At 74.4% G+C, this 55,413-nt stretch carries 52 protein-coding genes, 1 pseudogene and 1 riboswitch; of the genes and pseudogenes, 35 read left to right on the top strand and 18 right to left on the bottom strand.

The window, feature by feature from the left end; all coding sequences use genetic code 11:
- Positions 1-78: 78 nt before the first annotated feature.
- Complete coding sequence (locus tag ACKUB9_RS21205) at positions 79-681, bottom strand: DUF1134 domain-containing protein (RefSeq protein ID WP_407526185.1); 603 nt, start codon at positions 679-681, stop codon at positions 79-81.
- A 232-nt stretch (positions 682-913) separates the two neighbouring features.
- Here ACKUB9_RS21205 and ACKUB9_RS21200 point away from each other — a divergent pair, with 232 nt between their 5' ends.
- The gene (locus ACKUB9_RS21200; protein ID WP_407526182.1) at positions 914-1,453 is read left to right on the top strand and encodes a hypothetical protein; all 540 of its coding nucleotides are present in this window, start codon (positions 914-916) and stop codon (positions 1,451-1,453) included.
- Between the two features lie 26 nt (positions 1,454-1,479).
- Here the strand turns inward: ACKUB9_RS21200 and ACKUB9_RS21195 are convergent, their stop codons facing one another.
- A complete protein-coding gene (locus tag ACKUB9_RS21195; RefSeq protein ID WP_407526179.1) occupies positions 1,480-2,376 on the bottom strand; it encodes a 3'(2'),5'-bisphosphate nucleotidase CysQ family protein in 897 nt (298 codons plus the stop codon).
- 201 nt (positions 2,377-2,577) lie between these two features.
- On the opposite strand from ACKUB9_RS21195, the gene chpT reads away from it, so the two are divergent.
- The 8 genes from chpT (at position 2,578) to ACKUB9_RS21155 (ending at position 10,931) form a co-directional block, all read left to right on the top strand.
- Entirely contained in the window at positions 2,578-3,225 is a 648-nt protein-coding gene (chpT, locus tag ACKUB9_RS21190) for a histidine phosphotransferase ChpT (RefSeq protein WP_407526177.1), read from the top strand.
- Positions 3,226-3,487: 262 nt separating this feature from the next.
- Positions 3,488-6,550 carry a hybrid sensor histidine kinase/response regulator gene (locus tag ACKUB9_RS21185; protein ID WP_410825895.1) on the top strand — a complete coding sequence of 1,021 codons (3,063 nt, stop codon included), beginning with the start codon at positions 3,488-3,490 and terminating at the stop codon, positions 6,548-6,550.
- 40 nt (positions 6,551-6,590) lie between these two features.
- Complete coding sequence (locus tag ACKUB9_RS21180; protein ID WP_407526171.1) at positions 6,591-7,091, top strand: chemotaxis protein CheW; 501 nt, start codon at positions 6,591-6,593, stop codon at positions 7,089-7,091.
- 14 nt (positions 7,092-7,105) lie between these two features.
- Positions 7,106-7,471, top strand: a complete 366-nt coding sequence (locus ACKUB9_RS21175; protein ID WP_407526168.1) for a response regulator — start codon at positions 7,106-7,108, stop codon at positions 7,469-7,471.
- 171 nt (positions 7,472-7,642) lie between these two features.
- Complete coding sequence (locus ACKUB9_RS21170) at positions 7,643-8,794, top strand: protein-glutamate methylesterase/protein-glutamine glutaminase (protein ID WP_407526165.1); 1,152 nt, start codon at positions 7,643-7,645, stop codon at positions 8,792-8,794.
- 40 nt (positions 8,795-8,834) lie between these two features.
- The gene (locus tag ACKUB9_RS21165) at positions 8,835-9,737 is read left to right on the top strand and encodes a CheR family methyltransferase (RefSeq protein ID WP_407526162.1); all 903 of its coding nucleotides are present in this window, start codon (positions 8,835-8,837) and stop codon (positions 9,735-9,737) included.
- Positions 9,738-10,123: 386 nt separating this feature from the next.
- Complete coding sequence (locus ACKUB9_RS21160; RefSeq protein ID WP_407526159.1) at positions 10,124-10,342, top strand: hypothetical protein; 219 nt, start codon at positions 10,124-10,126, stop codon at positions 10,340-10,342.
- A gap of 109 nt (positions 10,343-10,451) precedes the next feature.
- Positions 10,452-10,931 (top strand): hypothetical protein, encoded by a 480-nt coding sequence (locus ACKUB9_RS21155; RefSeq protein ID WP_407526156.1) that lies wholly within the window; start codon positions 10,452-10,454, stop codon positions 10,929-10,931.
- Between the two features lie 57 nt (positions 10,932-10,988).
- Here ACKUB9_RS21155 and ACKUB9_RS21150 read toward each other — a convergent pair whose 3' ends face one another.
- Positions 10,989-11,966, bottom strand: coding sequence for a class I SAM-dependent DNA methyltransferase (locus tag ACKUB9_RS21150; RefSeq protein WP_407526153.1), 978 nt, complete (start codon positions 11,964-11,966; stop codon positions 10,989-10,991).
- A gap of 63 nt (positions 11,967-12,029) precedes the next feature.
- On the opposite strand from ACKUB9_RS21150, the gene ACKUB9_RS21145 reads away from it, so the two are divergent.
- The 4 genes from ACKUB9_RS21145 to ACKUB9_RS21130 all read left to right on the top strand — a co-directional run bounded on the left by ACKUB9_RS21145 (position 12,030) and on the right by ACKUB9_RS21130 (position 16,115).
- Positions 12,030-13,130 (top strand): ligase-associated DNA damage response exonuclease, encoded by a 1,101-nt coding sequence (locus ACKUB9_RS21145; RefSeq protein WP_407526150.1) that lies wholly within the window; start codon positions 12,030-12,032, stop codon positions 13,128-13,130.
- The gene (locus ACKUB9_RS21140) at positions 13,127-14,827 is read left to right on the top strand and encodes a cisplatin damage response ATP-dependent DNA ligase (protein WP_407526147.1); all 1,701 of its coding nucleotides are present in this window, start codon (positions 13,127-13,129) and stop codon (positions 14,825-14,827) included. The genes ACKUB9_RS21145 and ACKUB9_RS21140 overlap by 4 nt, the downstream gene beginning before the upstream one ends.
- Entirely contained in the window at positions 14,827-15,279 is a 453-nt protein-coding gene (locus ACKUB9_RS21135) for a secondary thiamine-phosphate synthase enzyme YjbQ (protein WP_407526144.1), read from the top strand. The genes ACKUB9_RS21140 and ACKUB9_RS21135 overlap by 1 nt, the downstream gene beginning before the upstream one ends.
- Positions 15,280-15,449: 170 nt before the next feature.
- Complete coding sequence (locus ACKUB9_RS21130; protein WP_407526141.1) at positions 15,450-16,115, top strand: response regulator; 666 nt, start codon at positions 15,450-15,452, stop codon at positions 16,113-16,115.
- A 15-nt stretch (positions 16,116-16,130) separates the two neighbouring features.
- Here the strand turns inward: ACKUB9_RS21130 and ACKUB9_RS21125 are convergent, their stop codons facing one another.
- The 4 genes from ACKUB9_RS21125 to ACKUB9_RS21110 all read right to left on the bottom strand — a co-directional run bounded on the left by ACKUB9_RS21125 (position 16,131) and on the right by ACKUB9_RS21110 (position 19,609).
- Positions 16,131-16,424, bottom strand: a complete 294-nt coding sequence (locus ACKUB9_RS21125; RefSeq protein WP_407526139.1) for a protease inhibitor I42 family protein — start codon at positions 16,422-16,424, stop codon at positions 16,131-16,133.
- 109 nt (positions 16,425-16,533) lie between these two features.
- Entirely contained in the window at positions 16,534-17,484 is a 951-nt protein-coding gene (locus ACKUB9_RS21120; RefSeq protein WP_407526136.1) for a C1 family peptidase, read from the bottom strand.
- Between the two features lie 269 nt (positions 17,485-17,753).
- Positions 17,754-18,662, bottom strand: a complete 909-nt coding sequence (locus ACKUB9_RS21115) for a DMT family transporter (RefSeq protein ID WP_407526133.1) — start codon at positions 18,660-18,662, stop codon at positions 17,754-17,756.
- Positions 18,659-19,609, bottom strand: coding sequence for an alpha/beta hydrolase (locus ACKUB9_RS21110; protein WP_407526130.1), 951 nt, complete (start codon positions 19,607-19,609; stop codon positions 18,659-18,661). The genes ACKUB9_RS21115 and ACKUB9_RS21110 overlap by 4 nt, the downstream gene beginning before the upstream one ends.
- A gap of 250 nt (positions 19,610-19,859) precedes the next feature.
- Here ACKUB9_RS21110 and ACKUB9_RS21105 point away from each other — a divergent pair, with 250 nt between their 5' ends.
- Genes ACKUB9_RS21105 through ACKUB9_RS21095 form a run of 3 tightly spaced genes read left to right on the top strand, consistent with a single transcriptional unit; the run spans position 19,860 to position 22,398 of the window.
- A complete protein-coding gene (locus ACKUB9_RS21105; protein ID WP_407526128.1) occupies positions 19,860-20,207 on the top strand; it encodes a DUF6460 domain-containing protein in 348 nt (115 codons plus the stop codon).
- Between the two features lie 5 nt (positions 20,208-20,212).
- Positions 20,213-21,574, top strand: a complete 1,362-nt coding sequence (locus tag ACKUB9_RS21100; RefSeq protein WP_407526125.1) for an MATE family efflux transporter — start codon at positions 20,213-20,215, stop codon at positions 21,572-21,574.
- Positions 21,571-22,398, top strand: a complete 828-nt coding sequence (locus ACKUB9_RS21095) for a class I SAM-dependent methyltransferase (protein ID WP_407526122.1) — start codon at positions 21,571-21,573, stop codon at positions 22,396-22,398. Before ACKUB9_RS21100 ends, ACKUB9_RS21095 begins: the two co-directional genes overlap by 4 nt.
- A 109-nt stretch (positions 22,399-22,507) precedes the next feature.
- On the opposite strand, the gene ACKUB9_RS21090 is transcribed toward ACKUB9_RS21095, so the two are convergent.
- A complete protein-coding gene (locus ACKUB9_RS21090) occupies positions 22,508-23,587 on the bottom strand; it encodes a quinone-dependent dihydroorotate dehydrogenase (protein ID WP_407526119.1) in 1,080 nt (359 codons plus the stop codon).
- Between the two features lie 6 nt (positions 23,588-23,593).
- Complete coding sequence (locus tag ACKUB9_RS21085; protein WP_407526117.1) at positions 23,594-23,941, bottom strand: DUF952 domain-containing protein; 348 nt, start codon at positions 23,939-23,941, stop codon at positions 23,594-23,596.
- Between the two features lie 160 nt (positions 23,942-24,101).
- Here ACKUB9_RS21085 and ACKUB9_RS21080 point away from each other — a divergent pair, with 160 nt between their 5' ends.
- Entirely contained in the window at positions 24,102-24,725 is a 624-nt protein-coding gene (locus ACKUB9_RS21080) for a LexA family transcriptional regulator (protein WP_407526114.1), read from the top strand.
- A gap of 16 nt (positions 24,726-24,741) precedes the next feature.
- Here the strand turns inward: ACKUB9_RS21080 and ACKUB9_RS21075 are convergent, their stop codons facing one another.
- Positions 24,742-28,266, bottom strand: coding sequence for a NahK/ErcS family hybrid sensor histidine kinase/response regulator (locus tag ACKUB9_RS21075; protein WP_407526112.1), 3,525 nt, complete (start codon positions 28,264-28,266; stop codon positions 24,742-24,744).
- 62 nt (positions 28,267-28,328) lie between these two features.
- Positions 28,329-29,843 (bottom strand): cobyric acid synthase, encoded by a 1,515-nt coding sequence (locus ACKUB9_RS21070; protein WP_407526110.1) that lies wholly within the window; start codon positions 29,841-29,843, stop codon positions 28,329-28,331.
- 231 nt (positions 29,844-30,074) lie between these two features.
- Between ACKUB9_RS21070 and ACKUB9_RS21065 the strand changes: the two genes are divergently transcribed.
- Both ACKUB9_RS21065 and ACKUB9_RS21060 read left to right on the top strand, forming a co-directional pair.
- Positions 30,075-30,953, top strand: coding sequence for an outer membrane protein (locus ACKUB9_RS21065; RefSeq protein ID WP_407526107.1), 879 nt, complete (start codon positions 30,075-30,077; stop codon positions 30,951-30,953).
- A gap of 315 nt (positions 30,954-31,268) precedes the next feature.
- Positions 31,269-32,450 carry a GGDEF domain-containing protein gene (locus ACKUB9_RS21060; RefSeq protein ID WP_407526104.1) on the top strand — a complete coding sequence of 394 codons (1,182 nt, stop codon included), beginning with the start codon at positions 31,269-31,271 and terminating at the stop codon, positions 32,448-32,450.
- A gap of 46 nt (positions 32,451-32,496) precedes the next feature.
- On the opposite strand, the gene cobO is transcribed toward ACKUB9_RS21060, so the two are convergent.
- Entirely contained in the window at positions 32,497-33,105 is a 609-nt protein-coding gene (cobO, locus tag ACKUB9_RS21055) for a cob(I)yrinic acid a,c-diamide adenosyltransferase (RefSeq protein ID WP_407526101.1), read from the bottom strand.
- A 2-nt stretch (positions 33,106-33,107) separates the two neighbouring features.
- Positions 33,108-33,656, bottom strand: a complete 549-nt coding sequence (gene cobU, locus ACKUB9_RS21050; RefSeq protein ID WP_407526099.1) for a bifunctional adenosylcobinamide kinase/adenosylcobinamide-phosphate guanylyltransferase — start codon at positions 33,654-33,656, stop codon at positions 33,108-33,110.
- 73 nt (positions 33,657-33,729) lie between these two features.
- A riboswitch (cobalamin riboswitch) is annotated at positions 33,730-33,926 on the top strand.
- Between the two features lie 31 nt (positions 33,927-33,957).
- Here cobU and ACKUB9_RS21045 point away from each other — a divergent pair.
- From ACKUB9_RS21045 to cobJ, 11 genes and pseudogenes are all read left to right on the top strand, one after another.
- Positions 33,958-34,134 carry a CbtB domain-containing protein gene (locus ACKUB9_RS21045; RefSeq protein ID WP_407526096.1) on the top strand — a complete coding sequence of 59 codons (177 nt, stop codon included), beginning with the start codon at positions 33,958-33,960 and terminating at the stop codon, positions 34,132-34,134.
- Between the two features lie 40 nt (positions 34,135-34,174).
- Positions 34,175-34,906: a CbtA family protein gene (locus ACKUB9_RS21040; protein WP_407526094.1), complete on the top strand. Its 732-nt coding sequence runs from the start codon at positions 34,175-34,177 to the stop codon at positions 34,904-34,906.
- A complete protein-coding gene (locus tag ACKUB9_RS21035; protein WP_407526091.1) occupies positions 34,903-35,274 on the top strand; it encodes a DUF1636 family protein in 372 nt (123 codons plus the stop codon). The genes ACKUB9_RS21040 and ACKUB9_RS21035 overlap by 4 nt, the downstream gene beginning before the upstream one ends.
- Entirely contained in the window at positions 35,271-36,305 is a 1,035-nt protein-coding gene (gene cobW / locus ACKUB9_RS21030) for a cobalamin biosynthesis protein CobW (RefSeq protein ID WP_407526088.1), read from the top strand. Before ACKUB9_RS21035 ends, cobW begins: the two co-directional genes overlap by 4 nt.
- A gap of 76 nt (positions 36,306-36,381) precedes the next feature.
- A complete protein-coding gene (locus ACKUB9_RS21025) occupies positions 36,382-36,978 on the top strand; it encodes a Uma2 family endonuclease (protein ID WP_407526085.1) in 597 nt (198 codons plus the stop codon).
- Complete coding sequence (cobN, locus tag ACKUB9_RS21020) at positions 36,978-40,526, top strand: cobaltochelatase subunit CobN (RefSeq protein ID WP_407526082.1); 3,549 nt, start codon at positions 36,978-36,980, stop codon at positions 40,524-40,526. Before ACKUB9_RS21025 ends, cobN begins: the two co-directional genes overlap by 1 nt.
- Positions 40,523-40,954, top strand: a pseudogene (locus ACKUB9_RS34440) (ferredoxin-like domain-containing protein); the annotation flags it as partial. The gene cobN and the pseudogene ACKUB9_RS34440, both read left to right, overlap by 4 nt.
- Positions 40,955-41,784: 830 nt before the next feature.
- Positions 41,785-42,312: a ferredoxin-like domain-containing protein gene (locus tag ACKUB9_RS21010; RefSeq protein ID WP_410825891.1), complete on the top strand. Its 528-nt coding sequence runs from the start codon at positions 41,785-41,787 to the stop codon at positions 42,310-42,312.
- The gene (locus ACKUB9_RS21005; RefSeq protein ID WP_407526079.1) at positions 42,309-42,941 is read left to right on the top strand and encodes a precorrin-8X methylmutase; all 633 of its coding nucleotides are present in this window, start codon (positions 42,309-42,311) and stop codon (positions 42,939-42,941) included. Before ACKUB9_RS21010 ends, ACKUB9_RS21005 begins: the two co-directional genes overlap by 4 nt.
- The gene (locus tag ACKUB9_RS21000; RefSeq protein ID WP_407526077.1) at positions 42,941-43,732 is read left to right on the top strand and encodes a precorrin-2 C(20)-methyltransferase; all 792 of its coding nucleotides are present in this window, start codon (positions 42,941-42,943) and stop codon (positions 43,730-43,732) included. Before ACKUB9_RS21005 ends, ACKUB9_RS21000 begins: the two co-directional genes overlap by 1 nt.
- Positions 43,729-44,568 carry a precorrin-3B C(17)-methyltransferase gene (gene cobJ / locus ACKUB9_RS20995; RefSeq protein ID WP_407526074.1) on the top strand — a complete coding sequence of 280 codons (840 nt, stop codon included), beginning with the start codon at positions 43,729-43,731 and terminating at the stop codon, positions 44,566-44,568. The genes ACKUB9_RS21000 and cobJ overlap by 4 nt, the downstream gene beginning before the upstream one ends.
- Here cobJ and ACKUB9_RS20990 read toward each other — a convergent pair.
- The gene (locus tag ACKUB9_RS20990) at positions 44,535-45,296 is read right to left on the bottom strand and encodes a cobalt-precorrin-6A reductase (protein WP_407526071.1); all 762 of its coding nucleotides are present in this window, start codon (positions 45,294-45,296) and stop codon (positions 44,535-44,537) included. The genes cobJ and ACKUB9_RS20990 overlap by 34 nt on opposite strands.
- Between ACKUB9_RS20990 and cbiE the strand changes: the two genes are divergently transcribed.
- The 3 genes from cbiE (at position 45,295) to cobM (ending at position 48,196) form a co-directional block, all read left to right on the top strand.
- Positions 45,295-46,554, top strand: coding sequence for a precorrin-6y C5,15-methyltransferase (decarboxylating) subunit CbiE (gene cbiE, locus ACKUB9_RS20985; RefSeq protein ID WP_407526068.1), 1,260 nt, complete (start codon positions 45,295-45,297; stop codon positions 46,552-46,554). The two genes, ACKUB9_RS20990 and cbiE, sit on opposite strands and share 2 nt — an antisense overlap.
- Before the next feature lie 437 nt (positions 46,555-46,991).
- A complete protein-coding gene (locus ACKUB9_RS20980; protein WP_407526245.1) occupies positions 46,992-47,429 on the top strand; it encodes a cobalamin biosynthesis protein in 438 nt (145 codons plus the stop codon).
- Complete coding sequence (cobM, locus tag ACKUB9_RS20975) at positions 47,426-48,196, top strand: precorrin-4 C(11)-methyltransferase (RefSeq protein WP_407526065.1); 771 nt, start codon at positions 47,426-47,428, stop codon at positions 48,194-48,196. Before ACKUB9_RS20980 ends, cobM begins: the two co-directional genes overlap by 4 nt.
- A 4-nt stretch (positions 48,197-48,200) precedes the next feature.
- Here the strand turns inward: cobM and ACKUB9_RS20970 are convergent, their stop codons facing one another.
- Positions 48,201-49,301 carry a cobalt-precorrin-5B (C(1))-methyltransferase gene (locus ACKUB9_RS20970; protein WP_407526063.1) on the bottom strand — a complete coding sequence of 367 codons (1,101 nt, stop codon included), beginning with the start codon at positions 49,299-49,301 and terminating at the stop codon, positions 48,201-48,203.
- Positions 49,302-49,362: 61 nt separating this feature from the next.
- Here ACKUB9_RS20970 and ACKUB9_RS20965 point away from each other — a divergent pair, with 61 nt between their 5' ends.
- Positions 49,363-50,685: a cobyrinic acid a,c-diamide synthase CobB gene (locus ACKUB9_RS20965; RefSeq protein WP_407526060.1), complete on the top strand. Its 1,323-nt coding sequence runs from the start codon at positions 49,363-49,365 to the stop codon at positions 50,683-50,685.
- 22 nt (positions 50,686-50,707) lie between these two features.
- Here ACKUB9_RS20965 and atzF read toward each other — a convergent pair whose 3' ends face one another.
- The 3 genes from atzF to crtD form a co-directional block, all read right to left on the bottom strand.
- Entirely contained in the window at positions 50,708-52,504 is a 1,797-nt protein-coding gene (atzF, locus tag ACKUB9_RS20960; protein ID WP_407526242.1) for an allophanate hydrolase, read from the bottom strand.
- Positions 52,505-52,606: 102 nt separating this feature from the next.
- On the bottom strand, positions 52,607-53,461 hold the full coding sequence (locus ACKUB9_RS20955; RefSeq protein WP_407526057.1) for a carotenoid 1,2-hydratase: 855 nt from the start codon (positions 53,459-53,461) through the stop codon (positions 52,607-52,609).
- A complete protein-coding gene (gene crtD / locus ACKUB9_RS20950) occupies positions 53,458-54,978 on the bottom strand; it encodes a 1-hydroxycarotenoid 3,4-desaturase CrtD (RefSeq protein WP_407526054.1) in 1,521 nt (506 codons plus the stop codon). The genes ACKUB9_RS20955 and crtD overlap by 4 nt, the downstream gene beginning before the upstream one ends.
- Positions 54,979-55,071: 93 nt before the next feature.
- Here crtD and ACKUB9_RS20945 point away from each other — a divergent pair.
- The coding region (locus ACKUB9_RS20945) for a polyprenyl synthetase family protein (RefSeq protein ID WP_410825889.1) at positions 55,072-55,413 on the top strand (342 nt) is incomplete at its 3' end.

Genomic DNA, 55,413 nt, shown 5'->3' with positions numbered 1-55,413 from the left:
CTCATCGCTTGCTCGGGCTCGAGCCTCGGGGTCGGGCGGACCCTGCCACGGGAGGCGCCCGCCGGCCAAGCGCCGATGTCAGAACGGGTTCCAGGTCGGCTCGTCGGTGAACTTGAGGTAGCCGACGTTGATGCCGAAGCGCGCGCCGACGCCGGTGCGGATCGGCACCACCACGATGTTGTCGGCGGTCGCGGCCGACATGCCGACGCCGCCCACCACGTAGGCCGAGCCGTCCACCCCGACGAAGCGGCGGTAGAGGCCGCGCACGGAGGGAAGGTTGTAGATCAGCATCATGGTGCGCGCGCCGTCGCCCCCGACGTCGAAGCCGAGGGACGGCCCCTGCCAAAAAACCCGGCGCTGGCCGGCGTTGCGGGTGTAGAGCGTCCCCTCGCCGAAGCGCACGCCTCCGATGATCGCGCCCGAGGCCTCCTGGCCCAGGATGTAGCCGTTCGGCTCGCCCCAGCGCCGGCCCGCCTCCTGCACGGTGAGGGCGAGGCCGCGCGACATCGAGCCGAAGAAGCGGTGCCCGGAATCGAGGATTTCTCGCGCTTCGAAGGTCTCGGCGCTGCCGGGGCCGCGCCCCTGCGCGGCGGCCGGGAGGAGGCCGCCCGCGAGCGTGACCGCGGCGGAGGTCAGGAAGGCGCGGCGGGTGCGCGTGGCGGCGGAGGGCGGCAGGGGCATGTTAGGGATCCCTCGCTAAGCATGGGGTCACCGGTTCGACGGCGAGACCGATGCGAGACCAAGAACCGGGAGCGCTCACCGCCGGAGCGGAGGCCGATCCGGCGAACGCGCGCGTCACACCACGGGCTCGGACCCGCCCCGGGCGGGCCTGCCGCAATCGTCGCGAGGCTCCGGGGAGGCCTCGCAGGCCGCGCGCCGGCCGTCCCGGACCGGCACTCAGGATGGGCGGGATATGGGCAACAAGGCGTTAACGCGGCGCGGCCTGCTGTCGCTGGCGGCGGGCGGCTTGGCGGCAGGCGGCTCGGCAGCCGGGCCGGGCCCGGCCGCCGGATCCGATCCGCGCGAGGCCCGCGCGGCCTCGTCGCCGCTCACGAGCCGGGGCGTCCTGCCCGCCCTCTACGCGGCCGATCCGCTCACGGGCCTCGCCCTGCGGGGTTTCGACGCGGTCTCCTACGCCCTCGATCCGGTGCCGGCGCCGGGCCGGCCCGCCTTCGAAGCGGCCTGGGCGGGCCTCGTCTGGCGCTTCGCGGGCCCGGCGAACCAGGCGGCCTTCGCGCGCGACCCGGAGACCTACGCCCCGCGGCTCGGCGGCTACGACCCGCTCGGCGTGGCGGAGGGCCGCTTCGTCGATCCCGACCCGCTCGTCGCCCTGCGGAGCGAGGCCGGTCTCTATCTCTTCCGCAGCGCAGGCCGGCGGGCGCTGTGCGAGCCCGCGCTGCTGGTCGCCGCCGAGGCGCGCTGGCCCGCGATGCGGCGCCTGATCTTGCCCTGATCTTGCCCTGACCGGCCGCGGGCGGGTCAGGCCCGCGCCGCGCGCGCCTCCGGGCAGGTCTCCGGGAGCTCGACGCGCTCCGCGTAGGAGGGATCGCCGAGCGCCGCGAAGGGGCCGTTGCGATAGTGCGTCTCGGCGCGGCCGTACAGCACCGGCCGCCCGCCATGCCCTACGACCCGGCCGCCCGCGCGCGTCAGGATGTGGTCGCCCGCGGCCGTGTCCCACTCCATGGTGGGGCCGCTGCGCACGTAGAGGTCGGCCTCGCCCGAGGCGATGAGGCCGAACTTGAGCGCCGAGGAGAACGGGCGGCGCGCCCCGACCGGCAGCCCCGCGAGGCAGGACTCGTCCGCCTCCTCCCCGTGGCGGCGGCTGACGAGGGCGGTCATGCCCTCGCGCGGCGCCGGCCGCGCGGCGATCGGCACCGCCGGTCCCGGCCGCCCGTCGGCGATCGGCGCCTCGACCGCCCGCGCACCCGCGCTCCACACCCGCCCGAGCGCCGGCGCCGCCATCGCGGCCGCCACAGGCCGCCCCTCCGCGACGAGGGCGATGTTCACGCAGTACTCCCCCGTCCCCTTGAGGAAGTCGCGGGTGCCGTCGAGGGGATCGACCAGGAAGAACAGCGGCCCGGACGGGCGGGTGCTGGCGGTCTCCTCGGCGACGACCGGGATGTCGGGCCAGTGCCGCCGAAGGGCCGCGATGATGTGGGCCTCGGCCGCGAGGTCGGCCTCGCTGGTGGGCGAACCGTCCGCCTTGAGGTGGTGCCCGCAGGCGCCGGTCTCGAAGCCGCGCAGGATCACGCCGGCCGAGCAGGCGATCTCGGCGAGGATCGCCGCGACGGCATCGCGCCGAGTGTCGTCGAGGGATGCGTCATCGAGAGAAGGGCCGGACGTGAGGGCGGGAGGGGAGACTGGCGGCGATGTCATCCTCCCGTCATGCCGCGCGCGGGCGGGTTTGTCGATGCAGAGGCGCGCAGGCCCCCGGATAGACTGGTCGTGCACCGCGCCCCCGGTGCCGGCGGCCGCCCTCCGGGCGGCGGCTCGGCTTTTCAAACTTGGCCCGGGTCGTTATCCGTGCCCGGTCACAGGCCGCGAATCGCGCGTCGGAGCGGCATCCGGAGCCCCTTGATGATCACCGTCACGCTCGACGCCCTCGACCTCTCGGCCCTGCTCTGCTCGCGGGTCTGCCACGACGTGATCAGCCCGGTGGGGGCCATCGTCAATGGCCTGGAGGTGCTGGAGGACGAGGACGATGCGGGGATGCGCGACTTCGCCATCGACCTCATCCGCAAGAGCGCCAAGCAGGCCTCGGCCCGGCTGCAATTCGCCCGCCTCGCCTTCGGGGCGGCGGGCTCGGCGGGCGCCACCATCGACCTCGCCGACGCCGAGAGCGTGGCCCGCGGCCTGTTCGGCGACGAGAAGACCAAGCTCGCCTGGAGCGCGCCGCGGGCGCTGTTTCCCAAGAACCAAGTCAAGCTGCTGCTCAACCTCGTGGTGATCGCCACGACGACGATCCCGCGCGGCGGCCTGATCAGCGTGGAGGTGAGCGGGGAGGGCGAGGCTCCGACCTTCGTGCTCACCAGCCAGGGCAGCCACGCGCGCATTCCCGCCCATGTCGAGGCGCTGATCGCCGGAACGCCCGAGAGCGGCAGCGTCGACGCGCACGGGGTGCAGCCCTACTACGCCGGGCTCGTGGCCCGCGCCGCCGGCATGCGGGTCGGCTTCACGATCGACGGCGACACCGTGACGATCCGCGCCGAGTCCGTCGCGGACTGACCGAACCCGCGCCACTTCCCCAGAGGAAGCCCACCCCGCGCCCCGGCGTCCGGCCCGCGCGGGAGTCATGATCGGCCGCGGGAGGGCGGGCGGGCGCTGGTCCTGCCACTCCTTCCGCAGTCCTCGCGGCCCGGCCGCACCCGATCACCGCGGCCTAATCCGTGAAACGGCGCATCTGTGCCCGTCGCGGAAACGGATCATCAACGCTCCGGTGCCACTCTCGGCTGACGCAGATCTCCTGCGACGACCGACGAGTTCCCCGATGGACGATTTGTTGCGCGAGTTCCTGACCGAGACCGGCGAGCACCTCGACACGGTCGACCTCGAACTCGTCCGGTTCGAGCAGGATCCCAACAACCAGACGATCCTGCGCAACATCTTCCGCCTGGTCCACACCATCAAGGGAACCTGCGGGTTCCTCGGCCTGCCGCGCCTCGAAGCGCTGGCCCACGCGGCCGAGACCCTGATGGGCAAGTTCCGCGACGGCATGACGGTCACCAGCGAGGCGGTGACGCTGATCCTGCAGACGCTCGACCGGATCAAGGTGATCGTCGCCGAGCTGGAGCGCACCGCCGCCGAGCCCACGGGCGCCGACGAGGACCTGATCGGCGCCCTGGAGCGCATGTCCGAGGGCGAGATCGCCGCCCCGCCGGCTCCGCCCGCCCCGCCGCCGATGACGACGGGCTCGCTGGTGCCGCAGATCCTGGAGCGGGCGCTGAAACCCGGCGAAGTCTCCCTCGACGATCTGGAGCGCGCCTTCCGCGACACGCCCGGCCCGGCCGCGCCCGCCCCGGCACCCGCCCTGACCACGGGCTCGCTGGTGCCGCAGGTGCTGGAGCGGGCGCTGAAGCCCGGCGAGGCCTCCCTCGACGATCTGGAGCGCGCCTTCCGCGACACGCCCGGCCCGGCCGCGCCCGCCCCGGCACCCGCCCTGACCACGGGCTCGCTGGTGCCGCAGGTGCTGGAGCGGGCGCTGAAGCCCGGCGAGGCCTCCCTCGACGATCTGGAGCGCGCCTTCCGCGACACGCCCGGCCCGGCCGCGCCCGCCCCGGCCCCCGCCCTGACCACGGGCTCGCTGGTGCCGCAGGTGCTGGAGCGGGCGCTGAAGCCCGGCGAGGCCTCCCTCGACGATCTGGAGCGCGCCTTCCGCGACACGCCCGGCCCGGCCGCGCCCGCCCCGGCCCCGGCTCCGGCTCCCACCTCCGCTCCCGCTCCCGCTCCCGCCAGGGCAGCGGCGCCCGAGGCGCCCGCCACCGAGGGCGAGGCCGCCGCGGTCAGCAAGGTCCAGACCATCCGGGTGAACGTCGACACGCTCGAACACCTGATGACGATGGTCTCGGAGCTGGTGCTGACCCGCAACCAGCTGCTCGAGATCGCCCGCCACCACGAGGACAACAGCTACAAGGTGCCGCTCCAGCGGCTCTCGAACGTCACCGCCGAACTGCAGGAAGGGGTCATGAAGACCCGCATGCAGCCGATCGGCTCGGCGTGGCAGAAGCTGCCGCGGGTGGTGCGCGACCTCTCGTCGGAACTCGGCAAGAAGATCGACCTCCTGATGCAGGGCGCCGAGACGGAACTCGACCGTCAGGTGCTGGAGGTGATCAAGGACCCGCTCACCCACATGGTGCGCAACTCCGCCGATCACGGCATCGAGTCCGGCGCGGAGCGCAAGGCCGCGGGCAAGCCCGAGAAGGGGACGATCCGCCTCAACGCCTTCCACGAGGGCGGCACGATCACCATCGAGATCGCCGACGACGGCAAGGGCCTCGACCTCGCCACCATCCGCCGCAAGGCGGTGGAGCGCGGCATCGCCACCGAGGCCGAGATCGAGCGGATGAGCGACGCGCAGGTCGCGAAGTTCATCTTCCACGCCGGCTTCTCGACCGCCAAGGCCATCACCTCGGTCTCCGGCCGCGGCGTCGGCATGGACGTGGTCAAGACCAACATCGAGCTGATCGGCGGCACCATCGACATCCGCACCCAGCTCGGCCAGGGCACCACCTTCACCATCAAGATCCCGCTCACGCTCGCCATCGTGGCGGCGCTGATCGTCTCGGCCCGCGACCACCGCTTCGCCATCCCGCAGGTCTCGGTGCTCGAACTCGTGCGCGTCCAGCCGGGCTCGGACCATCAGGTCGAGCGCATCAACGGCTCGCCGGTGCTGCGCCTGCGCGACCGCCTGCTGCCGATCGTGCCCATCGCCGGCATGCTCGGCCTCGACAAGGACCCCTCCACCGCCTCGACCGACGAGGGCTTCGTGGTGGTGAGCCAGGTCGGGCGCCAGCGCTTCGGCATCTTGGTGGACGGCGTCTTCCACACGGAAGAGATCGTCGTGAAGCCGATGTCCTCGAAGCTGCGGCACATCCCGCTCTTCTCGGGCAACACCATCCTGGGCGACGGCGCGGTCGTCCTCATCGTCGACCCGAACGGCGTCGCCCGCATGGTCGGCTCGGCCACCGCCACCGGCCAGCCGGGCGAGGCGGATGCCGAGACCGAGGAGACCTCGGGCGACCAGACCGTGACGCTCCTCGTCTTCAAGGGCGGCGGGCACGCGCTCAAGGCGGTGCCGCTCTCCCTGGTGACGCGCCTCGAAGAGGTCGACGCGGCGAAGATCGAGTGGGTCGGCGGGCGGCCGCTGATCCAGTACCGCGGGCGGCTGATGCCGCTGGTGCCGGTCGATCCGGATCAGGTGCTCAAGCGGGAGGGCTCGCAGGCGCTGGTGGTCTTCTCGGACGGCGAGCGCTCGATGGGGCTCGCGGTCGACGAGATCGTCGACATCGTGGACGACGTCCTCGACGTGGAACTGGCGGCGGACCGCTCCGACCTGATCGGCTCGGCGGTGGTGCGCGGGCGGGCGACCGAGATCGTCAACATCGCCCACTATCTCCCGCTCGCCCACGACGACTGGGCGCGCGCGCCCCGGCGCAAGGAGCACAGGGTCCCGCAGCTCCTCCTCGTCGACGACTCGGCCTTCTTCCGCGAGATGCTGACCCCCGTGCTCAAGGCGGCGGGCTACCGGGTGACGGCGGCGGCGAGCGCCGAGGAGGCGCTGGGCCTGCTCCTCGGGGAGACCGCCATCGACGTGGTGGTGAGCGACCTCGACATGCCGGGCCGCTCCGGCTTCGACCTCGTCGAGGCGATGCGGCGGGCCTCGCCGCGGATCGCGCAGGTGCCGGTGATCGCCCTCGCCGCCAGCACGGCGCCCGAGGCGATCGAGCGCGCGCGCGCGCTCGGCATCGCCGACTTCGTGGCCAAGTTCGACCGCAGCGGCCTCGTGGCGGCCCTCAACGAGATCACCGCCTCCGCCCTCGACGTCGCGGCCTGAACCGCGGCGCTCTCCCACCTCCGGATCGAAGGCAAGCCCCATGATGGCCGCCAACACCAACGACGCCAAGACCGGCGCCCCCCCGGCGGGGGAGACCGTGGACTACGTCACGGTCTCGCTCGGCGAGGAGATGTTCGGGCTCCCGATCGACCGGGTGCACGACGTGTTCATCGCCACCAACCTCACCGACGTGCCGCTGGCCCCGCCCGAGATCAAGGGCCTGCTCAACCTGCGCGGCCGGGTCGTGACCGCGATCTGCCTGCGCCGCCGCCTGGGCCTGCCCGACCGGGTCTCGGAGGACCGCAACATGGCGGTGGGCCTGGAGCACGGCGGCGAGGCCTACGGGCTGCTGGTCGATCAGGTGGGCGAGGTGATGAAGCTCTCGGCCGACACCTACGGTCCCAACCCGGTGCACATGGATGCCCGCTGGCGCGGCGTCTCGCGCGGGGTGCACCGCCTCGACGGACGTCTGCTGATCGTCCTCGACGTCGACGCCGTGCTGGCCTTCGGCGAGGACCGTGCAGCCGTGAACGCGGCCTGATGCCGGAGGGCGCCATGAGAACCTGCCTCGTCGTCGACGATTCCGCCGTCATTCGGAAGGTGGCGCGCCGCATCCTGGAGGGCTTGGCGTTCCACGTCGCGGAGGCGGAGGACGGGACCGACGCGCTCGCGCTCTGCCGCGCCGGGATGCCGGACGCGATCCTGCTCGACTGGCGCATGCCGCAGATGGACGGCTACGAGTTCCTGCGCGAGCTGCGCCGCCTGCCCGAGGGCCAGCGGCCCAAGGTGGTCTTCTGCACCACCGAGAACGACGTCGCCTCGATCGCCCGCGCGCTCCACGCGGGCGCGGACGAGTACATCATGAAGCCCTTCGACAAGGACATCATGACCGCCAAGCTCCAAGAGGTCGGGCTCGCCTGAGCGGCCGGCGCGCGACGGCCCGTCGCGCGCCGCCTCCGCGGCCCGGCCGTGCGGCCGGGTAGGCACCCCGCCCGGCGCACCGGGCGCAGCCTCGCCCCACCCCTCTCATCGCCCCCCGCGGACCGACGGCCTGCCGCCGGGTCATGCGGCTCAGCGCGAGTATCCCATCATATGGCAGCCTCCGTCGCCCCGTCTCCGTCGCCGTACGGCACCCCGCGCACCCGGGTCATGGTGGCCGATGATTCCGCGGTGGTGCGCGGCCTCGTCACGCGCTGGCTGGAGGAGGCCGGCTGCGAGGTGGTGGCCACCGCCGCCAACGGGCGCCTGGCCATCGAGGCCCTCGATCGCGCCCAGCCGGACATCGTGCTCCTCGACATCGAGATGCCGGAGATCGACGGCACCCAGGCGCTGCCGCGGCTGCTCGCCAAGCGCCCGGGGCTGCAGGTCGTCATGATGTCGACCCTGACCCAGCGCAACGCCGAGATCTCGCTGCGCTGCCTCGCGCTCGGCGCCATCGACTACCTGCCCAAGCCGGAGGGCAACCGCGGCGTCACCACCACGGCGGCCTTCCGCGAGGACCTGATCCAGAAGATCCGCATGCTGGGCCAAGCCCGCGGCGCGCCGCTGCGACGGGCGGCGGCGGAGCGGCCGGGCCTGCCCGAGCGGGCCGTCGCCCCGGTGCCCGCGGCCCCGCGCCCGGCGCCCCCGCCGCTGCGGGCGCGCAGCGCCCGCGGCGTGCCGCGGGTGCTGCTGATCGGCGCCTCGACCGGCGGTCCCCGGGCGGTGGGGGAGGTGCTCGAAGGGATCGGCGCCCCGACGCTCAAGCGCCTGCCGATCCTGATCGTGCAGCACATGCCGCCGGTCTTCACCGGCGTGTTCGCCGAACATCTCGGCGCCCGCGTCGGCCTGCCGGCGGCGGAGGGCAAGCACGGGGAATCGCTGCGCCCGGGCACGATCTACGTGGCGCCCGGCGGGCGGCACATGGGGCTGGCGGGGACAGGCCACGACATCACGATCCGGCTCGACGACGGGCCGCCGGTGAACTTTTGCCGGCCAGCGGTGGACGTGCTCTTCCGCGACGCGGCGCAGGTGTTCGGCGCCGCCACCCTCTCGGTGGTCCTCACCGGCATGGGCTCGGACGGCACGCACGGGGCCAAGGCCCTGGTGGAGGCCGGCGGCGCGATGCTGGTGCAGGACGAGGCTTCTTCCACCGTGTGGGGCATGCCGGGCAGCATCGCCAAGGCGGGCTACGCCCACGAGATCCTGGCCCTGCCGGCGATCGGGCCGGCCCTGCGGACGCAGATCTCCGGCGGAGCGGCGTGATGCGCAACCTTTCCGCCGCGTCCGCACGGGACCCACGCTCATGACGGATGCCGATTTCGAGTACCTGCGCGGCTACCTCAAGCAAAAGTCCGGTCTCGCGCTGACGCCCGAGAAGCGGTACCTGATCGAGAGCCGCCTGCTGCCGGTGTGCCGGCGCTTCGGCATCGCCACCCTCTCGGACCTCGTCGGCGCCCTGCGGCTGGCCCGCGCGGGCGGCCTCGACAAGGCGGTGGTCGAGGCGATGACCACCAACGAGACCTTCTTCTTCCGCGACCGGACGCCCTTCGACCTCTTCCGGGACACGCTGCTGCCGCAGGCGCTCGCCGCCCGCGCGGGCGTCCGCCGCCTGCGGATCTGGTGCGCGGCGGCCTCGACCGGGCAGGAGCCCTACTCGCTGACCATGCTGCTCAGCGAGGCGGCGCCGCTTCTCGCGGGCTGGCGCGTCGAACTCGTCGCCACGGATCTCTCCACCGAGGTGCTGGAGCGGGCCAAGCTCGGCCTCTACAACCAGTTCGAGGTCCAGCGCGGCCTGCCGGTCCAGCTCATGCTCAAGTACTTCGAGCAGGTCGGCGAGCAGTGGCGCCTCAGGCCGGCCCTGTGCCAGATGGTGGATTACCGGCCACTCAACCTGCTCGACCGGTTCGACCACCTCGGCACCTTCGACATCGTGTATTGCCGCAACGTGCTGATCTACTTCGACGCGCCGACCAAGGCGGACGTGCTGGCGCGCATCGCCGCCCAGCTCGCGCCCGACGGCGCCGTGCTGCTCGGCGCCGCCGAGACCGTGATCGGCATCACGGACGCGCTCAGCCCGGATCCCAAGCACCGCGGCCTCTACCGCCACGGCCAATCCCGGGCGGTCGCCCCCGCGCCGGCTCCGGCCCTCGCGCCGGCCCCGGCCCTGGCGACGGCCCCGAGCCTGCCACGCTTCGCGATGCGCTGAGCGCAAGGCCGCGTTTCGACGCGGGCCGGGGCGGCCCATTCCTGTTGCCCCGCCCGCCGGGTCTGCTACACGGGCCGTCCTGTCTGCCGGCGCGCCTGGAGGCTTCCGGAACCCGTCCGGGCTGCGCGGCAGAAAGGTCGGCGATGACGGGGTGGGGCGGACCAGTTCTCTGCAACCCAACCCTGTGAGGCTCAGTGGGCCGAGCAGTCGCAGGAGTGTCGGGGGTTCGGGGAACAGGAACCGAAGCTCCGGCGCATGGCCCACCTGAATCAGCGCCCCCCCCGGGACGCGGCTAACCCCCGAACCTTGCGTTAAGCCCTGCGGCCGCATCATGGCGGCGCGGGCCGCGGACCTTCTCTCCGCGCCCGAGGGGCTTCGACGGCGCGATGTGGCGTCTCCTGACCGGCGGCATCAAGGCCATCCTGGCGATCACCGCGCTCGCCGTCGCGGCGCAATGGGCGACGCGGACCACACCCGGGCACGGCACGGTGGCGGCGATCCCCGATCCGGCCGTGACCGGCACCGTCTCGTCCCGCGCCAAGCCGAACCCCCTCGACCAGCGCGCGCTCCAGCGGCTGATCCGCGAGGGACGGACCGGGCGCTGAGTCCCCGCCGGACCGTGCGCCTGCGACGATCGCGTTCGCGCTGACACGGACGGGTGCCCGCGCGGATGACGTAGCGGCAGTCCCGGCGGCGCCCCATATAGGCCCGCGCATGGCCCACGATCCCCACCGCGACGACACCGGCCGCCCGGCCGCAAACCCGGACCCGCCGGGACCGGAGAGGCCGCGCTCCGCGTTCCGATCCCGGCGCGCACTGGCCCTCGGCCTGCTCGCCGCCGCCCTGCTCGCGACCGCCGGCCTGGCCGTCCTCCTCAAGCGGCCGGAGCGGATCTTCCTGCCGCCCCTCGCACGGGATCTCCCGGCGAACTTCCGAGAGGCGGATGCCGCGTTCAAGGCGCGGATCGCGGCGGTCTTCCCGATCGGCTCCTCGGAAGCGGCCCTCGTGGAGCGTCTTCGCGCGCAAGGCTTCGCCCTGCCCGCCGGCCAGGCCACGCCGGACGGCCCGCGGGAGTCCCGGGCGGTCTTTCGGCAGACGAGCTTTCCCTGCAACCTCGCATGGCACGTGCGTTGGCGCGCCGAGCACGATCGGCTCGTCGAGGTGAGCGCCGATTATGGCGGCACCTGCCTGTGAGCACCGCGACCCGCCGGCGTGGACCTGGCCCGGTGCCGGGCGCGCCTACCGCGCGCGTCACCGCCGGGATGCGTGCGATGGCCCCTCGACGGACCGGCGATCCTCCCGGCAGAGAACCGCGAGCCAGCCCGGCACGCCTTCCCCGTGCTGGCGCCGGATCGCCGCGGGTTCGAGCAGCGCCCGGGCGAGCCCCGCGCCGTCCGCCTCCGCGTGCAGCAGCGCCTCCGCGTGGGCGTAGCGCCCGTCCGCGCCCAGCACCGCGCCCTCGCCCGCATGCGCCTGGAGCGTGAGCGCGAAGAGGCCGCCGGGCTCCAGCACGCGGGCGGCCTCGCGGAAGACCGGCCCGAGATCGCGCACGTACACGAACACGTCCGCCGCCACGAGGAGGTCGGCGCTGCCCGGCGCCTGCCCGGCGAGGAAGGGTGCGAGATCGGCCTCGTGCAGGCGCGCATAGCCCCCGCGGCGGCGGGCTTCGGCGAGCATGCGGGGCGAGAGGTCGACTCCCTCGATCGCGACTGCCATCCCGGCGAGCGCGCGGGCCACCAGCCCGGTGCCGCAGCCGAGATCGAGGACGCGGCGGAAGGGGAGGGCGCGCCCCCGCGCGGGCGCCAGCGCGCCGAGGGCGGCGCGGATCATCTCCGGGGCGCAGTAGCCGAGCGCCCCGACCAGATGGTCCTCGAAGCGCCCCGCATAGCCGTCGAACAGCGCCCGTACGTAGGCAGGCGAGAGCGCCGGCTGGTCCGTCTGCCCGCCGAGCTGCGCCAGCCGCACCGCTGCGCCGAGCGCATCCTGCGGATCGAGGGCGAGGGCCTGCGCGAAGGCCTGCCGGGCCGCCTCGCGCCCGGCCTCGTCGCCCGCCATCGCCTCGCGCGCCTGTCCCAGCAGCAGCCATGCCGGCCCGTAGGCGGGCGCCCGCTCCAGCACCTGCGCGGCGAGGTCGGCCGCGGCGGCGGCGTCGCCCTCGGCGAGGGCGGCCTCGGCCCAGACGTAGCGGCGGTCGGCGAGAAGGTCGCCGGAGGAGCGGAGTGCGGCCATCGCGAACACGGACGGGAGACGGGACGCGCCTATATACGGCCTCCAGCATCGTCCGGAACCGGAATGGCCCGCCCACCCACCGACCTCCTCACCCTGACCCGCGAGGGCCTCTACTGCCCGCCGGGCGACTTCCACGTCGATCCGGTGCGGCCGGTGCCGCGGGCGCTGATCACCCACGGCCACGCCGATCACGCCCGGGCCGGCCACGGGCGGGTGCTGGCGACGGGCGAGACCCTGCGGATCATGGCGGTGCGCTACGGCGAGGACTTTTGCCAGGCCCGCCAGGAGGCCCGCCTCGGCGAGGCGATCCGGGTCGGCGACGTCACCGTGCGCTTCGCCCCCGCCGGACACGTGCTGGGCTCCGCCCAGATCCTGATCGAGGCCGGGGGCACGCGCATCGTGGTCTCGGGCGACTACAAGCGGGCGCCGGACCCGACCTGCCTCCCGTTCGAGGTGGTGCCCTGCGACGTCTTCATCACCGAGGCGACGTTCGGTCTGCCGGTCTTCCGCCATCCCGACACCCGCGACGAGGTGCGCCGGCTGCTCGATTCCGTGCGGCTCTTCCCCGAGCGCACCCACATCGTCGGCGCCTACAGCCTCGGCAAGGCGCAGCGCGTGATGGCGCTCCTGCGCGAGGAGGGCTTCGACGCGCCGATCCACCTGCACGGGGCGATGGAAAAACTCACCGAGCTCTACAAGCGGGAGGGCATCCCGCTCGGCGACACGCCGAAGGTGGCGGCGGCCGACCGGCCGAAGCTCGACGGCGCGGTGGTGCTCTGCCCGCCCTCGGCGATCCAGGACCTGTGGTCGCGCAAGTTTCCCGATCCCGTCACCGCCTTCGCGTCGGGCTGGATGCGCGTGCGCGCCCGCGCCCGCCAGAAGGGGGTGGAGCTGCCACTCGTGATCTCCGACCACTCGGACTGGGACGACCTCTGCCGCACCATCGTGGAGACCGGGGCGGGCGAGGTCTGGGTCACGCACGGGCAGGAGGATGCCCTGGTGCACTGGTGCGGCACGCAGGGCATCGCGGCCAAGCCTCTGCACATGCTGGGCTACGGCGACGAGGGGGAGGCCGAGGCGGCGCAGGAGAGCACCGTGCAGCAGGAGGGCACGGCGCCAGCGGGCACGGCACGGGGCGGCACGGATCGGGAGGACGCGGCGTGAACGACTTCGCCCACCTCCTCGACCGCCTCGCCTACGAGCCGCGCCGCACCGCCAAGCTGCGGCTGCTCCAGGATTTCTTCGCCCGCACGCCCGATCCCGACCGCGGCTTCGCGCTCGCCGCGATGACCGGCGCCCTGAGCTTCCGGGAGGCCAAGCCCAACCTGATCCGGGGCCTCGTGGAGGCGCGGGTCGACCCCGTGCTGTTTCGGATGTCCTACCACTACGTCGGCGACCTCGCCGAGACCACGGCGCTGATCTGGCCGAGCCCGCCGCCGCCCCCGCCCGGACCCGGCCACAACAACCCGCCGCCCCACGTGCCCAGCCTCGGCGAGGTGGTGGAGGCGCTGGGCACGATCGGCAAGAGCGAGCTGCCCGCGCGCCTCGCCGCGTGGCTCGACGTGCTCGACGAGACCGGGCGCTGGGCGCTGATCAAGCTCATCACCGGCGAGCTGCGGGTCGGCGTCTCGGCCCGCCTCGCCAAGACCGCGGTGGCGAGCCTCGGCGGCGTCGAGGCGGATGCGGTGGAAGAGGTCTGGCACGGGCTCAAGGCCCCGTACGGCCCGCTCTTCGCCTGGGTCGAGGGCCGGGGCGAGCGGCCCGAGAGCCTGAACCCGGCGCCCTTCCGGCCGCCGATGCTCTCCCACCCGGTGGACGAGGAGACCGACTTCGCCAAGCTCGACCCGGAGGCCTTCGCGGCCGAGTGGAAGTGGGACGGCATCCGGGTGCAGCTCGTGGGCGGGCAGGACCGCGCGGGCGCGCAGGTGGCCCGCATCTACTCGCGCACCGGCGAGGACATCTCGGGCGCCTTCCCGGACCTCGCCGAGGCGGTCCGCTTCTCGGGCGCCCTCGACGGCGAACTTTTGATCCTGCGCGAGGGGCGGGTGCAGAGTTTCAACGTGCTCCAGCAGCGCCTGAACCGAAAGGCGGTGACGGCAAAACTCCTGCAGGACTTCCCCGCTCATGTGAGGGTCTACGACCTCCTCGCCCTCGACGGCGAGGACCTGCGCCCGCTCCCCTTCGCGGAGCGGCGCGCGCGCCTCGAAGCCTTCGTGCAGGGGCTCGACCACGCCCGCATCGACCTCTCGCCGCTGGTGCCTTTTCGCGATTGGGACGACCTGACGGCCGCGCGCGCCGATCCGGCCGCCGCGGGCGCCGGGCCGGACGCGGAGGCGATCGAGGGCGTGATGCTCAAGCGCCGCACCAGCGCCTACGTGCCCGGCCGCCCCAAGGGGCCGTGGTGGAAGTGGAAGCGCGAGCCCTACCGGGTCGATGCCGTGATGATGTACGCCCAGCGCGGGCACGGGAAGCGCTCGTCCTTCTACTCCGACTACACGTTCGGGGTCTGGCGCGAGGCGCCTGAGGGCGGCGAGGAGCTGGTGCCGGTGGGCAAGGCCTATCACGGCTTCACCGACGAGGAACTGGCCAAGCTCGACCGCTACGTCCGCAACCACACGGTCAAGCGCTTCGGGCCGGTGCGCGAGGTGGAGTACGGCCAAGCCCGGGGGCTTGTTTTGGAGATCGCCTTCGAGGGGCTGCAGCGCTCGACCCGGCACAAGTCCGGCGTGGCGATGCGCTTCCCCCGCGTGAGCCGCATCCGCTGGGACAAGCCCGCCGCCGAGGCCGACCGGATCGAGACCCTGCAAAGAATCCTGGAGCGGGGCGAGCGCGAGGTGATGCCGGGACGGGAGATGGCCTGATGGGACGGGTCGAGGTGATCGCCGCGGGCGAGGTGACAAAGCAGGTCTCGGGCCGCCTGACCGTGCGGACGCGCGGCCAGGGCTTCACCGAGATCACCGCCGAGGCCGCTTCCTTCGTGCGCGAGAGCGGGCTGCACCATGGCCTCCTCACGGTCTTTTGCCGCCACACCTCGGCCTCGCTGACCCTCCAGGAAAACGCCGATCCGGACGTGCGCCAGGACCTGCTCGCGGCCCTCGACCGGCTCGCGCCGCGCGACCAACCCTACGTGCACCACGCCGAGGGGCCGGACGACATGCCGGGGCACATCCGCACCATGCTCACCGACGCCGTGCTGTCCGTGCCGCTGGTGGAGGGGCGCCTCGCGCTCGGCACCTGGCAGGGGCTCTACGTGGTCGAGCACCGCGACCGGCCGCACCGGCGCGAGATCGTTCTGCACCTCGTGGGTGCATAGGTCGAACTACGCAATCGAGGGCCGAATCGATCGATTCGGGGGACAGGACGGCGCACCGCGGGCCGCCGAAATTGTCGCCGCGCGCGCGACGATCTAAGGATTGACGACGAGAGGGGCGCCGAGCGCAGAAGAGCGGGCTGCGTCGCGCTGCGCCGGGGCAGGAGACAGGTTTGAGTGCCGACACCACCATCGTCGTCGCCGACGACCACCCGCTCTTCCGCGGCGCGCTGCGCGGCGCGGTGGAGGCGATGCTGCCGGGTGCGCGGATCGTGGAGGCGAACGGGCTCGACGCGCTCACGGCTCTCCTCGACCGCGAGGCCGAGGTCGACCTCGTGCTGCTGGACCTCACCATGCCGGGGGTGCAGGGGTTTTCCGGGCTGATCTACCTGCGCGCCCAGCATCCGGCGATCCCCGTGGTGATCGTCTCGGCCAACGAGGACCCGGTGGTGATCCGCCGCGCCCTCGACTTCGGCGCTGCCGGCTTCATCCCGAAATCCCTCGACATCGACCAGATCGGCGAGGCGGTGCGGCAGGTGCTGGCGGGCGGCAACTGGTCGCCGCCGGACATCGCGCTCTCGGCCTCCGAGGACAAGGAGACGGCCGAGCTGATGCGCCGCCTCGCGACGCTGACGCCCCAGCAGGTGCGCGTGCTGATGATGCTGTCGGAGGGGCTGCTCAACAAGCAGATCGCCTACGAGCTCAGCGTGTCGGAGGCCACCGTGAAGGCCCACGTCTCGGCGATCCTGCAGAAGCTCGGCGTCGAGAGCCGCACCCAGGCGGTGATCGTCTCCTCGCGCATCGGCGCGACGCTCAAGCCGCCGGCGGGGGTGGATTGATCGCGTCGGCCGGGGTCAGTCGCGCGAGATCGTGTATCGGAGAACCTCGACCGGCTGCTGCTCCCAGGGCCGCTTCTTCACCAGCTGCACCGGACCGCCGTCGGGGTCGTTGACCTTGACAATGAAGGTGGTCTCCGATCCCGCGCCCACCGCGCCGCCGGGCGACTGCTCGCGGCTGACCAGGGTGCCGACTTCAGGCGGCAGTTCCAGCTGCCAGCGAAAGCCGCCGACGCCGTCGGCCGGCGCCGACAGGGCCACGGTCCCGTCGTCGCCGACCTTGGCCACGCCGTGTTTCGTGCTCGTGCTCATCGCGCACCTCATCGTGCCGCGTCTCCATCGCGGCACGATGACGGAGTCCACGCACGATTGCACGTCGCGATTCCGCCATGCGGGGCGGGAACCGTCACGTCATGCATTGTCACGTCTTGGGCTTGGTCTTGTTGGGCTTGGTCTTGTTGGGCTTGGGTTTGCGCCGGCGCGGAGCGGTGAGGGCCTTCGGTCTCTCCTCGGCGACGGTGAGGTTCAGGATCTCGATGTCGGGATCGTAGAACAGCACCTTGGAGTCGATGCTGCACTGGCCGTACGAGATCCGGAAGAAGCCGTTCTCGCCCCAGCCCTCGCCCCAGCTGTTCTTGCCGATCCAGCATTGTTCATCGTCGTCGTAGCCGATGATCGCGACGGCGTGCCATCCGAGGAACTCACCGAGCACGCTCTCGTAAGTGCCGCTCTGGTAAGTCATGAAATCCTCGAAGACCTGCATCCCGCCGATGACGGGCCCACGCTGCAAGGCGCGCTTGCGGGCCGTCCTCGATGCATTCTCGGTCCACGATTTGACCTTCATGAATGGAGAAATTTTTCGACATGCCTGGTTACCGGGCGTGTAGGGGAAATCCTGCTCCAAGCCGATTCCGGTCTTCTGCGCGAAGGCGAGCGCCTCTTCATAGATCCAGCCGCGCCCACAGGCATTGTCGACGCCGCAATAGAACAAGTGTGCCTCGGACAGATCGAAGTCCTGGCCCGGCTGCGACGACGCGAGCAGGTAGCGTGCTTCCAGAACCGCATTCGTCGCGAAAGCCACGCAGGCACCGCAGGTCGACTGATCGCGGATCGGCGTCACGTAGTTCTTGCCGTTGACCTTGCGCCAATCCAGCCGCGGCGGCAGCGGAACGAAGGCGAACAGGTTCGGCTCGTTCTGTCGCGCCGTCCGAACCACCTCCTTGGCCGCCTGAGGATCGAACGCCAACCCGAATCGCTGGCTCGCCTCGGCGATGCTGCCGAAGTAGCGGCTCATCGAGGTCTGCCCCGCCGTCCAGGCCGCTCCCGACCGCGACACGGCTTGGTTGATCGCGCTGAAGTCCGGTTCTGCCATGAGGTCGCCTCCTCATTCTGGCACAGCCGAAACACAACCGCCTTACTACTTCAACGATAATTTTCACGACTTGCGCGACAGCGGCTCCGCAGATCCGTTCGGCACAGGCGAACCTGTCGGCGGCAGGTATCGAACCGATTGGAGGCGGCGCATCTCCCGGACATGAAGCGAATACGATTCCTCATCAGATCAGAAGCCGGCTTGCGGAGGTCGCGCCGGTCAACGATGGGAGGGACATCGCACTGCGATTGCGAGCGGACCGCCCTGTCTCAGCCGCGCCACCGCTCCGCGATGAAGATCCCGCCGAGCACCAGCGCCAGGGCGGCTCCGTCGGTGAGGCCGAACGGCTCGCCCACGAGGGCGACCGCCAGGATCACTCCGAAGATCGGCACGAGGTTCACGAACAGGCCCGCGCGGTTCGGGCCGATGATCTCGACGCCGCGCATGAAGCAGAGCTGGGAGGCGAGCGAGGGGCCGAGCGCCACGAACAGGATGATCGCCCAGCCGGTCGCGCTCGGCCACAAGAGCCGCCCGGCGGCCCATTCGGCGCCCATCAGCGGCAGCGAGGTCAGCCAGGCGGCGAGCGCCATGGCGGAGAAGAAGGTGAGGCCCGACACGGCCGGGCGATCGGCCAGCGCCACCGTATAGCCGGCGTAGAACAGGCAGGCGATCAGCATGAGCCCGTCGCCGGGATTGAACGCGAAGGAGCGCAGCACGCCCCAATCCCCGTGCGATGCCGCCACCATCACGCCCGCGAGCGTGACCGCAACGCCGAGCGCCTGCCCGAGGCTCACGCGCGTGCCGCGCACCAGCCGGTTGCAGAGGATCACAAGGACCGGGATCGACCCCTGGAACAGGACGATGTTGACGGTGCTCGTGTGGCTGGCCGCCGCATAGAAGAGGCCGTTGAAGGCGGTGTAGCCGCAGCCGCCCATCAGCAGCACGCGGCGCCAATGCGGGACGAGGAGCGGCCACTCGCGGGCGATCCGGCGGCCGGCCACGAGGGCGAGCAGCGCGCAGGCGAAGGCCCAGCGCAGGGTGGTGAGCGCCTGGGGCGAGACCTCGCCCACCGCCCACTTGCTCGCCACCGCGTTCCCGGCCCAGAGCCACGCCGTGACGGTGAGGTACCCGTAGGCCGCGCGCGCCGGCCGGGCGGCTCCGCCGCCCGGGTCCGTCATGCCAGCGCCATCAGGAAGCGCTCGCTCAGCTCCAGCGCCCGCTCGGTCATGGCGAGGGGGTAGCGGATGAAGACGTGGCAGCCGCCCGTGTACACCGCCGTGTAGCCGCCGTTGTTGGCCGCCGCCCAGCGCATCGACATGAACAGCGTGTCGTCGAGGAGCGGATCGCGGGTGCCGACCGAGAAAAGGGCCGGCGGCAGGCCCGTCAGGTCGGCGTAGAGGGGCGAGACATCGGGGGAGCGGCGCGGCACGCCCTCCGGCACGAAGCCGTCGGCGAAGCGGCGCACGTCGGTCGAGTTGAGCACGAGGCGCTCCTCGCCCCAGTTGCGGGCGCTCGCCGTCACGCCGAGGTCGTAGAGGCCCGAGAAGAGGTTCGCGCCCCGGAAGGCCTTCGGCAGATTGTGCCGGTCGCGCAGGCGCAGGAGCGTCATCACGCTCAGATGCGCCCCCACCGACTCGCCGCCGATCGTCAGCGCCTCGACGCCGAACAGCCTGCGGCCCTCGCCGTGCAGCCAGAGGGCGGCGGCCTCGCAATCGTCGATCGGGGCCGGGTAGGGGTGCTCCGGCGCGAGGCGGTACTCCACCGTGACGCAGACGAAGCCGCAGCGGTCGGCGATCCGCTCCAGCCACGGGTCCTGCTCGTCGGCCCCGCCCCAGATCCAGCCGCCGCTGTGGATGTGCAGGTAGGCCCCGCGCGCCTTGCGCACCGGCCGGATCACCCGCAGGGCCAGCGGCCCGCCCGGCCCCGGGATCGTGAGGGTCTCGGCCCGGGGGCTGTGCGGCATGGCCGGGAGTTCGGGGCTGCCCTCGCGGCGGCGCGCGCGCACCTCCTCGACGGGCAGCGACCACGGATCGGGCGCGCGCGCCTGCGCGGCGATGATCTCCCGGTTGAGCCGCTCGGCATCCGGGTCGGTCCTGGCGGGATCGAAGAGGGCGTGGTCGATCATGCTCCGGTCTCGTCGGCGCCCGGGCTGGTCCGGGCGGTCGCCTTGGGTCCAATGCGCGGGCGGGGGTCTCGGGTGAGAAATTTTTGCGCGCGCCATCCTGCGGACGGCACGCGAGCTTGCCATCTTTACGACGCGGCGCGAGGCCACGTAACGCGCCGAATGCGCATTTTGCGCGCCAGTGTGTGCGGTGCGCCGCAGCCGGCAGCCGTCCGGCGCGCCGGGTGCCCTGCCGATCCAGCGCGAGGAGCCGATGAGCGACCCGAGATACTCCATGCCCCCCGGCAGGCCGCACGATCCCCAGGGCGGCTACGAGGCGCGCGGCGCCCGCCGGGCCGGCACGGGCCTGCGCCGCTTCCTCGGCGGCTCGCCCGGCACGGTGCTGGTGAAGCTCGTCTTCCTGTCGCTCCTCGTCGGGGCCGGCATGGCGATGCTCGGCATCACGCCGCACGCTCTCTACCGGCACGCCTTCGAGACCGTGCGGGCGCTCGCCGATCTCGGCTTCTCCACCTTCCACGATGCCGGGGCGTGGCTCCTCGCCGGCGCCGTGGTGGTGGTGCCGCTGTGGTTCCTCTCGCGCCTCCTCGCGGGCGGGCGCTAGACGCGATGGGGCCGCGCTCCGCCGCCCCGGCGGTGACGAACCGCCGGGTGCTGGCGCTCGCCCTGCCGATGACGCTCGCCAACGTGACGACGCCCCTGCTCGGCATCGTCGGGGCGGCGGCGATCGGCCGGCTCGGCGACGCGGCCCTGCTCGGGGCGCTGGCGCTCGGCGCCGTGATCTTCGACTACCTCTTCTGGACCTTCGGCTCGCTGCGCATGGCGACCGCGGGCCTCACCGCGCAGGCGACCGGGGCGGGCGACGCCGCCGAGGTCGACCGGGCGCTCGCCCGCGCGCTCGCGGTGGCGCTGGCGGTGGGGATGCTCCTCGTCGGGCTGCAGGCGCCGCTCGGGGCCGCCGCCTTCGCGCTCGCCGGCGCGAGCCCCGCCGTCACCGCGGCGCTCTCGACCTATTTCGGCATCCGCATCTTCGCCGCGCCGTTCACCCTGGCGAACTACGCGGTGCTCGGCTCCACGCTCGGGCGCGGGCGCACCGATCTCGGCCTCGCGCTGCAGGTCGCCATGAACCTCGCCAACATCGCCCTGACGGCCGGGTTCGTGCTCGGCCTCGATCTCGGGGTGGCGGGCGCCGCGCTCGCCGCCTTGCTGGCGGAAGGATTCGGCGTCGGCCTCGGCCTCCTGGTGCTGCGCCGCCTCGGCGCCCGGCCCTGGCGGGTCGCACGCGCCGAGGTGCTGGAGCGCGCCGGGCTCGTGCGGATGCTGGCGGTCAACGGCGACGTGATGGTGCGCACCGTGGCGCTGATCGTCGCGCTCGGCACCTTCTCGGCGCTCGGCGCCCGGGCCGGGGACCTGATGCTCGCGGCGAACGCGGTGCTGCAAAATCTCTTCCTCGTCGGCAGCTTCTTCCTCGACGGCTTCGCCACCGCGGCCGAGGTGCTGTGCGGGCAGGCGCTCGGCGCCCGCGACGAGGCGACGTTCCGGCGCGCGGTGCGCTACGCGGTGGCGTGGTGCATGGGCTTCGGCCTCGCGGTCTCGGTGCTCTTCCTCCTCGGCGGCGAGCACTTCATCGATGCGATCACCACCAACCCGGAGGTGCGCGCGACCGCCCGCCAGTTCCTGCCCTTCGCGGCCCTCACCCCGCTCGTCGCCGCCTGCGCCTTCGCGTTCGACGGCATCTACATCGGGGCGACTTGGACCCGGGCGATGCGCAACCTGATGCTCGCGGCGCTCGCCGCCTACCTCGCGGTGCTGGTCGCGGTGCACGGCCTCGGCAATACGGGCCTGTGGCTGGCGATCCTGGTGTTTCTCGGCGCCCGGGGCCTGGGGCAGGCGCTGCTCTACCCGCGGCTCGTGCGCGCGGCTTTTCCGCAGGCGCGCCTCGGCGCCCCGGCGGCCGGGGCGGCGCGGTGAGCGGGGTGATTCCCCTGCAGCCCCCGCCCGCGCCGGAAAGCGTCTTCGTCGCGCCCCGGACCGTGACGGACCTCGCCGCGTGCCACTTCACCCACGCGGTCGACCTGCCCGGCCACGGGTCCGTGGCGGCGCCCTGGGACCTGCGCGCGACGTGGCGGGCCTACATCGGGGAGGTCGATGTCGCGGGCAAGCGCGTCCTCGACGTCGGGACCGGCAGCGGCTTCCTCAGCTTCGCGATGGAGCGGGCCGGCGCCCGCGTGACCTCGCTGCCCCTCGACCGGGGCGCGTGCTGGGATATCGTGCCCTTCCCGGGCGTGGTGCGCAGCCTCGTCGACCCGTCGCTGGAGGATCACCACCGGCGGATCGCCGACGCCTACTGGTTCAGCCACGCGGCCCTCGGCTCGCGGGCGCGCGTCGTGCAGGGCTCGCCCTACGCGATCCCGCGGGCGGTCGCGCCGCTCGACGTCGCGGTGTTCGCCACCGCCTTGATGCGGCTGCGCGATCCGTTCCGGGCGCTGCACGCCGCCGCCCAGCTCACGCGCGAGAGCCTCGTCGTCACCGAGTTCCTGCCGCGGCGCTTCCATCTCCTGCGCTACCTGCCGGGCCGGCTGGCGCGCGGGATGTACCTCGTGCCGCGGGCCGACGCGCGTGCCCGGTTCGGGACGTGGTGGGTGGTCGCGCCCGAGACCGTGCGGGAGTTCCTGCGCATCCTCGGCTTCGGCGAGACGCGGGTGAGCCTCCACCGCCAGCGCGCGGCGGACGGCTGGCACCGCTTCTACACGGTGGTCGGCCGGCGCACGGAGCCGACCAACCCGGACCTTTAGAGCATTGTCCGACGAAGTGGATGCCGGTTCGTCGCAGACAATGCGGCACAATCAAAAACCTAGAGCAGGCTTCACGTTTCAACCTGATCGAAGCCTGCTCTAGGCGGGATCAGGCCGAGCGCGCGAGGTCGGCGGCGTCCCGGCCGACGAGGCGGGCGAGCGGCGCGCCCTCGCGCCGCAGGCGCTCCGCCAGCCCCGCCTTGATCTCCCCCACCAGCCCCGGCCCGGCGTAGACCAGGGCCGAGTAGAGCTGCACGAGGCTGGCGCCGGCCCGGATCTTGGTCCAGGCGGCCTCGGCCGAATCGATCCCGCCGACCCCGACGAGCGGCAGCCGCGCGCCGACGCGCAGGAAAGCCTCGGCCAGGAGCCGGGTCGAGGGCGAGAACAGCGGACGGCCCGAGAGGCCGCCGGTCTCGCGCGCGAGCGCCGTCTCGGCGAGGCTCGCGGGCCGGGCCACCGTGGTGTTCGAGACCACGAGCGCATCGACCCCGCGCCGCAGCGCCGTCGCCGCGATGGCGTCGAGCGCGTCGAGACCGATATCGGGGGCGATCTTGAGGAGGACGGCGGCGCGGCGGGGCGCGGCGGCCGCATCGCGCGCCTCCACCACGCGGGCCAGGAGATCGTCGAGGAAGGCCTCGCCCTGGAGGTCGCGCAGGCCCGGGGTGTTGGGCGAGGAGACGTTCACGGTCACGAAATCGACGAGGCCCGCCAGCGCCCGGGTGCAGGCGACGTAATCTGCGATCCGGTCCTGCGAATCCTTGTTCGCCCCGATATTGGCGCCGACGAGGCCCGGCCGGCCGCTTCGGGCGGCGAGGCGCGCGCTCACCACGGGCAGCCCGTCGCTGTTGAGGCCGAAGCGGTTGATCACCGCCCGGTCGGCGGCGAGGCGGAAGACCCGCGGGCGCGGGTTGCCGGGCTGGGGCCGCGGCACCACGCCGCCGACCTCGACGAAGCCGAAGCCGAGCGAGAGGAGCGCGTCCGGCACCTCCGCCCCCTTGTCGAATCCGGCCGCGAGGCCGACCGGGTTGGGGAAGCGCCGGCCGAGCACCTCCACGGCCAGCGCGGGATCGTCCGCGGGGGGCGCCGCGGCGGGCAGGAGGGCGAGCCCCCGGATGGTGAGCCGGTGCGCCGTCTCGGCGTCGAGGGCGTGGAGGAGCGGGCGGGCGAGGGGGAAGAGCTGGGCGAGCACGGCGGGTCAGGCGTCGAGGGAGGCGGGGAATGCATGGGCGCCGTCGGGGCCGAGCGGGAGCGGGACGACCTCGCGCACCGCCCCCATCGGCAGCGGGCCGTAGAGGTGGGGAAACAGCGCGCCGCCCCGGGAGGGCTCGTAGCGCAGGGCCGCGCCGAGCGCCTCCGCCTCCACCGCCACCAGCACGAGGTCGCGGGCGCCGGCGAAGTGCTTGGCCGCCGTCTCGCGCACCTGCGCGGCGGTGGAGAAGTGGATGAACCCGTCCGCGAGGTCCACCGGCGCGCCGAGGAAGTGCCCGGCGGCCTCGGCCTCCCGCCACGCCTGCGCGGAGGCGATCTTGTAGACCAGCGTCATCGGCGTGCTCCGGCATTCGGTCGAGGCCGGCGGCATACCGGCCCGGGACCGCGGCCGCAACGGCGTTGCCATTCCGCTGACCTGCGGTAAAGTTCAGGTCCGGAGCCTGTCGTGCGGTATCGTTCCGGCGATCGGGGCTCCGCCGGCGGATCTTCCGGCCATGCTGTCACACGAGCGGATCTGGTCGGCCATCGATCACTTGGCGCACCGGCACGGGTTGACCGCCTCGGGCCTCGCGCGGCGCGCCGGGCTCGACGCCACGAGCTTCAACCGCTCCAAGCGGGTGGCGCCGGACGGGCGCAAGCGCTGGCCCTCGACCGAGTCGCTGGCCAAGATCCTGGCCGCCACGGGGGCGAGCCTCGACGAGTTCGTGCACTTGGTCGATCCCCAGGCGGTGGCGGCGCGCGGGATGCTGCCGCTGATCCGCAGCCGCGAGGCGGTGAGCTGGATCGGGCCGGACGGCCTCCCGGCCGGGGCGGAGCGGGAGGAGATGGATTTTCCCGATCTCGGCGCACAGCGCTGCTTCGCCATCGAGATTCAGGACGGGGGCCTGCGCCCGCACTACCGCGACGGCGACGTGCTGGTGGTCTGCGCCGGGGCGAGCCTGCGCCGGGGCGACAGGGTGGTGGCCTGCCTCGACGGCGGCGGGCTCGTCGCCGCCAACCTGAAGCGCCGCACCGCCCGGGCCGCCGAACTGGCGCCGATCGCCCCGGGCGAGCCGGAGCGCATCATCCCGGCGGCCGAGATCCGCTGGATGGCCCGCGTGATGTGGGTGCGGCACTGAGCGGGCGAGAAAATCCTCACTCCGCCGCCACCCGCGTGGCGCGCCACTGCGTCAGCAGCGCCCGCAGGGCGGCGGGCTTGAGGGGCTTGGCGAGGACGTGGACGCGCTGGGCCTGCGCGGTCTCGCGCACCGGCGGCGAGCGGTCGGCGGTGAGGAGCACCGCCGGGATGTCGGCGGCGAGCGCGGCCCGCAGGGAGGCGATCAGGTCGAGGCCGTTGCCCTCGTCGAGGTGGTAATCGGCCACCAAGACGTCCGGGCGCAGGCCCTCGCCGAGCACCCGGCTCACCGCCTCGCCGAAGGAGCCGGCCGTGTGCACGGCGCAGCCCCAGCTCGACAGGAGCCGCGCCATGCCGCCGACGATGGCGGGCTCGTTGTCGATGCACAGGACCGCCAGCCCGGCGAGCGGCACGGCGGGTGGGCGGGGGGCCTCGCCCGCCGCCTCGGCCACAGGCCGGACCGGGACGAGCGGCACCGCGACCGAGAAGACCGAGCCGCGGCCCGGCTGCGAGGCGAGGGCGACCGGATGATCGAGGAGGCGCGCGGCGCGCTCCACGATCGACAGGCCGAGGCCGAGCCCCCGGGCCACCTTGGCGCCCTGGTCGAGGCGCTGGAACTCCTGGAAGACCAGCTTCTGCTTCGAGGCCGGGATGCCGAGCCCGGTGTCGCAGACCATCAGCACGAGCTGGTCCTGCCTGCGCCGCGCCCCCACCAGGATCCGGCCCGAGGGCGTGTACTTGATGGCGTTCGACACGAGGTTCTGGAGCAGCCGCCGCAGCAGCGGGCGGTCCGAGCGGATCGCCAGCGAGCAGGGCATCACCGTCAGGACGAGGCCCTTCTCCCGCGCCATCGGCTCGAACTCGCGGCGGATCTGGCGCAGCAGCTCCGTGACGCCGAAGTTCGAGAAGTGCGGCTTGAGGGCGCCGGTATCGAGGCGCGAGATGTCGAGGAGGGTGGTGAGGATCTCCTCCACCGCGTCCAGGGAGGCGTCGACGTTCTCGGCGAGCGTCGGGTCGCCCGCGCGGTCGCGCTCGACGAGGGCGGTGGCGTAGAGGCGCGCGGCGTTGAGCGGCTGGAGGATGTCGTGGCTCGCCGCCGCCAGGAAGCGCGTCTTGCCCGCATTGGCCTCGTCGGCCTCGGCCTTGGCGCGGGTCAGCGCCTGGTTGAGGCGGGTCAGCTCCTCGGTCCGCTCCCGCACCCGGCGCTCCAGCTCCTCGTTGAGGCGCGTGCGCGCCTCCTCGGCGGCGACCGCGTCGGTGACGTCCGTGTAGGTCGCCACCACGCCGCCGTTCGGCAGGGAATTGGCGCGGATCTCGATGACCCGGCCGCGGGGATGCAGGCGCAGGCGCCGCGGCCCGCTCTCCTCCCGGAAGGCGGCGATGCGCTCGCGCACGAGGTCGTCCGGGTCGCGCTCCCCGTAGGCGCCGCGGGCGGCGTTGAAGCGCACGATCTCGTCCAGCGTGGTGCCGGTGCGGATCATCTCCGGGGGCAGGTCGTAGAGGTCCGCGAAGGCGCGGTTCCAGGCGATCAGCGTCATGTCCCGGTCGAAGACCGTGATGCCCTGGCCCGCGTGGTCGAGCCCCTGCTGGAGGAGGTCGCGGCGGTACTGGAAGGCCGCCGAGGCGTCGTCGAGGAGCCGCAGCGCCGCCCGGGGCGAGACGTTGCGCCGCCCGAGCAGCAGCGAGAGCGCGAGCCGGGCCGAGGCCGCGCCGATCGCCGAGGCCAGCAGGTGCTCGGCGTGGCGCAGCTCCGGCAGGCCCGCCACCGCGTCGGGGCGTAGCGCAGGACGCCCGCTGCGGGCCGCGAATTCCTCGAGCGCGCGGGCCGCCCGCTCCTCGCCGAGGAAGCGGGCGACCGCGGCGCGCAGTTCCGCCACCGTGAGCGTGCTGCCGGTGAGCCGGAAGCTCGGGGCGCCGGCGCCCACCTCGTGGCCGAAGGCCTCCGCCTGCAGCCGTTCGATGGCGCTGGGCTGGCGCACCAGCGAGAAGGCGACGTAGGCGAGCGTGTTGAGCCCGAGGCTCCAGAGCGTGCCGTGCACGAGGCGCGGCAGGTCGTCGACGCCCATCAGCGCGGTGGGACTCAGCGCCGCGATGCCGAAGGGGCCGTCGGTCATGAGGCTCGTGCCCCAGGCGCCGCCCGCCTCGGTGATCAGGCTCGGCAGGAGCAGCGTGTAGACCCAGACCGCGGTGCCGGCGACGAGCCCGGCCACCGCGCCGAGCCCGGTGCCGCGCCGCCACAGCAGGCCGCCCACGAAGGCGGGGGCGATCTGCGCCACCGCCGCGAAGGAGAGCAGGCCCATCGAGGCCAGGGCCGCGGTGCCGGCGATCCGCGAATAGGCGTAGGCCGCCAGCACGACGACCACGATCGCCACCCGGCGCACCGCCAGGACCACGCCGCCGAGATGCGAGGCGCCGTTGCCCCCCGGGCGGCGGCGCAGCACCACCGGGATCACGAGGTGGTTCGAGATCATGATGGCGACCGCCACCGATTCCACGATCACCATCGCGGTGGCGGCCGAGAGGCCGCCCACGAAGGCGACGAGCGCGACCCCGTCCGCCCGCTCCGACAGGGGCAGGGCGAGCACGGTCATGTCGCGGGCGAGCGCCCCGTCCCGGAACAGCGCGAGGCCCGCCACCGCGAGCGGGACCACGAACAGGTTGATGAGCACGAGGTAGAGCGGGAAGGTCCAGGCCGCGCGGCCGACATCCTCCACCGCCCGGTTCTCCACCACCGCCATGTGGAACTGGCGCGGCAGCAGCAGCACCGCGCAGGCGGCGAGCAGCGTCTGGACGAGGAGCGTGGCGGGGCCGGAGGTCTCCTGCGCCAGGGCGACGGAGCCGGCGAGGAGCGCCTCGGGCGTGAGCAGCGGCGCGTCGCGCAGCACCCAGCCGACCACGAAGCCACCCACCACCAGGAAGGCCAGGAGCTTGACGAGGGATTCGAGGGCGATCGCCAGGGTGAGCCCGTCCTGGTGCTCGGTGGCGTCGGCGTGCCGGGTGCCGAAGGCCACCGCGAAGCCCGCCAGCACGAGCGCGGTGACGAGGCCGAGATCGCCCGCCAGCGCGGAGGAGAGCCCGCCGGTGCTCCCCTCGGTGGCCTGGAGGAAGACCTGCAGCGAGGCGGCCACCGCCCGCAATTGCAGGGCGATGTAGGGGATCGCCCCCACGATCGCGATCAGGCAGACGAGGGCGGCGATGCGCTCGCTCTTGCCGTAGCGGGCGGCCACGAAGTCGGCGATGGAGGTGGAGTTCTGGGCCTTGGCCACCCGCACCACCTGCGCGACGAGGCGGTGCCCGAAGCCGATCACCAGGATCGGCCCGACGTAGATGGTCAGGAAGTCCAGGCCCGAATGGCTGGCAAGCCCCACCGAGCCGAAGAAGGTCCAGGAGGTGCAGTAGACGGCGAGCGAGAGCGCGTAGATGGTCGGGCGCACCCGCTCGTCGCGCATCAGCCGGCGCCCGGACACGTCGCCCCAATGCGCCACCGCGAACAGGGCGCAGATGTAGAGGAGCGCCGTCAGCACCACCACCCAGCCCGCGATCATCGGCGCCGTCCGCCCTCCAGGCCGGGCCGATCCGCCCGGGTTTGTTCAGGGATGCCGGAGTTTTAGCCCGAACCGGACGGCGGCGCCATCGCGGCGCCGGAGGCGCCGTCCGGGCCCGCGCCCGCGCGGGCGATGGCGAGCAGCCGGTCGCACGCCACGTGGCGCTCCAGATGGTCGGCCAAGCGGTCGAGCACCGCCTCGATCCCCGCCTCGTAGGCCTCCGCGCCGGGCGCGGCCCCCAGGCGCGCGAGCCACAGCGCCCGCTGGCGGTCGTCCGCGAACAGGCCGTGCACGTAGGTGCCGCAGACCCGCCCGTCGGGCGAGACGGCCCCGTCCGGGCGTCCGTCCGCGAGGCGCAGGAGTGGGCGGGCCGCGTCCGGTCCCGCGGTCTCGCCGAGATGCATCTCGTAGCCGGAGAAGGGCGTGCCCTCCGGCAGGCTGGTGCCGGTCACCGCCGCGAGGCGCTTCTCCGGCGTCAGCACGGTGGCGACGTCGAGGAGGCCGAGGCCCTCGACCGTGCCAGCCGCGCCCTCGATGCCGTGCGGGTCGGACAGGTGCCTGCCGAGCATCTGGTAGCCGCCGCAGAGCCCGAGCACCCGGCCGCCGCGGCGCACATGCGCCTTGAGGTCGATGTCCCAGCCCTGGGCGCGCAGGAAGAGCAGGTCCGGGATCGTGGTCTTCGAGCCGGGCAGGAGCACGAGGTCGGCCGCGGCCGGCAGCGGCGTGCCGGGCTCCACCAGCACCACGCTCACCCCCGGCTCCGCCCGTAGCGGATCGAGGTCGTCGAAATTGGCGATCCGCGGCAGCACCGGCACCGCCACCACGCGCCCGCCCGGCCGCTCGGCGCCGCGCAGGCCCAGCACGTCCTCGGCGGGCAGCCGCGCGGCCTCGGGGAAGTGCGGCACGAGGCCTAAGCCCGGCCAGCCGGTGCGCGCCGCGATCAGGGCCATGCCGTCCGCGAACAGGCTCGCGTCGCCGCGGAAGCGGTTGACGAGGAAGCCGCGCACCAGCGCGGCATCCTCCGGGTCCAGCACCGCGCGGGTCCCCACGAGGCTCGCGATCACGCCGCCGCGGTCGATGTCGCCGAGGAGCACCACCGGCGTGCGGCTCGCGCGGGCGAACCCCATGTTGGCGATGTCGCCGGCCCGCAGGTTGACCTCCGAGGCCGAGCCCGCGCCCTCGACCAGCACGAGATCGGCCTCGGCGGAGAGCCGCGCGAAGCTGTCGAGGACGGCGCCCATCAGGCGCGGCTTCCAGGCCTGGTACTCCCGCGCCCGGGCGGTGCCGGCCATCCGGCCCTGCACCACCACCTGCGCGCCCACCTCGCTCTGCGGCTTGAGCAGCACCGGGTTCATGTGCACGCAGGGCGCGACGCCCGCCGCCCGCGCCTGGAGGGCCTGCGCACGCCCGATCTCGCCCCCGTCCGGGGTGACGGCGGCGTTGTTCGACATGTTCTGCGGCTTGAACGGCCGCACGCGCAGCCCGCGCCGGGCGAAGACCCGGGCGAGGCCGGCGACGATCAGCGACTTGCCGACGTCCGAGCCGGTGCCCTGGATCATCAGGGCGCGGGGGATCATCCGCGGCGCATCGCGACGGCCGCAGGGGAGGCGGCCGGCCGTTCCGTGTCTCGCTGCAGGGTCATGAGGTTTCCCGCCGGATCGGGCCCATCCCGGCGCCCGATGCTTAGCACTGCACGCGATGGGTGCAACTGCCGCAGATTGGGCCGGATAGTGGCAAAGCTGCCATAGGAGAGACCCAAGCGTTGCGGTAGTTTCCGGCCATCACGCCGTCGCAACAGGCAGGCCCCGATGTTCAGGACCCTCGCTCTCACCGGTGCCGCCACGGCACTCCTCGCCGGGACGGCGCTCGCCGCCGACCTGCCTGTCCGTGCCGCCCCGCCGGTGTTCACGCCGGTGCCGGTCTTCACCTGGACGGGCTTCTACGCCGGCCTTCACACCGACTACTTCTTCACCGACCGGCAGCGCATCACCACGCGCGGCAACGACGTCGCCCCCACCAACACCATCGCCAACGTCGCCACTGGCCGGCGCGCCCCGGTGGTCTTCAACGAGACCGACGGCTTCGCCAACATCGGCGGCGGCTTCGGCTACAATTACCAGTTCACGCCGGGCGGCGGCCTCGTGGTCGGCGCCCAGGCCGACTGGGCCTGGACCGACCTGAGCAAGCGGACCGTCTACTTCTCGGCCCTCAACGATCCCAGCCTCTACCGGCAGAACCTCGACTGGCTGGGCACGGTGACGGGCCGGGTCGGCTGGGCCTTCGACCGCTTCCTCGTCTACGGAATGGGCGGCTTCGCCTACGGCAACGTGGAGTATCAGGCGGCCTTCTTCAGCAACGGGCCGGGCAACCCGCTCGCCTATGCGGGCCGCTTCAACGACCTGCAGACCGGCTTCGCCTACGGCGGCGGCGTCGAGTACGCGATCCCGGCCGACAGTTTCCTGGCCCGGTTCAACGTGCTGGGCCTGCTGGGCTTCCAGACCTCCTCGGTCACCCTCAAGGCCGAGTACCTGCACTACGATCTCGGCAGCCGGAACGTGATCGTGAACAACGTCGGGCTCGTGGTGCCCCCGCCGGCCGCCAACCCGCGCGGGTCCTACACCTCGCGCTTCACCACCGAGGGCAACCTCGTGCGCGTGGGCTTCACCTACAAGTTCGGCGGCCTCTGAGCGCCTCGCGGCGAGACGGCGGAGGCCTCGGAGATCCGGGGCCTCGACCGACCCGCAGCACCATCTTTCCCATCTCATCGGGGCCGGACGGCAGGGCTGTCCGGCCCCGATCTCGTTCGCGCCGCGACCGATGAGCCGCAATAACGGCCGCGCGACCACCCGGGATCGCGGCCGGCCCGCGTATCCGCCGAGATGCGCGACGGGCCGCCGGTCCCGCCGAACAATTCAAGCCTTCCGGTTTGACCCCGATCAATCGTTTGATAACTGAGGACGATCAGATTCCGCAGTGATCGATCCTTGGACGATACCGCCGCGATGGGCCTCACAGCCGCCGAACTCCACGGAACAGCCCCGGCGGCGCGCCTCGACTGGCTCCTGCGATTCGACCCGCGGGTCGCCGAGCGGCATGAGGCGGAGCACGGACGGGATCGCGTCGCGGCCCTGCGCCAGACCATCCTGATCGGCCTGATCCTCTACAACGCGTACAACCTCACCAGCATCATCCTGATGCCGGACATCCTGGCCTGGTCGGTGGCGGCGCGCCTGCTCGTCGTCAGCCCCATCGCGTTGCTGGTCGCGTGGCTCGTCGGCCGCGTCGGTCCGGCCTGGCGCGAGACGATCGCCCTCATCGGGATCATCGATGCATTCCTGATCCCGGTCCTGCTGTTCTGGCTCACGGACGCGCCCCTCGGCGCCTACACGTTCGGCGAGTTCACGCTGACTCTCTTCTACGGCAACATGCTGCTCGCCCTTCGCTTTCCCCAGGCGGTCGTCTTCACGGCCGTGGCCTTCGCGAGCGCCGCGCTGGCGGCCGCGACGAAGGCCGGCCTCGATCCCGGCCTGCGCGGCGCCTTCGTGCTCCAGATCGCCACCGGCTGCCTGTTCAGCCTCTACGCCAACCACCGGATGGAGCGACGCCGCTGCCGCGACTACCTCACGGCGCTCGCGGCGCGCCTCGACTCGGAGGCCGCGGAGGCGGCGCGCCGGCGCTACCAGGACCTGTCGCGCACCGACGCCCTGACCGGGCTGCCCAACCGGCGCTCCCTCGACAGCACCCTCGGGCGCTGGTTCGCCGACGACCGGTCCGCCGCCCTGATGATGATCGACATCGACCACTTCAAGCTGTTCAACGACACGCTGGGCCACCCGGCCGGCGACGATTGCCTGTGCCGGGTCTCGGCGCTGTTCGCGGGGTTCGCCCCGGGTCCCGACACGCTGTTCGCCCGCTTCGGCGGGGAGGAGTTCATCTTCGCGGTGCGGGACGCCGATGCGCCGGAGGCCGCCCGCCTCGCGGCCGGCCTCGTGCAGGCCGTGGAGGCGCTCGGCCTTCCCCATCCGAGCCGCTCGGACGGGGTGGGCGTGGTGACCATCAGCGTCGGCATCGCCCTCAAGCCGGCGGGATCCGGCTCCCCCCGGGAGGCGATCTTCGCGGCGGCCGACCGCGCGCTCTACCAAGCCAAGTGCCGGGGACGGAACCGCTACGCCTTCGACGGCTGACGCGAGAAGCGCCTCGCGCCGATCCGGCGAGGGAAGGGCGGGAGGATCAGAACTCGATCCCCTCCTGGGCCTTCACGCCCGCCGCGAAGTGGTGCTTGACGACGGCCATCTCGGTGACGAGGTCGGCCGCGGCGATCAGCTCCGGCTTGGCGTTGCGGCCCGTGACCACGACGTGGAGATCGGGCCGGCGGGCGCTCAGCGCCGCCACCACCGCGTCGAGCGGCAGGTAGTCGTAGCGCAGCGCGATGTTGAGCTCGTCGAGGATCAGCAGGCGGATGGTGGGATCGTCCATCAGCCGCCGGGCCTGCGCCCAGGCGGCCTCGGCCGCCGCCACGTCGCGGGCGCGGTCCTGCGTCTCCCAGGTGAAGCCCTCGCCCATCGTGTGCCACGCCACCTGATCGCCGAAGCGGTCGAGGGCGAAGCGTTCGCCGGTCTCCCAGGCGCCCTTGATGAACTGCACGACGCCGACGCGCCAGCCGCGGCCGAGCGCCCGCAGCATCAGCCCGAAGGCCGCCGTCGACTTGCCCTTGCCGGGGCCGGTATGGACGATGAGCAGGCCCTTCTCGACCGTCTTGCCCGCCACCTCCGCGTCCTGCACGGCCTTGCGCTTGGCCATCTTGGCGCGGTGGCGCGCGGCCTCCTCGTCGGTCTCCATTCTCACTCTCCCTTCACGACGAGGGGCAGCCCCGCCACGGTGAGCACCACCCGGTCGGCCAGCGCCGCGAGGCGCTGGTGCAGCCGCCCGGTCTCGTCGCGGAAGCGCCGGGCGAGCGCGTTGTCCGGCACGATGCCGAGGCCGACCTCGTTCGAGACCAGCACCAGCGGGCCGGGATGGCGTGCGCAGGCCTCGACCAGGGCGGCGGTCTCGGCGGCCAGACCGGCCTCTGAGCGGTCGGCCTCGGCCAGCAGGGCGTTGGTGAGCCACAGGGTCAGGCAATCCACCAGCACCGGCCGGCCGGGCTCCGTACCGTCCAGCACTCCGGCGAGGTCGCGCGGCGCCTCCCGGGTCTCCCAGCCGCCGGATCGCCGGGCGCGGTGCTGGGCGATGCGCGCCCGCATCTCGTCGTCCCAGGCCTGCGCCGTCGCGACGTAGAGCCAGGGCGGGGGCAGCGCCTCGATCAGGCGTTCCGCGTAGGCGCTCTTGCCCGAGCGGGCGCCCCCGAGCACCAGGGTGAGCCGCGGCGTTCCCGATCCGTCCTGCGCCACCACCTGCCCCTCAAGTCCAGCCCCGAAACCCTCTCGGGCGGCCGGGCGCGGATTGCAAGCCCGGGTCCTTGTCGCTACGGTCGCGCCCGACGGTGCCTCGGCGACGAGGTGAAAAGGGAACGCGGGACGGAGATCCGCTCCGGGAGCCGCGGCTGCCCCCGCAACTGTGAGCGGCGCGCGCCCGCCTTCGGCCACTGGAGCGATCCGGGAAGGCGGTGGGATGCGAAGAACGCCGCGAGCCAGGAGACCTGCCGTCACCCGCATCCTCTCGACGCCGCCGGCGGGGCGGCAGGAGTTCGTCATGGTCGCCATCACCCGTACCCTCTCCCCCGCGCTCGCCGGCGAGCGGCTGACCGCGGTGCTCGTCGCCGGCTTCCTCGGCCTGGGCCTGCTCTTCGTGTCCGGGTTCTCGCCGGCCGCCGCGCTCCACAACGCGGCCCACGACTGGCGCCACGCCCACAACTTCCCCTGCCACTGACGCCGGGCCGGGCCTCCCGGCTCCCCGCAGGGTTCCCATCATGACGATCCGATTGCTGTCGGCGGCCCTGGTCGCCGGCTTCCTCGCCGCTTGCGTGGCCTCGGGGCTGCAATTCGCCCTGACCTCGCCGCTGATCCTGCGGGCCGAGCGCTACGAGCAGGGCAGCGCCCCGCACGCGCAGGCGGCACCGCTGATCATCCTGGCCCATTCCGGCCATTCCTCCGCCGAGGCCGCGCCCGCGGCGGAGGCGTGGCAGCCCGGCCCCGGCCTGCCGCGCCTCGCCTTCACGGCGCTCGCCACGCTGGTGAGCGGCGTCGGCTACGCGCTCCTCCTCGGCGCGATCCTGGTCGCGGACGGGCGGCGGATCACGCCGGGCGAGGGCCTGCGCTTCGCGGTGGGGGGCTTCCTCGCCGCGAGCCTCGCGCCCGCCATCGGCCTGCCGCCGGAACTGCCCGGCATGGGCGGCGAGGCGCTGGAGCTGCGCCAGGCATGGTGGCTCGCCACCGCGCTGGCGACCGGCGCGGGGCTCTACCTCCTGGCGACCCGCCGCGGGGTCTTCGCCGCCGCGCTCGCCCTCGTGCTGATCGTGGCGCCGCACCTCTGGGGGGCGCCGCATGCCGGGGAGGGCGGCGGCGCGCTGCCGGCCGCGATGGCGGCGCAGTTCGCCGCCCGCTCCCTCGCGGTGTCCTTCGCGTTCTGGGCCGTGCTCGGACTCGCCTTCGGCTGGGCCTGGGAGGCGGTGGCGCGCGGCCGGGCGGGAGCCGCCGCATGAGCCTCACCCTCTACGTCTGCACCACCTGCCGGGCCGCCGGCGACGACCCGGACGGCCCCCGCGCGGGCGCCCGGCTCCTCGACGCGCTCACCGCGGCCCTGGCGGAGCGCGGCGCGCCCGTCGCGGTCGAGGCCGTCGAGTGCCTGTCCGTCTGCAAGCGGCCCTGCACGGTGGCGGTCGCCTCGCCGGGGCGCTGGACCTACGTGTACGGCGACCTCGATCCTTTGAGCGCCGCCGACACCATCCTCGACGGGCTCGCGCGCTACGCCGCGACGCCGGACGGCCTCGTGCCCTGGCGCGAGCGCCCCGAGGCCTTCCGCAAGGGCGTCGTCGCCCGCATCCCTCCCGCCCCGGTCAGGTCCGCATGACGATCCTCCAAAAAATTCCCTGCACGATCGTCACGGGCTTCCTCGGGGCCGGCAAGACGACGCTGGTGCGCCACGTGGTCGAGCACAACGACGGACGGCGCCTCGCGATCATCGTCAACGAGTTCGGCGATGTCGGCTTCGACGGCTCGCTGCTGGCCTCCTGCGGGGTGCCGGGCTGCGACGAGGACGCGGTGGTGGAGCTGCCGAACGGCTGCATCTGCTGCACCGTGGCGGACGATTTCGTGCCGGCCCTCAACCGCCTGCTCGACCGCCCCGAGCCGCCCGAGCACATCCTGATCGAGACCTCCGGCCTCGCACTGCCGAAACCCCTCGTCCAGGCCTTCAACTGGCCGGCGATCCGCTCGCGGGTGACGGTGGACGGCGTGGTGGCGGTGGTGGACGGACCGGCCGTGGCCGCGGGCGCCTTCGCGGACGATCCCGAGGCGCTGGCGGCCCAGCGCGCCGCGGACCAATCGGTCGACCACGACAACCCGCTGGAGGAGGTTTTCGAGGACCAGCTCCTCTGCGCCGACCTCGTGGTGATGAACAAGGGCGACCTCCTCGACGCCGAGAGCCGCGCCCGCGTGCGGGCCGAGGTGGAGGCCCAGCTGCCGCGGGCCGTGAAGGTCGTCGAGACGGCCCACGGCGCCATCGACCCGCGAATTCTGCTCGGCCTCAACGCGGGCGCCGAGAGCGACCTCGCCTCCCGGCCCTCGCATCACGAGACGGAAGACGACCACGACCACGACGATTTCGAGAGCGCGGCGGTGCCGGTGCGGGCGGCCGGCTCGCCCGACGACCTCGCGGCCCGGGTGGCGCGGGCGGCGGAGGTGCCGGGGGTGCTGCGCATCAAGGGGTTCTGCGCCGTGGCCGACAAGCCGATGCGCCTCGTGGTCCAGGGCGTCGGCCGGCGCGTGGCGCACCATTACGACCGTCCCTGGCGGCCGGGCGAGCACCGCGACGGGCGCCTCGTGGTGATCGGCCTCAAGGGTTTCGACCGGGATGCGGTCACGGCGGCCCTGACGGGTTAGGATCACGGGAGCGCGGGGGGCGCGACGCCCGCCGCCGGAGTCCCGGGGCACCGCCCCGGGCCTTGAGGAGGGCATGATGCCGGAGCCCGCGGCGCGGCGCTGGACCGTGCAGGAGTTCTTCGCCTGGCAGGAGCGCCAGGAGGCGCGCTACGAACTCGTGGGCGGGGAGCCGGTGCGCCTGATGGCAGGTGTCTGCCACGTCCACGACGACATCGTGGTGAACCTGCTGGCCGAGTTCCGCACCCGCCTGCGCGGCGGGCCGTGCCGCCCCTTCACCGGCGACGGCAGCATCGAGACGCTGCCCGGCCAGATCCGCCGGCCGGACCTCGGCCTGGATTGCGGCGCGCGCGACCCGAACGGGCTGACGGCCGCCGAGCCCCGCCTGGTGGTCGAGGTGCTGTCGCCGAGCACGCGCGATTTCGACACCTTCGACAAGGTCGGCGAGTACAAGACCGTGGCCTCCCTGGCGCACATCCTCCTCGTCGAGCCGAACGCCCCCGAGATCGCCGTCTGGTCGCGCGGCGCGGACGGGGCGTGGGCGCGGCGGCTGGTGGCGGGGCTGGAGGAGACGGTCGATCTGCCCGAGTTCGGCATGGGGCTGGCGCTGCGCGACGTCTACGACGGCGTCGTCTTTCCACCCCGGCCGCGCCTCGTGCCCGGGTCCGACGCCTGATGCATCTCCTGCGGGTCGATACGGTCTCCCTCGACGAGGGCGAGGCGGCGGTGGATCTGGGCCAGACGCCCGGCGACGTCGTGGCCCTGTCCTTCACCGATTCGGACCTCGCCGGGCTGGCCTTCGCGCAGGCCGAGGAGAGCCGCGCAACCGCGATGCCGAGCCTGCGGCTGGCCAAGCTCGCGGGCCTGCGCCATCCGCTGTCGGTCGACCTCTACGCGGACAAGGTGGTGGCGCGGGCGCGGTTCGTCCTCGTGCGCTGCCTCGGCGGGCTCGATTACTGGCGCTACGGCATCGAGCGCGTGGCCGAGATCTGCCGCGCGGGCGGCATCCCGCTCGCGGTGCTGCCCGGCGACGACCGGCCCGATCCGCGGCTCGACGCCCAAGGCACCGTCGCGCCGGACCTGCGCGCGGATCTCGACGGCTATTTCCGGGCCGGCGGGCCGGAGAACCTGCGCCGCCTGCTGCGCCGCATCGCCGCCGAACTCGGCCACCCGGTCACGGCGGAGCCGCCCCAGGCGCTGCCGCGCGGCTTCGTCTGGTGCCCGGGTTGCGGGGTGTCCGATGTGGAGCGGGTGCCCACGCCACTCGCGCGCTGGAATGGCGAACACGGGACCCCCTCTCCCGTGCGGGAGAGGGGTAGGGGTGAGGGTCCCGGGAGGGTGCAGCAAGCGGACGCGACGCTGCCGCTACCAGCACGATGGGTCGTGGATCAGCCTGATCCCTTCCGCTCCCCTCACCACGCTCCCCGCTTCACTGCGGCTCCACCTGGACCCTCACCCCTGCCCCTCTCCCGCACGGGAGAGGGGTTCCCCGCGCCACACCCCCCCGGCGGCCGCGCCCTCGTCCTCGTCTACCGCTCGGCGATCCTGGGCGGCGACACGGCGCCTGCCGCAGCGCTGGCGGCCGCCCTGCACGAGCAGGGGCTGGCCCCCGTGATCGTGGCCGTAGCGAGCCTCAAGGACCCGGAGGCGGTCGCGGTCGTGCGGGCGGTGATCGCCGCCCATCCGCCGGACGTGATCGTGGCCGCCACCGCTTTTTCGGCGCGGGACGATGCGGGCTTCGTGCTCGACGCGGCCGATTGCCCGGTGATCCAGGCCTTCACGGTGGGCGCGCCGCGGGCCGCCTGGGCGGCCTCGGCCCGGGGCCTGGGCGCCGCAGACCTCGCCATGCAGGTGGCGCTGCCGGAATTCGACGGCCGGCTGTCCGGCTTCCCGGTCTCCTTCAAGGAGGAGGTGCGCGCGCGCGACGGCTTCGCCGAGCGCAGGGCCGTGCCGGATTTCGCCGGCATCGCCGCCACCGCCGCGCGCGCCGCCGCCTGGGTCCGGCTCGCCCGCACGCCGAGATCCGAGCGCCGCCTCGCTCTCGTCCTCTCCGACTACCCGGCCCGCGGCGGGCGGGCGGGGTTCGCGGTCGGGCTCGACACGCCCGCGAGCGCGGTCGCGATCCTCGATCACCTCGCCGCGGAAGGGTTTTCGGTGTCGGGCATCCCGACCGGCGACGCGCTGATGCGCGCGCTGACGGCCGGCGAGGCGGATTTTGCGGTGCCGCTCGACGCCTACCGGGCGTGGCTCGGCGGGCAGCCCGCCGCGATCCGCGACGCGCTGGCCGCGCGCTGGGGGGCGCCGGAGGAGGAGCCGGGCTTACGCGACGGCGCCTTCCGGTTCCGCGCCGTGCGGGCCGGCCGCGTGCTGGTCGCGCTCCAGCCGGACCGGGGCCGGGCCGGCGACGACGGCGCGCGCAAGGCCGGCTACCACGACCCCGACGCGGTGCCGACGCACGCCTACCTCGCCTTCTACCTCGGCCTGCGCACGGGGTGCGACGCGCTCGTGCATCTGGGCACCCACGGCACCACCGAGTGGCTGCCCGGCAAGGCGGTGGCGCCCTCCGCCCTGTGCTGGCCGGCGCTGGCGGTGGGGGCGCTGCCGGTGATCTACCCGTTCATCGTCGACGATCCCGGCGAAGCGGCGCCGGCCAAGCGCCGGCTCGGCGCCGTGACGGTGGGCCACCTGACGCCCGAGACCGCCGCCGCCGGGCTCGACCCGAACGCGGGCGCCCTGCGCGACCTCGTGGAGGAGTACGCGGCCGCCACCGTGCTCGACCCGCGCCGGGCCGGGCTGATCGCCGAGGGCATCCTCGACCGGGCCGACGAGGCGGGGCTGCTCGCGGCGGCGGGCATCGACCGCGCGACGCCGCTGGAGGACGCGCTGACCGCGCTCGACGCGCATCTGTGCGACCTCGCCGAGGTGACGATCCGCGACGGCCTGCACGTGTTCGGGCAGGCACCGGCGGCGCACGCTGCCTGCGGGGCGGGCGAGCGGGCGGGGCTGCTGGCGGCCCTCGACGGGCGCTTCGTGGCGCCCGGCCCGGCGGGCTCGCCCGCGCGCGGCCGCGCCGACGTGCTGCCCACCGGCCGCAACCTCGCGACCCTCGACCCGCGGGCCCTGCCGACCCGGGCCGCGAGCCTGCTCGGCGAGAAGGCGGCGGCCGAGGTGGTGCGGCGCTACCTGCAGGACGAGGGCGAATATCCGGCCCGGATCGTCATGGACCTGTGGGCCTCGCCGACCCTGCGCACCGGGGGCGAGGACCTCGCCCACGCCCTGGCGCTGATGGGCGTGCGCCCGACCTGGGACCATGCCTCGACGCGGGTGACGGGGTTCGAGGTGCTGCCGCTCGCGCTCCTCGACCGGCCGCGCATCGACGTGACGGTGCGGGTCTCGGGCGCCTTCCGCGACACCTTTCCGGAGGCGATGGCCCTCCTCGACCACGCCGCCCGCGCGGTGGCGGCGCGCGAGGAGGAGGATGCGGACAACCCGCTCGCCGCCGCCCGCCGCCGGGGCGAGGCGATCGTGCGGGTCTACGGCGCCGCTCCCGGCCGCTACGGGGCCGGGGCGGGGAACCTCGCCCTCGACGGGGCCTGGAGCGAGCGGGCCGATCTCGCCCGCGCCTACCTAGCCGCGACCGCCGCGGCCGTGGGGGAAGGGGGTTCGGGGGAGGGCGACTCCGAGACGGGCGACTTCGCGGCGCGGGTCGCGGGGGCGGACGCCTTCGTGCACGCCTTCGACGTGGCGGAGCGCGACCTCCTCGACGGCGACGCGGCGGCGGACGCGCTCGGCGGTTTCGCGGCGGCGGCCTCTCTGGCCGGAGCGGCGCCCGCCCTCTACAGCCTCGACGTCAGCCGGCCGGAGGCGCCCCGCGCCCGCACGGTCGCCGAGGACGTGGCCCGGCTGGTGCGGGGCCGGCTCGCCCATCCGCGCTGGATCGCCGCGCAATTGCGCCACGGCTGGCGCGGCGCGCAGGAGCTGGCGCAGGGGCTCGACGCGGTCTTCGTGCTCGCCGCGACCACGGACGCGGTGAGCGGCGCCGATCTCGACCGGCTCTACGGCGCCACCGTGGGCGATCCCGCGGTGTTCGAGCAGGTGGAGGCCGCCAATCCGGCGGTCGCCCGGGCGATCCTCGACCGCTTCGAGGATCTGCGCCGCCGCGGCCTGTGGCGGAGCCGGCGCAACTCGCTCGCGGCTCTCGACGCCCGGGAGGCGGCCGAATGAATCCCGCCCCGCGCCGCGGCTGGTGCCCCGGCCTCGCCCGGCCGATGCCGACCGGGGACGGGCTCCTCGTGCGCGTGCATCCGCCGGCCGGCCTGCTCGACGCCGCCCAGGCCCGCGCGGTGGCCGAGGCGGCCCGTCTCGGCAACGGCCTCATCGACGTCACGGCCCGCGCCAACCTGCAGATCCGCGGCGTGACCGAGGGGACGCACGGCCGGATCGCCGCGCGCCTCACGCAGGCCGGTCTCGGGGACGTGCGGGCGGATGGCGGGCCGCAGCGCCTCACCCTCGCCTCGCCGCTGGCGACGCTCGACCCGGCGCTGATGGCGCTCGTGGCGGCGATCGAGGCGGCGGGCCTGGCGGTGCCGGGGCTGCCCGCGAAGGCGCTGGTGGCGGTGGAGGGGTGGGGGCTCGGGGCCGTGGAGGCAGATATTCGGGTTCGGGTGATCGCGCCGCCCGGCCTCCCGACCGACGGTCGTTCGGACGGGCAGCGCGTGATCCCCTCTCCCGTGCGGGAGAGGGGTAGGCGATCGGAGATCGCGCGTGAGGGTCCCGGGAGGGAGCCGCAAGGACCCGGAACGCTGCCGCTACCAGCACTGACGTGGTCGGCTGATGCTGAACAGTCCCGCTCCCCTCACGACACACTGAGATCCACTGCGGCACCCTCCCGGGACCCTCATCCCTGCCCTTCTCCCGCACGGGAGAAGGGTTCCCCGCGCTCCGTGCTTGAACCTGACTCGCTCCGTTCCCCTCACCACGCTCCGTGTTTCACTGCGGCTCCACCTGGACCCTCACGCGGGATCTTCGATCCCCTGCCCCTCTCCCGCACGGGAAAAGGGTTCCCCGCGCGAGCAGGATGGGTGTGTGCGCTCGCGTCTCCCGGCGGTCCGCTCTGGACGGCATCGGCGGCGGGCGCCTCGCTCACGGACGCCCTCGCGGTGCTGCTGCGCGGCTTCGCGGAGTCGGGCGCGCGGCGCCTGCGCGACCTCGGCGAGGGCGCGCGCGCCGACCTCCTGGCGGCGGCCGGTCTCGCGCCCGCCGCCGCCCCGCCGCCAGACAACCCGCCGCCGCCCGGCCTGCATCCGCGGCCGGTGGGCGGTCCGGTGCTGCTCGCCGAATTCCCGTTCGGGCGCTGCGACGCCGCGCGCCTCGCCGCGCTCGCCGNCCCCTCTGGGTGTAGTCTTCCCCCCCCCCCCCCCCCGCCCCGCCGCCAGACAACCCGCCGCCGCCCGGCCTGCATCCGCGGCCGGTGGGCGGTCCGGTGCTGCTCGCCGAATTCCCGTTCGGGCGCTGCGACGCCGCGCGCCTCGCCGCGCTCGCCGCCCTCGCCGAGCGGCACGGCGACGGACGCCTGCGCCTGACGCCCTGGCGCGGCGCGATGCTGGTCGCCCGCGACGCGCAGGCCGCGGCGGCGCTCGCCGCGGCCGCGCGGGATCTGGACCTGATCGTCGCGGCCGACGATCCGCGCCGGGCGGTGGCGGCCTGTCCGGGGGCGCCGGCCTGCGCATCCGGCGGCACGCCCGCGCAAGCCCATGCCGCCCGGCTCGCCGCGCGGCTCGGGCCCCGGCCGGCGGGCGTGCGCGTGCACGTCTCGGGCTGCCCGAAGGGCTGCGCGCATCCGGGGCGGGCCGACCTGACGCTGGTCGGCCGGCCGGACGGGCGCTACGGGGTGGTGCACGCGGGACACGCCGGCGATCCGGAGGCCATGGTGCTCCCTTTCGAGGCGGTGCTTGAGCGGCTAAACAGCGCCGGGATGGCCGCCCTCCACCCAGACCGGGAGCCCGCATGAGCACGCGCCTCGACTACATCCGCGACGGCGCCGCGATCTACGCCCGGTCCTTCGCGATCATCCGCGCCGAATCCGACCTGTCGCGGTTCGCAGGCCCCGCCGAGCGGGTGGTGGTGCGGATGATCCATGCCTGCGGCATGACCGACCTGCCGCGCGATGTGGTGGCCTCGCCCGGCTTCGCGGAGGCCGGCGAGGCGGCGCTGCGGGCGGGCGCGCCGATCCTGTGCGATGCCCGCATGGTGGCGGACGGGGTGACGCGGGCGCGGCTGCCGGCCGGCAACGAGGTGGTCTGCACGCTCGGCGACCCGCGCGTGCCGGGCTTGGCCGCGAAGCTCGGGACCACGCGGACGGCCGCCGCGATGGAGCTGTGGCGCGCGCGGCTGCCCGGCGCGGTCGTGGCGGTCGGCAACGCCCCCACCGCTCTCTTCCGCCTGCTCGAACTCTTGGACGAGGGCGTCGCGCCGCCGGCCGTCGTCATTGGCGTGCCGGTGGGCTTCGTGGGCGCGGCCGAATCGAAGGAGGCGCTCGCCGAGGACGGCCGCGTGCCGTTTCTGATCGTGCGCGGGCGGCGGGGCGGCAGCGCGATGGCGGCGGCGGCCGTGAACGCGCTCGCGAGCGAGGCCGAGTGATGGACGCCGTGACGGACCTGCCGCGGGCGGGCGCCGCCGAGGAGGGGGAGCGGCCGGCCGGCCGCGTCACCGGCACGCTCTACGGCGTCGGGATGGGGCCGGGGAATCCGGACTACCTGACGGTGCGGGCCGTGCGGGTGCTGGAGCGCGCCCACCACCTCGTGCATTTCTGCAAGGCGGGCCGGCGGGGCAACGCGCGCACGATCGCGGACGCGGTGGTGCAGGACCCCGCCCGCGAATGGGCGCTCGCCTACCCGTACACGACCGAACTGCCGCCGGACGACGCCACCTACGTGTCCGCACTCGCCCGGTTCTACGACGAGGCCGCCGCGCGCATGGCGGACGAACTCGGGGCGGGGCGCGACGTGGCGATTCTGTCCGAGGGCGACCCGTTCTTCTACGGCTCCTTCATGCACCTGTGGCGCCGCCTCAAGGACCGCTTCCCGGTGGAGGTGGTGCCGGGCGTCACCGGCATGTCGGGCTGCTGGACCCGCGCGGGCACGCCGATCACCTGGGGCGACGACGTGCTCACCGTCCTGCCCGCGACGCTGCCCGCCGCCGTGCTGGCCCGCCGCCTCGCCGAGACCGACGCCGCCGTGATCATGAAGCTCGGCCGCCACCTGCCGAAGGTGCGCGCGGCCCTGGCCGAGGCGGGCCTGCTCGGGCGCGCGGTCTACGTCGAGCGTGGGACCATGGCGGGCGAGCGCATCGCGCTGCTCGCCGACAAGCCCGACGACCAGGCGCCCTATTTTTCGATGGTGCTGGTGCCCGGCGAAGGCCGCCGGCCATGACCGGTCCCGGGGTGCAGGGGCCCGAGGCCCCTGCTGGGGCCGGGGGCGAAGCCCCGGCGGGGCCGGGGCGGAGCCCCGGGGGGTCGGTCTGCGTCGTCGGGCTGGGGCCGGGCGATCCGCGCTACCTCACGCCCGCCGCGGCCGAGGCGCTCGCGGCGGCCACGGACCTGATCGGCTACGCGCCCTACGTGGCGCGGGTGCCGGAGCGCCCCGGCCTCGTGCGCCACGGCAGCGACAACCGGGTCGAGGTGGAGCGGGCGCGCCACGCGCTCGCGCTCGCCGCCGCGGGCCGGCGGGTGGCGGTGGTGTCGGGGGGCGATCCCGGCGTGTTCGCGATGGCGGCGGCCCTGTTCGAGGCGCTGGAGGGGGGCGAGCCCGCGTGGCGCGCGCTCCCGATCACGGTGGAGCCCGGCATCACCGCGATGCTGGCCGCGGCCGCGCGGGCCGGTGCCCCGCTCGGCGGCGACTTCTGCGCCCTCTCGCTCTCGGACAACCTGAAGCCCTGGGACGTCATCACGGCGCGGCTCGACGCCGTGCTGCGGGCCGACCTCGTGATCGCGCTCTACAACCCGATCTCGCAGGCGCGGCCCTGGCAGCTCGGCGCGGCGCTCGGGCTCGCGGCCGAGCACCGCGCCCCCGACACCCCGGTGATCCTGGCGCGGGCGATCGGGCGGCCGGACGAGTCGCTGCGCATCCTGCCCCTCGCCGAGGCCCGCGCCGCGCCGGCCGACATGGCGACGCTGGTGATCATCGGATCGAGCGCGACCCGCCTCGTGCCGCGGGAAGGCGCGCCGTCCTTCGTCTATACCAGCCGGCGGGTGGAGGCGGCGCGATGAGCCATGAGCCACGCCAGCGCGTCCTCGGGCCGCTCCACCCGCGCGGCGGCGGGTGCGTCGGGCTGGCGCACGATCACCACCGGCAGGCCGAGCGCGCGGGCCGCCGCGATCTTGCCGTAGGTGGCGGACCCGCCGGAGTTCTTCGTCACCAGCACCTCGGTGCGGTGGCGGCGCATCAGGTCGCGCTCGGCTTCTTCGGGAAACGGGCCGCGGGCCTCGATCACCGTGAGATCGGGCAGGGGGAGCGCGTCGCCGACCGGCTCGATGGTGCGCACCACGTAGGCGTGGTGCGCCGCCGCCGCGAAGGCGGCGAGTTCGAGCCGCCCCACCGTGAGGAAGACGCGGCGCCGCACCTCGCCCAGCGCCCGCGCGGCGGCGGCGACGGTGTCCACCTCCTGCCAGCGATCGCCCTCGCGCGCCGTCCAGGGCGGGCGGCGCAGGGCGAGGAGGGGCAGGCCGAGCACCGCGCAGGCCGCGGCGGCGTTGCGCGAGATCACCTGCGCGAAGGGATGGGTGGCATCGACCACCGCCGCGACGCCCTCGGCTCGCAGCCACGCGGCGAGCCCCTCCGGCCCGCCGAAACCGCCGATGCGGGTCTCGATCGGCGCGGCGGCCGGCGCCGCGGTGCGGCCGGCGAGCGAGAGGACCGGCCGGAGGGCCGGGTTCGCGGCGAGAAGCCGCGCGAGGCCGCTCGCCTCGGTGGTGCCGCCGAGCAGGAGGATGCGCATGGGCGCTCTTTCGCCTGAGCCGGCCCGCCTGTCGAGCGGGAGCGCTTCGAGCGGGACACCTTGGCTCGCCATCGTGGGCATCGGCGAGGACGGCCGGGCGGGGCTGTCGCCCGCCGCCGCGCGGGCGCTCGATGCGGCGCGCCTCGTCGTCGGGGGCCGCCGCCACCTCGCGCTGGCGGCCCCGCTCGCGGCCGAGACGCTGGCGTGGCCGAGCCCGATCCACGAGGCCTACCCGGCGATCCTCGCCCGGCGCGGGCAGCCGACCTGCGTGCTCGCCACCGGCGATCCTTTTCACTACGGCATCGGGGTCGAACTCGCCCGGCTGGTGCCGGCCGCCGAGATCGCCTGCTACCCGCAGGCCTCTGCCTTCAGCCTCGCGGCGGCGCGGCTCGGCTGGCCGCTCGCGGACTGCGCCTGCCTCACCGTGCACGGGCGGGCGCTGGAGCGGGTGATCCCGCATCTCCAGCCCGGCGCCCGGCTGCTGGTGCTGTCGTGGGACGGGACGACGCCGGGGCGCCTCGCCGGGCTTCTGGCCGAGCGGGGTTTTGCGGAGTCGCGCCTGACCGTGCTGGAGGCGATGGGGGGCCCGCGCGAGCGGCGCCGGGAGGCGACGGCCGCGGGCTTCGCCGAGACGGAGATCGACCCGCTCAACACCGTCGCGGTGGCGGTCGCGGGCGGCCCGGAGGCGCGGGTGATCCCGCTCGCGCCGGGCCTCGACGATGCGTGGTTCGAGAGCGACGGGCAGCTCACCAAAGAGGAGGTGCGGGCGGTGACCCTCGCGGCCCTGCGGCCGCGGGCGGGGCAGCGGCTGTGGGACGTCGGTGCTGGCTCCGGCTCGGTCTCGATCGAGTGGTGCCTGCGGCATCCGGCGAACCGCGCGGTGGCGATCGAGGCGAAGGACGCGCGGGCCGACCGGATCGGCCGCAACGCGCGGGCGCTCGGCGTGCCGGACCTGACGGTCGTGCGCGGGCGGGCGCCCGAGGCCCTGGGCGACCTGCCGGCGCCGGACGCCGCCTTCATCGGGGGCGGCGTCTCGGACCCGGCGGTGATCGCCGCCGTCTGGGCGGCGCTGCCGCCGGGCGGCCGGCTCGTCGCCAACGCCGTCACGCTGGAGAGCGAACCGGTACTGATCGAGGCCCACCGCCGCCACGGCGGCACCTTGCGGCGGATCGCGATCGCCCGCGCCGAGCCGGTCGGGTCGATGCACGGCTGGCGCCCGGCGATGCCGGTGACGCAATGGGCGGCGGCGAAGTGGTGAGCGGCGCCGGCATGGACATGGGTGGACCGCCACTCGTCACCCGCGGCGTCCATGAGACCCGCGGCATCAGCGGGATCCGCGGTCAGCGCGGGATCCCCTCTCCCGTGCGGGAGAGGGGTAGGGGATCGAAGATCCCGCGTGAGGGTCCCGGGAGGGGGCCGCAAGAAGACACCACGCTGCCGCTACCAGCACCACGCTTCGTGCTTGAGCCTGACCCGCTCTGCTCCCCTCACGATGCTTTCAGGGTCTCAACGGCCCCACCTGGACCCTCACGCGGGATCTCCGATCCCCTGCCCCTCTCCCGCACGGGAGAGGGGATCCCCGCGCTCCCCGCGCGCGATGCGGGAGAGGGGTTCCCCGCGCTGCCCGCGCCCTGTCCGGCACCCCGGGCCTTGCGCACGCCCGGCGAGGGCGCCGCCCCCGCGCCGGCCCGGCGCGTGTCCTCCGCTCCAGCCCCCTCCGCTCCCGACGCCGCCCGCCCGCCCATCGTCGCGGGCGTCGGGTTCCGGCACGCGACCGGCCCGGAGGAGATCGCCGCGCTGGTGCGCGACGCGCTCGGACGGGCGGGCTGCGCGGCCGGGCAGCTCGGGGCGCTCGCCACCGCCGAGGACCGGGCCGGGGAGGCCGCCGTGCGGGCGGCCGCGGCGGCGCTCGGGGTCGCTGTGGTCGGCATCGGCGTCGAGGATCTGCGCGAGGCCGGGCGGCGCGGGGTGACGCGCTCGGGCCGCATCGAGGCCCTGCGGGGCGTGGGCTCCCTGGCGGAGGCCGCCGCGCTCGCGGCCGCCGGCCCGGAGGGGCGGCTGGTGCTCGCGCGCATCGCCAGCCCCGGCGCCACCTGCGCGCTCGCGAGCGCAGGCGAGGGAGGCCCCGCATGACCATCCACTTCATCGGCGCCGGCCCGGGCGCCGCCGACCTCATCACGGTGCGCGGGCGCGACCTGATCGCGCGCTGCCCGGTCTGCCTCTACGCGGGCTCGATCGTCGCGCCCGAGATCCTGGCATGGTGCCCGCCGGGCACCCGCCGCATCGACACGGCGCCCCTCGACCTCGACGCGATCCTGGCCGAGATACAGGCGGCCCACGCCCGGGGCGAGGAGGTGGCGCGGCTGCACTCGGGCGACCTGTCGCTCTACAGCGCGGTGGCGGAGCAGACCCGGCGGCTCGACGCGCTCGGCATCCCCTACACGCTCACCCCCGGCGTGCCGGCCTTCGCGGCGGCCGCCGCGGCGCTCGGGCGCGAGCTGACCGTGCCGGAGGTGGCGCAATCCGTCGTCCTCACCCGCACGAGCGGGCGGGCCTCGGCGATGCCCGAGGCGGAGCGTCTGGCGACCTTCGCGGCCACGGGCGCGACGCTGGCGCTCCACCTCTCGGTCCACGTGATCGACCGGATCGCCGCCGAGCTGATCCCGCATTACGGACCCGCCTGTCCGGCGGCCGTGGTCTACCGCGCCTCCTGGCCCGACGAGCGGGTGCTGCGCGGCACGCTCGCGACCATCGCGGATCAGGCGATGCAGGCGCGGCTGGAGCGCACGGCGCTGATCCTGGTCGGACCCGCCCTCGGGGCGGAGGATTTTCGCGAGAGCGCGCTCTATGCGGCGGGCTACGACCGGCGGTTCCGGCCGGGCGGGGCCGTCGGCGGATAGCAGCTCACCCCGTCGGATGGAACGGCGCGTGGCCGACGAGGCCGCCGTCGCGGTCGAACACCACGACTTCGAGCGCGATGCCGGCGCCCGCGAGCGCCCGGGCGGCCGTGGCCCAGGCGTGGCGGGCGACCACGTCGCCGAGGGGCAGGTCGTGCGCGCGGGCGATCTGCAGCACTTCGAGTGCGGTGTTGGCGCCGAGCGCGCGGCCGGCGAGGTCCGGGCCGGCGCCGGCCTCGGCCAAGCGCTCGCCCAACCACGCGAGGTCGACCGGGCCGGCCCGGGAATGCAGGTCGAGCAGGCCCGCGCCGAGCTTCGCCATCTTGGCGATGCCGCCCGCCACCGTGACCCGGGGCACCGGGTGGCGGCGCAGGTACTTCAGCATGCCGCCCGCGAAGTCGCCCATGTCGATCAGCGCCGGGTCGGCGAGCCCGTGCATCCGCTGCACCGCGGCCTCCGAGGTCGAGCCGGTGGCGCCCGCCACGTGCGCCAGGGCGGAGGCGCGCGCCACGTCGATGCCGCGGTGGATCGTGTCGATCCAGGCCGCGCAGGAATACGGCACCACGATGCCGGTCGTGCCCAGCACCGAGAGGCCGCCGACGATGCCGAGGCGGGGGTTCAGGGTGCGCGCGGCGAGCGCCTGCCCGCCCGGGATCGCGATCTCGACCACCGCATCGGGCGGGGTCGCGCTCTCGGCCGCCTCGGCGAGCGCCGCCGCGATCATGCGCCGGGGCATCGGGTTGATGGCGGGCTCGCCCACCGGCAGCGGCAGGCCCGGCCGGGTCACCGTGCCGACGCCCTCGCCGGCCCGGAAGGCGACGCCCGAGCCGGGGGCGCCGGGACGCACAGTGGCGACCACGAGGACGCCGTGGGTGACGTCCGGATCGTCGCCCGCATCCTTGACGATGCCGGCGCGGGCGCCGTCCGGCACTGGCTCGGCCAGCGCCAGCGCGAAGGCCGGGCGGGCGCCGCCGGGGAGGGGGATCGCGACGGGATCGGGAAACACGCCGGTGCGCAGGCCCTGCCACGCGGCCTTGGCCGCCGCCGCCGCACAGGCGCCGGTGGTCCAGCCGCGCCGCAGGGGGCCGCTCGGTCGGGTGTCGTCCATGGCGCGCGTGGTATCACCCGGGCGCGCCGGGGTAAAAGGGCGCCGTGACAGGGAGATCGTCGTGACCGAACCCGCCGCCCGCGGCCTGCTCGTCGCCGCGCCCCGTTCGGGGTCGGGCAAGACCACCGTGACGCTGGCCATCCTGCGCGCCCTGGCGCGGCGGGGCCTGCGCGTCGCCGGGGCGAAGTGCGGGCCGGACTACATCGACCCCGCCTTCCACGCCGCCGCCACCGGCCGCCCGAGCGTCAACCTCGACAGCTTCGCGATGACGGACGCGCTCCTCGACGCCGCGGCCGGGCTGGCCGGGCAGGGTGCCGACCTCGTGATCGCCGAGGGCTCGATGGGCCTTTTCGACGGGGTGGTGGCCGCGGAGGGCCGCAGCGGCGCCAACGCGGACGTGGCGGCGCGCTACGGCTGGCCGGTGATCCTCGTCCTCGACGTCTCGGGCGCCGCGCAATCGGCCGCCGCCGTGGCGCTGGGCTGCCGGCTGTACGATCCGCGCCTGACGCTCGCCGGGGTGATCCTCAACAAGGTCGCGAGCCCGCGCCACCGGCGCCTCGTCGAGGCGGGCCTTGCCCGGGTCGGCCTGCCGGTGTTCGGGGCGCTCGCGCGCGACGCGAGCCTGGTGCTGCCCGAGCGCCATCTCGGCCTCGTGCAGGCGGAGGAGACCGGCGACCTCGCGGCCCGCCTCGACCGGCTCGCGGACCTCGCCGAGGCCGGGCTCGACCTCGACGCGATCACCTCCGCGGCGGCCGGCCGGGTGCCGCCGGCCGCCGATGCCCTGCCGCGCCCCCCCGGCCAGCGCATCGCGCTCGCGCGGGACGCCGCCTTCTCGTTCGTCTACCCCCACATGGCGGCGGGCTGGCGAGCGGCGGGCGCCGAGATTCATCTCTTCTCGCCGCTCGCCGACGAGGCGCCTCCGGAGACCTGCGACGCCTGCTGGCTGCCGGGCGGCTATCCGGAGCTGCAGGCCGGGCGGCTCGGCGCGGCCACAACCTTCCTCGACGGCCTGCGGGCCTTCGCCCGCACCCGCCCGGTCCACGGGGAGTGCGGCGGCTACATGGTGCTCGGCGAGGGGCTGGAGGACGCGGAGGGGGTGCGCCACGCGATGGCGGGCCTGCTGCCGGTCGCCACCTCCTACGCGAAGCGCAAGCTGCATCTCGGCTACCGGGTGGCGACGCTGCTGGCGGACGGCCCGCTCGGGCGCGCGGGGGCGCGCCTCGTCGGGCACGAGTTCCACTACGCGAGCGAACTGACGGCCCCGCCGGACGAGGCCGATGCGCTCGCCCGCGTCACCGACGGCGAGGACCGCCCGCTCGGCCTCGCCGGCCACCGGCGCGGGCACGTGAGCGGCAGCTTCTTCCACCTGATCGGACCGCGGTGAGGCGCGGGCCGCACCGCCCCTCTCAGCGCCGCGCCTCCACGTAGGCGCGCCACCCGCCGAAATCCGTCACCTCCTCGGCCTCCCGCACCGCGTGGGCCTCGCAGAGGAAGCCCGACACCGCCGTGCCGTCCGCGAGCGTGATGCGGCCGATGCCGAGCGGGGCGGGGATCGCCGCCGCGAAGCGGCCGAAGGCGGCGGGCTCCAGCGACCAGACCTCCACGGCGAGGCCCGGACCGGAGAAACCGGGCGCCCGCACGAGGCCGGGCTTCGGCGGCGTGGTGCCGGGCAACGCGTAGAGGCGGTAATCCGGCGCCGTGCGGGTGGCGCGCACGAAGCGGCCGCCGAGATCGGTGATTTCGCGGTTGAGCGGCAGCCCCGTGAGGTGCGCGCCGACGACCACCAGGGGGATGCGTCCGTCGGACGCCTGGGCGAGCCGGCTCTCCTCCGGCAGCGCCGCCTCGCGCAGGCGCCCGAGGCCCGGGGCGGCGTCGCGGTGGAGCGCGTCCGCCAGGGGGGCCAGCGCGTCGTCCGCGAAGGCGCGGCCGACCAGGGTGACGCCCGCCGGCAACCCGTCCGCGCGGAACCCCGCCGGCACCGCGATGGCCGCGCAATCGAGCAGGTTCGCGAAGTTGGTGTAGAGGCCGAGCCGCGCATTCAGGGTGAGCGGGTCGGCCCGCATCGCCTCGACCGTGTAGGTGGTGGGGGCGGTGGGGAGCAGCAGGGCATCGATCTGCGCCCAGGTCGCGTCGGTGCACCGGCGCAAAGCCTCCAGCCGGTACTGGCCCCGGAAGGCCTCCACCGCCGAGTAGGCCCGGGCCGAGTCCACGATGCGGCGGACTGCCGGGTCGAGGGCGTCCGGGTTCGCGTCCGCGAAGGCCTCGATGGCCGCCAGCCGCTCGGCCACCCACGGCCCGTCGTACAGGAGGCTCGCGGCCTCCCGGAACGGCGCGTAGTCGACGGAAACCAGGGTCCAGCCGAGGCGCTCGGCCCGGGCGCAGGCCGCGTCGTAGAGACGCTCGGTCTCGGCATCGCCGAAGAACTCCCGCTCGGCCCCCGCTAGGATGCCGACCCGGGGCATGGCCGGCAGGGCGCGCGGTTCGGGGCGGCGCGAGTAGGGATCGGCGGGATCGAATCCCTCCGCCACGCGCCGCACCGCCGCCGCGTCGCCCACCGTGAGCGCGAAGACCGAGATGCAGTCGAGGCTGCGGCAGGCCGGCACGAGGCCGGTGGTGCTGATGAGGCCGCGGCTTGGCTTGAGGCCGACGAGGTTGTTGAAGGCCGCCGGCACCCGGCCGGAGCCGGCCGTGTCGGTGCCGAGCGCGAAGGCCGCGAGCCCCGCCGCCACCGCCACGGCCGAGCCGGAACTCGACCCGCCGGAGATGAAAGCCGGATCGAATACGCTGCGCGGCGCCCCGTAGGGCGAGCGGGTGCCGTTGAGCCCGGTGGCGAACTGGTCGAGGTTCGTCTTGCCGACCACGAGCGCGCCGGCCGCCCTGAGCCGCGCCACCGCGGCGGCATCCGCCTGCGGCGTGACCGCGAAGGCCGGGCAGGCGGCGGTGGTGGGCAGCCCCGCCACGTCGATGTTGTCCTTCACCGCGAAGGGCACGCCCCAGAGGGGCAGCGAGCCCGGCTCCGGTGCCCGCGCCATCAGGTCGGCCGCGGCCTGACGCAGGGCGGCCGGCGAGACGGGCGTGATGAACACGGCCGGGTCGGCGGCGGCGATCCGCTCGGCGAGCGCCGCCGCGAGATCGAGCGGGGTGAACGCCCCCGACGCGTAGAGCGCCCGAAGACGCGTCAGATCGAACACCGCCGGCAGCATCACGCGCACCCGTCCCTCACCCCGGCGCCCACCTGGCGCCGCCGCGCCCGCACAGGCAAGAGCCGGGCCTCACCGGGAGCCGAGTCTCACCAAATGCAAGCCTCATGTGGCGGCGCGCGGCATCCGGAACGGCAGCATCAGCCGCACCAGCGGGTGGCGGAAGCGGTCGAGGTCCAGGGCCTCGTGCACGGGCTGCACCGGCTCGCCGCAGATCCGGGCGGAGAGGAGCGAGCGGGAGTAGAACGGCGCGTCCTCGAAGCGGCGCAGCACCGCGGCGGCGCCGTCGTCGCTGCGGGTGGCGCGCGGCAGACGCCAGAGGGTCGGGGGCAGGGCGGCCGGGATCGGCGGCTCGATCGGCCGGGGCGTGCCGTCCGGGTCGAAGCGCAGCGAGAGGTTCTGGCGGGTGCCGTCCCGGCGCAGCACGTCGTAGAGGATCGCCGCCCCGCGCCGCAGGCTGGAGCGCGACCACGTCCAGCTCCGGAAGGACTCTTCCAGCGGCCCGTCGCCGTCGTTGGTGTCGAAATAGGCATGGCCCTGCCAGCGCAGGGACGGGCGCTCCAGCGCCACCTCGATCCGCGAGGCCGGCGCGAGCGGCCACCAGCGGTGGCGCCCCTCCGCGTCGAGGGTGAAGGGGCCGGGGGTCATCCCCTCCGGCCGCACCGTGATGGTGCCCGTCAGGCGCGAGGGCAGGGGGGCGGTCACCTCCGCGACACGGATGCGCAGGGCGGTGCCGTCCCATTCCAGGGAACTCGGGCCGATGGCGAGCGAGCGGGCGTCGCGGATCACGCTGCGGCGGCGGCGCTCCGTCATGGCCCAGCGGCCGGGGGATCCGTACAGCACCACGTTGACGGCGCAATGGTCGAGCGGGTCGCGCCAGCCGCTCCAGGCGTAGTAGGGCGAGAAGACGCTGCCCAGGAAGGCGATGATCGTGAGGCCGTGGCGGCCGTCGTCGCTCACCCCGTCGACGTACCACCACGCGTAGCCGCCCGGGGCGACGGGCGCGTCGAAGCGAGGTCCTGCAGGATGCTCGCCGCCGCGAGCCGGCCCGACTGCGCCGCCATCGGCACGCCCGGCCCCGGATGGACGCTCCCCCCTGCGAGGTAGAGCCCCGGCAGCCGCGTGCGCGCCCCCGGCCGCCGGAACGAGGCCATCCACCCGTGCGAGGCACGGCCGTAGAGCGCCCCGCCCGTCGCCGGGAAGAGCCGCGCGAAATCCTCCGGGGTGGTCGTGGTGCGGGCCTCCTCCGTCAGCGTCAGGCCGCAGGCCGAGAGCCGCCGGGTCATGGTGGCGTGGCATCGGGCGATCTCCTCCGGATCCGTGGGGCCGTCGCGGGCCGGTGCGTTGACGAGGCAGAGCAGGGGCTCGGGGCCGGCGGGCGCGGCGGCCTCGTCGCTCCGCTCCTGCGCGCAGATGTAGACGGTCGGGTCCCGCGGCGGGCCGTGCGCCAGCTCCGCGAACTCGCGCGCGTAGTCGTCCGAGAAGAAGACGTTGTGGCGCACGAGCGGGAAGCCCGCGGGCCGGCCCGCGAGCGCGAAGGTGATGGCCGAGAGCGAGCGCTCGGCCGCCGGCACCGGGTCGACGGCGCGCGCGGCCGGCGTCCCGAACAGGCCCGCGGCCAGAGCCGCCACGTCCGCGTTCGCCACCACCCGGGTGGCGGGCAGGCGCTCGCCGTCGTCGAGGTCGACGCCCGCGACCCGCCCGCCCTCGACCACGATGCCCCGCACCCGCGCGCCGTAACGAATCATCGCGCCGCGCTCCGCGGCGAGATCCGCGAGCGCCGCTGCCAGCCGCGACAGGCCGCCCTCGATGGTCCAGACGCCGTCGAGCTCGACATGCGCGACCAGCATCAGGGTAGCGGGCGCCGAGAAGGGCGAAGAACCGCAATAGGTGGCGTAGCGGCCGAAGAGCTGGCGCAGGCGCGGATCGCGAAAGGTGTCGCAGAGCGCGGTCCAGAGCGTGACGAAGGGCTGGATGCGCCACAGGCCGCCGAGGCCCCACGGCCCCACCCGCATCGCGAGGTCGACCGGCGTGGGGCGGAAATCCCGGATGAACGGTCCTTCGAGCGTCCGGTAGATCTCGGCCGCGCGGGTGCGGAAGCGCCGGAAGCCGTCCGCCTCCCGCGGGCCGGCGAAATCCGCGATCGCCGCCTCCGAGCGGGCCGGGTCGGCGAAGAGGTCGAGGTGCTCCGACCCGCTCCAGGCGTGGCGCGCCAGGATGCTGGCGGGGCTGAGCCGCACCCGGGCGGCGAGGTCGGCCCCGGCCTCCGAAAAGATTTCCTCGAACACCCAGCGCATGGTGAAGACGGTCGGCCCCGCCTCCACCGAGAGCGGGCCGGCCGGCACGCGCCGCATCTTGCCGCCGGGGGCGGGGGCGGCCTCCAGCAGGGTGACGGGCAGCCCGGCCGCCGCGAGCCCGAGGGCGGCCGCGAGCCCGCCCACGCCCGCGCCGATCACCACCACCCGTTCCTGCGCCACCGCCTCACCCCGCCGTTGATCTCGCGCCCCGATAGTGTCAATCATAGTGGACACTTTCCGACGTTCAAACGAAATGACACTGCGGAGGCGCCCATGGACGACGGTCAGAGGATCGAGCGAGCCCTTGACGTGGCCGTGGCCCACGCGGAGGCGCCCGGCGCGCCGCCGCTCCTCGCGGAGGCGATCCGCTACGCGGTGTTTCCCGGCGGACACCGGATCCGGCCGCGCCTGTGCCTCGCGGTGGCGCGGGCCTGCGGCGACGACGACCCGGCCGCCGCGGACGCGGCGGCGGCGGCGATCGAACTCCTGCACTGCGCCTCCCTCGTCCACGACGACATGCCGTGCTTCGACGACGCGCCGATGCGGCGCCAGAAGCCGTCCGTGCACGTGGCCTTCGGCGAGCCGCTCGCGCTGCTGACGGGCGACGCGCTGATC

It is taken from the genome of Methylobacterium oryzisoli (genome assembly GCF_046557895.1).
GTDB lineage: Bacteria > Pseudomonadota > Alphaproteobacteria > Rhizobiales > Beijerinckiaceae > Methylobacterium > Methylobacterium oryzisoli.
This window is presented reverse-complemented; position numbering and strand designations above follow the sequence as displayed.

Bases quoted from the DNA above. Each gene is read 5' to 3' on its own strand.
- ACKUB9_RS21205 (WP_407526185.1), bottom strand. From the start codon at position 681: ATGCCCCTGCCGCCCTCCGCCGCCACGCGCACCCGCCGCGCCTTCCTG.
- ACKUB9_RS21200 (WP_407526182.1), top strand. From the start codon at position 914: ATGGGCAACAAGGCGTTAACGCGGCGCGGCCTGCTGTCGCTGGCGGCG.
- ACKUB9_RS21195 (WP_407526179.1), bottom strand. From the start codon at position 2,376: ATGACATCGCCGCCAGTCTCCCCTCCCGCCCTCACGTCCGGCCCTTCT.
- chpT (WP_407526177.1), top strand. From the start codon at position 2,578: ATGATCACCGTCACGCTCGACGCCCTCGACCTCTCGGCCCTGCTCTGC.
- ACKUB9_RS21185 (WP_410825895.1), top strand. From the start codon at position 3,488: ATGGACGATTTGTTGCGCGAGTTCCTGACCGAGACCGGCGAGCACCTC.
- ACKUB9_RS21180 (WP_407526171.1), top strand. From the start codon at position 6,591: ATGATGGCCGCCAACACCAACGACGCCAAGACCGGCGCCCCCCCGGCG.
- ACKUB9_RS21175 (WP_407526168.1), top strand. From the start codon at position 7,106: ATGAGAACCTGCCTCGTCGTCGACGATTCCGCCGTCATTCGGAAGGTG.
- ACKUB9_RS21170 (WP_407526165.1), top strand. From the start codon at position 7,643: ATGGCAGCCTCCGTCGCCCCGTCTCCGTCGCCGTACGGCACCCCGCGC.
- ACKUB9_RS21165 (WP_407526162.1), top strand. From the start codon at position 8,835: ATGACGGATGCCGATTTCGAGTACCTGCGCGGCTACCTCAAGCAAAAG.
- ACKUB9_RS21160 (WP_407526159.1), top strand. From the start codon at position 10,124: ATGTGGCGTCTCCTGACCGGCGGCATCAAGGCCATCCTGGCGATCACC.
- ACKUB9_RS21155 (WP_407526156.1), top strand. From the start codon at position 10,452: ATGGCCCACGATCCCCACCGCGACGACACCGGCCGCCCGGCCGCAAAC.
- ACKUB9_RS21150 (WP_407526153.1), bottom strand. From the start codon at position 11,966: ATGGCCGCACTCCGCTCCTCCGGCGACCTTCTCGCCGACCGCCGCTAC.
- ACKUB9_RS21145 (WP_407526150.1), top strand. From the start codon at position 12,030: ATGGCCCGCCCACCCACCGACCTCCTCACCCTGACCCGCGAGGGCCTC.
- ACKUB9_RS21135 (WP_407526144.1), top strand. From the start codon at position 14,827: ATGGGACGGGTCGAGGTGATCGCCGCGGGCGAGGTGACAAAGCAGGTC.
- ACKUB9_RS21125 (WP_407526139.1), bottom strand. From the start codon at position 16,424: ATGAGCACGAGCACGAAACACGGCGTGGCCAAGGTCGGCGACGACGGG.
- ACKUB9_RS21120 (WP_407526136.1), bottom strand. From the start codon at position 17,484: ATGGCAGAACCGGACTTCAGCGCGATCAACCAAGCCGTGTCGCGGTCG.
- ACKUB9_RS21115 (WP_407526133.1), bottom strand. From the start codon at position 18,662: ATGACGGACCCGGGCGGCGGAGCCGCCCGGCCGGCGCGCGCGGCCTAC.
- ACKUB9_RS21110 (WP_407526130.1), bottom strand. From the start codon at position 19,609: ATGATCGACCACGCCCTCTTCGATCCCGCCAGGACCGACCCGGATGCC.
- ACKUB9_RS21105 (WP_407526128.1), top strand. From the start codon at position 19,860: ATGAGCGACCCGAGATACTCCATGCCCCCCGGCAGGCCGCACGATCCC.
- ACKUB9_RS21100 (WP_407526125.1), top strand. From the start codon at position 20,213: ATGGGGCCGCGCTCCGCCGCCCCGGCGGTGACGAACCGCCGGGTGCTG.
- ACKUB9_RS21085 (WP_407526117.1), bottom strand. From the start codon at position 23,941: ATGACGCTGGTCTACAAGATCGCCTCCGCGCAGGCGTGGCGGGAGGCC.
- ACKUB9_RS21080 (WP_407526114.1), top strand. From the start codon at position 24,102: ATGCTGTCACACGAGCGGATCTGGTCGGCCATCGATCACTTGGCGCAC.
- ACKUB9_RS21075 (WP_407526112.1), bottom strand. From the start codon at position 28,266: ATGATCGCGGGCTGGGTGGTGGTGCTGACGGCGCTCCTCTACATCTGC.
- ACKUB9_RS21070 (WP_407526110.1), bottom strand. From the start codon at position 29,843: ATGATCCCCCGCGCCCTGATGATCCAGGGCACCGGCTCGGACGTCGGC.
- ACKUB9_RS21065 (WP_407526107.1), top strand. From the start codon at position 30,075: ATGTTCAGGACCCTCGCTCTCACCGGTGCCGCCACGGCACTCCTCGCC.
- ACKUB9_RS21060 (WP_407526104.1), top strand. From the start codon at position 31,269: ATGGGCCTCACAGCCGCCGAACTCCACGGAACAGCCCCGGCGGCGCGC.
- cobO (WP_407526101.1), bottom strand. From the start codon at position 33,105: ATGGAGACCGACGAGGAGGCCGCGCGCCACCGCGCCAAGATGGCCAAG.
- ACKUB9_RS21045 (WP_407526096.1), top strand. From the start codon at position 33,958: ATGGTCGCCATCACCCGTACCCTCTCCCCCGCGCTCGCCGGCGAGCGG.
- ACKUB9_RS21040 (WP_407526094.1), top strand. From the start codon at position 34,175: ATGACGATCCGATTGCTGTCGGCGGCCCTGGTCGCCGGCTTCCTCGCC.
- ACKUB9_RS21035 (WP_407526091.1), top strand. From the start codon at position 34,903: ATGAGCCTCACCCTCTACGTCTGCACCACCTGCCGGGCCGCCGGCGAC.
- cobW (WP_407526088.1), top strand. From the start codon at position 35,271: ATGACGATCCTCCAAAAAATTCCCTGCACGATCGTCACGGGCTTCCTC.
- ACKUB9_RS21025 (WP_407526085.1), top strand. From the start codon at position 36,382: ATGCCGGAGCCCGCGGCGCGGCGCTGGACCGTGCAGGAGTTCTTCGCC.
- cobN (WP_407526082.1), top strand. From the start codon at position 36,978: ATGCATCTCCTGCGGGTCGATACGGTCTCCCTCGACGAGGGCGAGGCG.
- ACKUB9_RS21005 (WP_407526079.1), top strand. From the start codon at position 42,309: ATGAGCACGCGCCTCGACTACATCCGCGACGGCGCCGCGATCTACGCC.
- ACKUB9_RS21000 (WP_407526077.1), top strand. From the start codon at position 42,941: ATGGACGCCGTGACGGACCTGCCGCGGGCGGGCGCCGCCGAGGAGGGG.
- cobJ (WP_407526074.1), top strand. From the start codon at position 43,729: ATGACCGGTCCCGGGGTGCAGGGGCCCGAGGCCCCTGCTGGGGCCGGG.
- cbiE (WP_407526068.1), top strand. From the start codon at position 45,295: ATGGGCGCTCTTTCGCCTGAGCCGGCCCGCCTGTCGAGCGGGAGCGCT.
- ACKUB9_RS20990 (WP_407526071.1), bottom strand. From the start codon at position 45,296: ATGCGCATCCTCCTGCTCGGCGGCACCACCGAGGCGAGCGGCCTCGCG.
- cobM (WP_407526065.1), top strand. From the start codon at position 47,426: ATGACCATCCACTTCATCGGCGCCGGCCCGGGCGCCGCCGACCTCATC.
- ACKUB9_RS20970 (WP_407526063.1), bottom strand. From the start codon at position 49,301: ATGGACGACACCCGACCGAGCGGCCCCCTGCGGCGCGGCTGGACCACC.
- atzF (WP_407526242.1), bottom strand. From the start codon at position 52,504: ATGCTGCCGGCGGTGTTCGATCTGACGCGTCTTCGGGCGCTCTACGCG.